This window comes from Streptomyces sp. NPDC028907, from assembly GCF_055564995.1.
The window spans coordinates 1-43,743 of the sequence record NZ_JBVHVE010000028.1; the positions used below are offsets into that span (position 1 = coordinate 1).

The 43,743-nt window shown below is 71.3% G+C and carries 32 protein-coding genes and 2 pseudogenes; 18 read left to right on the plus strand and 16 right to left on the minus strand.

Annotation, left to right across the window (positions count from 1 at the left end; all coding sequences use genetic code 11):
* Both ACZ4UU_RS43800 and ACZ4UU_RS43805 read left to right on the plus strand, forming a co-directional pair.
* Positions 1-417, plus strand: a pseudogene (locus ACZ4UU_RS43800) (serine hydroxymethyltransferase); the annotation flags it as partial.
* An 85-nt stretch (positions 418-502) separates the two neighbouring features.
* Positions 503-1,870, plus strand: a complete 1,368-nt coding sequence (locus ACZ4UU_RS43805) for an L-serine ammonia-lyase (protein WP_471909038.1) — start codon at positions 503-505, stop codon at positions 1,868-1,870.
* Between the two features lie 61 nt (positions 1,871-1,931).
* Here the strand turns inward: ACZ4UU_RS43805 and ACZ4UU_RS43810 are convergent, their stop codons facing one another.
* Both ACZ4UU_RS43810 and ACZ4UU_RS43815 read right to left on the minus strand, forming a co-directional pair.
* The gene (locus tag ACZ4UU_RS43810) at positions 1,932-3,059 is read right to left on the minus strand and encodes a tetratricopeptide repeat protein (RefSeq protein ID WP_471909039.1); all 1,128 of its coding nucleotides are present in this window, start codon (positions 3,057-3,059) and stop codon (positions 1,932-1,934) included.
* Positions 3,060-3,106: 47 nt separating this feature from the next.
* Positions 3,107-5,986, minus strand: coding sequence for a CHAT domain-containing protein (locus tag ACZ4UU_RS43815; RefSeq protein ID WP_471909040.1), 2,880 nt, complete (start codon positions 5,984-5,986; stop codon positions 3,107-3,109).
* Between the two features lie 21 nt (positions 5,987-6,007).
* Between ACZ4UU_RS43815 and ACZ4UU_RS43820 the strand changes: the two genes are divergently transcribed.
* The 4 genes from ACZ4UU_RS43820 (at position 6,008) to ACZ4UU_RS43835 (ending at position 8,490) form a co-directional block, all read left to right on the plus strand.
* Positions 6,008-6,376, plus strand: a complete 369-nt coding sequence (locus tag ACZ4UU_RS43820) for a hypothetical protein (RefSeq protein WP_471909041.1) — start codon at positions 6,008-6,010, stop codon at positions 6,374-6,376.
* Complete coding sequence (locus ACZ4UU_RS43825) at positions 6,373-7,263, plus strand: hypothetical protein (protein ID WP_471909042.1); 891 nt, start codon at positions 6,373-6,375, stop codon at positions 7,261-7,263. Before ACZ4UU_RS43820 ends, ACZ4UU_RS43825 begins: the two co-directional genes overlap by 4 nt.
* A complete protein-coding gene (locus ACZ4UU_RS43830; RefSeq protein ID WP_471909043.1) occupies positions 7,260-7,790 on the plus strand; it encodes a hypothetical protein in 531 nt (176 codons plus the stop codon). Before ACZ4UU_RS43825 ends, ACZ4UU_RS43830 begins: the two co-directional genes overlap by 4 nt.
* Before the next feature lie 142 nt (positions 7,791-7,932).
* Positions 7,933-8,490 (plus strand): glycoside hydrolase family 25 protein, encoded by a 558-nt coding sequence (locus ACZ4UU_RS43835; protein WP_471909044.1) that lies wholly within the window; start codon positions 7,933-7,935, stop codon positions 8,488-8,490.
* A 96-nt stretch (positions 8,491-8,586) separates the two neighbouring features.
* Here ACZ4UU_RS43835 and ACZ4UU_RS43840 read toward each other — a convergent pair.
* From ACZ4UU_RS43840 to ACZ4UU_RS43850, 3 genes and pseudogenes are all read right to left on the minus strand, one after another.
* Positions 8,587-8,814: pseudogene (locus ACZ4UU_RS43840) on the minus strand (endonuclease domain-containing protein); the annotation flags it as partial.
* A gap of 54 nt (positions 8,815-8,868) precedes the next feature.
* Positions 8,869-9,087, minus strand: a complete 219-nt coding sequence (locus tag ACZ4UU_RS43845; protein ID WP_393510438.1) for an EF-hand domain-containing protein — start codon at positions 9,085-9,087, stop codon at positions 8,869-8,871.
* Between the two features lie 58 nt (positions 9,088-9,145).
* On the minus strand, positions 9,146-10,060 hold the full coding sequence (locus tag ACZ4UU_RS43850) for a MerR family transcriptional regulator (RefSeq protein WP_471909045.1): 915 nt from the start codon (positions 10,058-10,060) through the stop codon (positions 9,146-9,148).
* A 60-nt stretch (positions 10,061-10,120) separates the two neighbouring features.
* Between ACZ4UU_RS43850 and ACZ4UU_RS43855 the strand changes: the two genes are divergently transcribed.
* Complete coding sequence (locus ACZ4UU_RS43855; protein ID WP_471909067.1) at positions 10,121-10,792, plus strand: GNAT family N-acetyltransferase; 672 nt, start codon at positions 10,121-10,123, stop codon at positions 10,790-10,792.
* Here ACZ4UU_RS43855 and ACZ4UU_RS43860 read toward each other — a convergent pair.
* From ACZ4UU_RS43860 to ACZ4UU_RS43885, 6 genes are all read right to left on the minus strand, one after another.
* On the minus strand, positions 10,746-11,387 hold the full coding sequence (locus ACZ4UU_RS43860; protein WP_471909046.1) for an ADP-ribosyltransferase: 642 nt from the start codon (positions 11,385-11,387) through the stop codon (positions 10,746-10,748). The genes ACZ4UU_RS43855 and ACZ4UU_RS43860 overlap by 47 nt on opposite strands.
* Before the next feature lie 107 nt (positions 11,388-11,494).
* The gene (locus ACZ4UU_RS43865) at positions 11,495-12,676 is read right to left on the minus strand and encodes a YncE family protein (RefSeq protein ID WP_471909047.1); all 1,182 of its coding nucleotides are present in this window, start codon (positions 12,674-12,676) and stop codon (positions 11,495-11,497) included.
* 263 nt (positions 12,677-12,939) lie between these two features.
* Positions 12,940-13,443, minus strand: a complete 504-nt coding sequence (locus tag ACZ4UU_RS43870) for an ATP-binding protein (RefSeq protein ID WP_471909048.1) — start codon at positions 13,441-13,443, stop codon at positions 12,940-12,942.
* A 319-nt stretch (positions 13,444-13,762) separates the two neighbouring features.
* Positions 13,763-14,530, minus strand: coding sequence for an enoyl-CoA hydratase/isomerase family protein (locus ACZ4UU_RS43875; RefSeq protein ID WP_471909049.1), 768 nt, complete (start codon positions 14,528-14,530; stop codon positions 13,763-13,765).
* Between the two features lie 170 nt (positions 14,531-14,700).
* On the minus strand, positions 14,701-15,963 hold the full coding sequence (locus ACZ4UU_RS43880) for a L,D-transpeptidase (RefSeq protein WP_471909050.1): 1,263 nt from the start codon (positions 15,961-15,963) through the stop codon (positions 14,701-14,703).
* A gap of 192 nt (positions 15,964-16,155) precedes the next feature.
* Positions 16,156-17,397, minus strand: a complete 1,242-nt coding sequence (locus ACZ4UU_RS43885; RefSeq protein WP_471909051.1) for a L,D-transpeptidase — start codon at positions 17,395-17,397, stop codon at positions 16,156-16,158.
* Between the two features lie 298 nt (positions 17,398-17,695).
* Between ACZ4UU_RS43885 and glgX the strand changes: the two genes are divergently transcribed.
* Complete coding sequence (gene glgX, locus ACZ4UU_RS43890) at positions 17,696-19,942, plus strand: glycogen debranching protein GlgX (RefSeq protein WP_471909052.1); 2,247 nt, start codon at positions 17,696-17,698, stop codon at positions 19,940-19,942.
* Between the two features lie 410 nt (positions 19,943-20,352).
* On the opposite strand, the gene ACZ4UU_RS43895 is transcribed toward glgX, so the two are convergent.
* From ACZ4UU_RS43895 to ACZ4UU_RS43910, 4 genes are read right to left on the minus strand one after another with little or no spacing between them, the layout of a single operon-like run.
* Complete coding sequence (locus ACZ4UU_RS43895) at positions 20,353-21,006, minus strand: response regulator (protein ID WP_471909053.1); 654 nt, start codon at positions 21,004-21,006, stop codon at positions 20,353-20,355.
* Positions 20,996-22,243, minus strand: a complete 1,248-nt coding sequence (locus ACZ4UU_RS43900; RefSeq protein ID WP_471909054.1) for a sensor histidine kinase — start codon at positions 22,241-22,243, stop codon at positions 20,996-20,998. The genes ACZ4UU_RS43895 and ACZ4UU_RS43900 overlap by 11 nt, the downstream gene beginning before the upstream one ends.
* 25 nt (positions 22,244-22,268) lie before the next feature.
* Positions 22,269-23,003, minus strand: a complete 735-nt coding sequence (locus ACZ4UU_RS43905) for an ABC transporter permease (RefSeq protein ID WP_471909055.1) — start codon at positions 23,001-23,003, stop codon at positions 22,269-22,271.
* On the minus strand, positions 23,000-23,917 hold the full coding sequence (locus tag ACZ4UU_RS43910; RefSeq protein WP_471909056.1) for an ABC transporter ATP-binding protein: 918 nt from the start codon (positions 23,915-23,917) through the stop codon (positions 23,000-23,002). The genes ACZ4UU_RS43905 and ACZ4UU_RS43910 overlap by 4 nt, the downstream gene beginning before the upstream one ends.
* 208 nt (positions 23,918-24,125) lie before the next feature.
* Here ACZ4UU_RS43910 and ACZ4UU_RS43915 point away from each other — a divergent pair, with 208 nt between their 5' ends.
* The 8 genes from ACZ4UU_RS43915 (at position 24,126) to ACZ4UU_RS43950 (ending at position 38,402) form a co-directional block, all read left to right on the plus strand.
* Complete coding sequence (locus ACZ4UU_RS43915) at positions 24,126-25,997, plus strand: ABC transporter ATP-binding protein (protein ID WP_471909057.1); 1,872 nt, start codon at positions 24,126-24,128, stop codon at positions 25,995-25,997.
* Positions 25,994-27,865: an ABC transporter ATP-binding protein gene (locus tag ACZ4UU_RS43920; protein ID WP_471909058.1), complete on the plus strand. Its 1,872-nt coding sequence runs from the start codon at positions 25,994-25,996 to the stop codon at positions 27,863-27,865. Before ACZ4UU_RS43915 ends, ACZ4UU_RS43920 begins: the two co-directional genes overlap by 4 nt.
* Before the next feature lie 19 nt (positions 27,866-27,884).
* A complete protein-coding gene (locus ACZ4UU_RS43925; RefSeq protein WP_471909059.1) occupies positions 27,885-29,597 on the plus strand; it encodes an ABC transporter ATP-binding protein in 1,713 nt (570 codons plus the stop codon).
* 134 nt (positions 29,598-29,731) lie between these two features.
* Positions 29,732-31,462 (plus strand): ABC transporter ATP-binding protein, encoded by a 1,731-nt coding sequence (locus ACZ4UU_RS43930; RefSeq protein ID WP_471909068.1) that lies wholly within the window; start codon positions 29,732-29,734, stop codon positions 31,460-31,462.
* A gap of 87 nt (positions 31,463-31,549) precedes the next feature.
* Positions 31,550-33,580 (plus strand): NAD(+) synthase, encoded by a 2,031-nt coding sequence (locus ACZ4UU_RS43935; protein WP_471909060.1) that lies wholly within the window; start codon positions 31,550-31,552, stop codon positions 33,578-33,580.
* Positions 33,581-33,898: 318 nt separating this feature from the next.
* Positions 33,899-35,947: a M4 family metallopeptidase gene (locus ACZ4UU_RS43940; RefSeq protein WP_471909061.1), complete on the plus strand. Its 2,049-nt coding sequence runs from the start codon at positions 33,899-33,901 to the stop codon at positions 35,945-35,947.
* A 210-nt stretch (positions 35,948-36,157) separates the two neighbouring features.
* Positions 36,158-37,822, plus strand: coding sequence for a M4 family metallopeptidase (locus ACZ4UU_RS43945; RefSeq protein WP_471909062.1), 1,665 nt, complete (start codon positions 36,158-36,160; stop codon positions 37,820-37,822).
* A gap of 70 nt (positions 37,823-37,892) precedes the next feature.
* Positions 37,893-38,402 carry a DUF1990 family protein gene (locus ACZ4UU_RS43950; protein ID WP_471909063.1) on the plus strand — a complete coding sequence of 170 codons (510 nt, stop codon included), beginning with the start codon at positions 37,893-37,895 and terminating at the stop codon, positions 38,400-38,402.
* A 15-nt stretch (positions 38,403-38,417) separates the two neighbouring features.
* On the opposite strand, the gene ACZ4UU_RS43955 is transcribed toward ACZ4UU_RS43950, so the two are convergent.
* Positions 38,418-41,036, minus strand: a complete 2,619-nt coding sequence (locus ACZ4UU_RS43955; protein ID WP_471909064.1) for a glycosyltransferase family 1 protein — start codon at positions 41,034-41,036, stop codon at positions 38,418-38,420.
* A gap of 333 nt (positions 41,037-41,369) precedes the next feature.
* On the opposite strand from ACZ4UU_RS43955, the gene ACZ4UU_RS43960 reads away from it, so the two are divergent.
* Complete coding sequence (locus tag ACZ4UU_RS43960; protein WP_471909065.1) at positions 41,370-42,572, plus strand: S8 family peptidase; 1,203 nt, start codon at positions 41,370-41,372, stop codon at positions 42,570-42,572.
* Positions 42,573-42,808: 236 nt separating this feature from the next.
* A partial coding sequence (locus ACZ4UU_RS43965) for a maltotransferase domain-containing protein (RefSeq protein ID WP_471909066.1) occupies positions 42,809-43,743 on the plus strand: 935 nt, incomplete at its 3' end.

Below are 43,743 nucleotides of genomic sequence, written 5' to 3' on the forward strand. Positions count from 1 at the left end.
GAGCGCCAGCGCCGTACGGTCGAGGGTGCCCGGATCCTCGCCGAGCGGCTGACCGCCGCCGACGCCCGTGCGGCCGGCGTGAACGTGCTCTCCGGCGGCACGGACGTGCACCTGATCCTGGTCGACCTGCGGGAGTCCGAGCTGGACGGGCAGCAGGCCGAGGACCGGCTCCACGAGGTCGGCATCACGGTCAACCGCAACGCCGTCCCCGACGACCCGCGCCCGCCGATGGTGACCTCGGGCCTGCGCATCGGCACGCCCGCCCTGGCCACCCGAGGCTTCACGGCCGAGGACTTCACCGAGGTCGCGGACGTCATCGCCGAGACGCTGAAGCCGTCGTACGACACGGACGCCCTGAAGGCCCGCGTGAAGGCGCTGGCCGACAAGCACCCCCTGTACCCCGGTCTGAACAAGTAGTCCCTTTTTGTGGGGTGTCCCGCACACTCGTAGGTGAGCGGGACACCCCACGCCCCTGTTCCACCCCGTATTGAGGAGTCCCACCGTGGCCATCTCGGTCTTCGACCTGTTCTCGATCGGCATCGGCCCGTCCAGCTCCCACACGGTCGGCCCGATGCGCGCGGCACGCATGTTCGCCCGCCGACTGCGCAACGAGGATCTGCTGGACTCCGTCGCCGCCGTACGCGCCGAGCTGTACGGCTCCCTGGGCGCCACCGGCCATGGCCACGGCACCCCGAAGGCGGTGCTGCTCGGCCTGGAGGGCGCCTCGCCGCGCACGGTGGACGTGGAGGGGGCGGACGAGCGGGTCGAGGCGATCAAGCAGGCGGGTCTGCTGCGGCTGCTCGGCGAGCGCGAGATCCCGTTCTCCTTCGACGACGACCTGGTCCTGCACCGCCGTAAAGCACTTCCGTACCACGCCAACGGCATGACGATATGGGCGTTCGACGCGTCCGGGGCGGAACTGCTGTCGAAGACCTACTACTCCGTCGGCGGCGGCTTCGTCGTCGACGAGGACGCGGTCGGCGAGGACCGCATCAAGCTCGACGACACGGTCCTGAAGTACCCGTTCCGCACGGGTGACGAGCTGCTGCGCCTGACGCAGGAGACCGGCCTGTCGATCTCCTCGCTGATGCTGGAGAACGAGCGGGCCTGGCGCACCGAGGAGGAGATCCGGGCCGGCCTGCTGGAGATATGGCGGGTCATGCGGGAGTGCGTGTCGCGCGGCATGTCCCGCGAGGGCATCCTGCCGGGCGGCCTGAAGGTCCGCCGCCGGGCCGCGAACACGGCCCGCAAGCTGCGCTCCGAGGGCGACCCCAAGGCGCTCGCCATGGAGTGGATCACGCTGTACGCGATGGCCGTGAACGAGGAGAACGCGGCGGGCGGCCGGGTGGTCACCGCCCCGACGAACGGTGCCGCCGGCATCATCCCGGCGGTCCTGCACTACTACATCAACTTCGTGCCCGGCGCCGACGAGGACGGCGTGGTCCGCTTCCTGCTCGCCGCCGGCGCCATCGGCATGCTGTTCAAGGAGAACGCCTCCATCTCCGGCGCCGAGGTCGGCTGCCAGGGCGAGGTCGGCTCGGCCTGCTCGATGGCGGCGGGCGCGCTCGCGGAGGTGCTTGGCGGCTCCCCGGAGCAGGTCGAGAACGCCGCCGAGATCGGCATGGAACACAACCTCGGCCTCACCTGCGACCCGGTCGGCGGCCTCGTCCAGATCCCGTGCATCGAACGCAACGGCATGGCCGCGGTGAAGGCGGTCACGGCGGCGCGGATGGCCATGCGGGGGGACGGCTCGCACAAGGTGTCCCTGGACAAGGTCATCAAGACGATGAAGGACACCGGGGCGGACATGTCGGTGAAGTACAAGGAGACGGCCCGGGGCGGGCTGGCTGTGAACATCATCGAGTGCTGAGGGAACCGGCCTGACCTGCGGGTACGTGTCATTGAGGCCGCGGGTGCCCGGGCGCCGCTGATCATCCGCTCAATTGCGCGAGGACATCGGTGAGTTCGCGCACACGGGGGTGGTTCGGGCCGTGTGTGCTCCGGTAGCCCTCGATCGCGTCGCGCAGCAACGGCACCGCCTCCGCGGTGCGCCCCTGGTTGGCCTTCGTCGCCGCCAGGGAGACCTGTACCCCGAGGGTGTCGGCGTGCCGTGGCCCGTAGACCCGCCGGAATCCCTCGAGTGCTTCGGTGAGCCGTGTCTCGGCCTCGGTCACACGGCCGAGCGAGCTGAGCACGGCGGCGTAGTTGCGCCGGGCGTTCCAGGTGTGCTGATGGTCGTCGCCCTGCCACCGCGACCGGGCGTCGACCAGGTTGCCGTACATCGTGAGTGCCTCGGCGTGTTTGCCCTGGTAGGTGAGGATGGCGGCGAGGTTGTGCTGCGCGGCCAGGGTCACTTCGGTCATGCCGTCGGCGTCGGCGTCGGCGTCGGCGTCGGCGTCGGCGTCGGCCAGTATCGACCGGTACATCTGCTCCGCCTCGGCGAGCCGGGCAGGTGAACCACGCAACGTTCCCGCCAGGGTGTTTCTGCTGCTCAACGTGTCCGGATGGGCCGCGCCGAGGGTGCGGGTGCGACGGAAGACCGTGTCCCGCATCAGCCCTTCCGCCTCCTCCCTGCGGCCGAGGTCGGTCAGGACCTGCGCCAGGTTCGACGCGATCCGCAACGTCTGCTCGTCGTCCTGGCCGCGCAACCGTTCCCAGCCGGACAGCGCCTCGCGCAGCCGCTCCTCGGCGAGGGCGAGGTGGCCGCCGTCCTGCAGCAGCCTGGTGAGGTCGTTCAACGCCGGCAGCCTGTTCTCCTGGTCGTCCGCTCGGGCGGCGACCAGCCACTCCAGCAGTTCGACGGCCTCGTCCCGTCGTCCGGGGAGTGCGCCCAACGTGACCGCGTACACGTGCAGGGCATGCAGCGTCTCGGGGTGGTTCAGGCCGAGTTCCTCGCGCTTGCGCTCGAATTCGAGACCGTGGGCGAACTCGGCGGTCACCGAGAGCGCGACCTCGATCAGGGGCAGCTCGCCCCGCCGCTCGGTCACGCTGATCTCGGCGCTGCCGAAGTCACCGACGTAGTGGTCGGTGGTCTTCCGCTTCCTTCTCCAGAACGCCATGTCTCCCCCTGTCTCCGTCACAGCCTGTCGTGGGTGGATCCGGCCGGTCACCGACCGGAGTGGAGATGCGCGGCCCACAGTGTCGGGCTCCTGCTGAAACGCTCGCGGCAGCGGCGCACCGCGTGGTGCAGCGCGACCGCGACGTCCTCGCCCTCACCGAGGCCCTCATACAGGTCCACGGCGACCCTGCGGGCGACGAGGTCGTTGACCTGCCACAGTGTGCCGACGACCGCTGGGTAGCCCGCGAGCTGGAACGCCGACACCAGGTGCAGGCTCTCGTCCGGGATCCGGTGGGTGCCGAGGGACGTCTCGCATGCCGACAGCACCGCGAGCCGGACACCGGACAGGTCGAGCGCGGACACGTCCAGCACCGTGAGCGGCCCGTCGTGCAGCAGCAGGTGACCGGCCGACGGATCGTCGGGATCGCTCGCCGCGTGGCACGCGAAGTGCGCGGACGCGTGGGACATCAGTGCGGCGCGGACCGAGTCGGCCGTCGCCTCCGCGCCGTCCAGCCTCGTGGCCGGGGTCAGCGCCGCGATCCTGCTCGCTTCCCGCTCCACACCGCGCAGCGCCCGCGCACCGGATGCTTCCGCGACCGCCACGATCACCAGATCTCCGCCAGCCCGGACGTGCTGTGCCCTGGCATGCCGCAAGGCCCGCAACGTCGGTGTGTAGGACGACACCACCCGGTCGAGGACGGACGTGCCGTCCGGGAACCGGCCGGCCGCGTGGATCGGGAGCAGCGCCAGCTGTCCCACCGGCGACCACCACACCCTCGGCCAGCCGACCGACGGCGGGCCCGTGTGCCTGAGCCTCTTCAGCACGGGTTCGGTGATGAAATCCCACAGCCATCCGAGCACACCCGTGACGGTGGCCTGGGCACCGGCCTCGCCGGCACCGGGCCGGGTCGACGCGGCCAACGCGGCGCCGAACGCGTCCGCCTGGGCGGCCACGGAGTCCGGTGTCACGCCCGGCAACTCCACCACGGTGATGCCCGACGGCCGGACGATCAACGCATCACTGCGGAGTCCGCTCACGTTGATCAGCACCACGGGCCCGTCCACAGCGGACTCCAGCAGGTCGTCGAGCTCGGGTGGGGCGAGGAAGTCCGCGAACCCCGGCAACGCACGCGCTTCGTCGAGCAGGTGCCGCAACCGGACGTCCAGGTCGTGCCGCTCGTCCGCGGCGGCGCCCATGAGATGCCCGGACGGGGTCAACCGGGTGAACGCGGCGCCCAGTTGTTCGGCGAGTGCCGGCGCCACCGCGTGCAGGCGGGACAGGTCGCTGCGGCTTTGCAGCACTTGCCCGCCGAGCACGCCACGGCCGAGTTCGAGCAGCCGCACCGCGGTCTCCGGGTCGTTCGTCTGCAACGCGCCGGCGGCCGCGTCTGCGGCGAGGCCGTCGAGTTCCATCAGCGCCCGCTGCTGGTCGACGCGGGCAAGACGCCGCGGCGCCACGAGCGGCAGCAGGCCGACCGCGAACGCGTAGGCGTCCCGGGCCCGGTCCCACCGCCCGGCCTCGACCTCGGTGTGCGCCCAGGCCCGTGCGGCCTTGATCCGCCCCATCGGCTGCAGCGCCTCGGTCTCCGCCGCCTCACGGAAGGCGCGGCCCGCCGAGGCCAGGACCGCGGGATCCTGGGTGCGTTCGTACTGGGCGTACAGAACGCCGCCATGGTTGAGCTGGACCTCTCCGCGCTCCTTCGTGCCGGGAGCGCTCGCCCGGGCCGCGCTGCCCAGCGCCGTGACAGACCGGTGAAGCGCCTCCAGGTCGCCGCTGAACTCGTACTCGGACAACCAGACCCGGCCCAGATTGCCCAGCGCGACCGCGTGGATCCGTTCGCCGTACGGCACCGTCTCGACGACCTCGGTGTACGCGGCGACAGCCTGCCCCAGGTCGCGTTCCAGCCCCGTGTGCCGGAACCGTTCGTTGTGCAGCAGCCCCAGCAGCAGTGGGATCATGCCTGTCCGACCGCTCCCGCCGGGCGCTGACCGGCCGATCTCCACGGCCTGGTCCAGCACGTCGATCTCGCCGGTCTGTGCGACGAGGTCACACACGGCGATCAGGTAGTTCTCGCAGCGGTTCGCCCACAAGGGCCCATCCGGCCGGGTCGCCTCGAGCACCTCGCGCAGCAGGGCCACGCTCTCCCGTAACGCCGAGACATCACCGGTCCTTCTGCCGCGGTCGCGCAACGCGGCGGCGAGATCGACCTTGTGGTGCCGCAGTGCGTGTGAGGTGCTCGGAACGCGCGCCATCGCGTCCCGCAGGTGCCGGACGGCGGTCTCCCGCACGGACTCGTCACCCGTGAGTTCCGCGGACCGCTGCAGCACGTCGCCCAACTGGTTGAGCCGCAGCGCGTAGTGGGGATCGTCGGGGGGCGTCGCGAGAACGCTTTCCTCCAGGACGCGGGCCGCGTCGCGCAGTGCCGTGTGGTCGTGGGTCAGTTCGTGCCGGACGTACAGCGCCTTGCCCAGCACGTACCGCACGGCCGGTACTGGCGGCAGCCGTGACGCCGACTCGACGGCCTCGTCCACGTACGCGGGGTCGCGGGTGTGCTCGCCCAGCAGGATCAGCGTCTCGCTGCGCACCATCGCCGCCACGAGCCGGTTCTCCTCGTCCAGCAGCGGGATCGACTCGTCGCAGCCGGCCAGGGCCTCGTGCAGCACGGACAGGTCGCCGAAGCAGAGGAAGTGGTCGTGCAGCAGGTTGCTCAGGCCGACCAGCAAGGGGTACCTGACCGGGTGATCCGGCACGTAACCGATGGCGGTCCGCAACTGCGCGATCCCTTCCAGCAGGTCAGCCGTGTCCCCCGTGCGCCGGTAGCGGTCGCGCAACCCCATGGCCAGGTCGTTCATCGCGTTCAGCGAACCCTGCGCCGCCCGGGCCCGGTTGAGTTCGATCTCGCTGTCCAAGGGTGTCGGGCTGGTCACTCCGCAACTATCCTCACTGCGATGACCGCTGACCAACTGGCCGTGTTGTGCCAACGTCTGGCCGACGATACCGACCCGGTTCGGACCTCGCCAGCGGTCAGGGCGCTCGCCGAGTCGATCGTCCGCCGCGTGTGCGGCGGCGTGGCGCCCGGTGAACTCGCCGACGACTTCGACGAGTTGGAGGAGCGGCTGCTGAGGGCAGGGCACGCCGCGGGGCTGAGTCCGGTCCGTTCCTACGAACGGTTTCCCGGCGCGGGCGACGGACACCGCGTGCTCGAGGTGCTGGCATGTCCCGGCGGTGTCTGCACCCGGGTCGAGGCGCCGGGCGCGGAACCGCCGTTGTGCGTGGCGCAGCGGCAGCCGATGGTCCTCACGAGGCTGCGGTCATGACCCGGTTCCTCGAGGCGCTGGGGGGCAAGCTGGCCGAGCGGTGGATCGCCCTGCTGCTCGGACCGAGTGTGCTGTTGCTGAGCGTGGCCGCCGTCGGGGTGACGCTCCGGCACCGGCACTGGCACGACACCGGCCTGCTGCTCACCCGGCTCAATGAACTGTCGACCGAGCCCGCGTTGCACAACACCGGGACGCTCATCCTCCTTCTGACCGCACTGCTGGCCGCTTCGGCGGGCCTGGGCCTGGCCGCCACCGCGCTGGGGGTGGCGGTGGAACGGCTGTGGCTCGCCACCCGGCCCCGATGGCTCGCCGACCGGCGCCGGCGGCGGTGGGACGCCGCGCAAACGGCGTTCAACCACGCTCTGGTGGAAGCCGCCAGGGCCGAGGGCACCGCGGAAGCGGCGCCGGCCGCGGCACGGGCCCAGGAGCTCAACGCCCGGCGCAACGGGATCGGTATCACGGCGCCGACCCGCCCGTTCTGGCTCGGCGACCGTATCGCCGCCGTCGACACACGCGTCTGGAGGGCCTACGGGCTCGACATCGCCTCCGTGTGGCCACGTATCTGGCTCACGCTGGCCGAGGACGTGCGCGCCGAGATCGCCGCGTGCCGCGCCGGGCTCGCCGCCGCGGCCAGGCTGATGGTGTGGGCCGTCGGCTACCTCGCCGTGGGTGCCGTGTGGTGGCCCTCGGCGGTCGCCGGTGCCGTCACGGCCGCCACGGCGTGGCGGCGGGCGCGGATCGCGGGAGCGGCGTTCGCGGAACTCGCCGAGTCCGCTGTCGACCTGCACGGCCGGCAGCTCGCGGAAATCCTTGGCATCCCTTGCGAGGGTGCGCTCACCGAGGACGTGGGCGCCGAGATCACGACGTTGCTGAGGAAACAGACATGAGTTTGTTCCGTCGCAAGTCCGAGCCCACGCTGGCCGACGAGGCGGTGCTGGTGATCGACCAGTACGCGCTGCCCTACCGGTCACCGGACTGGTACGGCCATGCCGACTACCACGTGCGGGTCTTCCGGCCCGAGAACGCGCAGAAGCCGATCGTCGTCATGGGCGACCTGGCCAACGATCCCGTGGCCTCGATCACCAACAAGTGCCCGGAGGTCACCGCCATCGTGGCGGACCTGGTGCTCGGCCGGCCCGGTGTGCACCCCACCCGGTTCGAGGACCACGCCCGTTGGGTCACCTACTTCGCGGCCACGGACGGGTTCGGCGAGTCGTTCACCGAAGTGCACGGCTTCGACGTGGTGCCCGGCTACCGGCCGCCGCTCGTCAAGAACAGGCACCGACACCTTCGGCGCGAGGAGGCCGAGGACCTGGTCGGCGGAGCCCTCCGGGCGTGGCGGCGACGCGACTACACCGTCGCGAAGCTCCAGCGCCGCGGCGTCCGCGTGATGCGGGTGCACCCGGCCGGATAGTTGTCTCCGGTCCATCGCCCTCCCCCACACGACCGAATGTCGGCGATTCCCCGTCAGGTACGCGTCAGCCATGCCACGGTGGGGCATACACCCCACCCGGTCCAACTCCTCCCCCCTCACCAGCACTTCAGGGAGTTCCCCCATGATCCGTGGCATCGATGTCAGCGCGTACCAGTCCTCGTCCTACGACACCGACGGCATCTCCTTCGTCTTCATCAAGGCGACCGAGGGCCGCTCCTACATCAACCCCAAACTCGCCGCCCAGACCAAACGCGCACGCGACGCCGGCCTGGTCGTCGGCTTCTACCACTTCCTCTGGCCCGGCAACCTCTCCGCCCAGGCGGACTACTTCGTGAGCAAGGCCCCCGAGCGGGCCGGCGACATCCTCGCCGTCGACTGGGAGACGACGAGTTCGGGGACGCATGCGAGCAACGCGGAGAAGGATCTGTTCATCCGGAAGGTGAAGGAGAAGCGGCCGAACAATCCGGTGATTCTTTACGCCAACAGGCACTACTGGCTGACGGTCGACACGACGTCATACGCCGGCGACGGCCTCTGGATCGCCGACTACGTGACGGCAGGAAAGCCCCGCATCCAGGCGAAGTGGCGCTTCCACCAGTACACCGACAACCCGCTGGACAAGAACGTGGCGAACTTCGCGAGCAAGGCCGCGCTGCGGGAGTGGGCGGAGAACGCATGACGGTCGGTCACCCGACATAGCCAGTTTCGTCCTGAGCTGCTTGGCGGGCGGATCAGAGAGGTACGTGTTGAGCAGATCGAAGGTACGAAGCTCGGGCGGCAGAGCTTCGTACCAGCCCAGTGCACGGAAGTTGCAGCTGCTGCAGATCGGGCCCCGCACGCACTCACCGCTGCTCCGCCTACCCGGGCAACACGCATGGTCGTGGTCGATGTCCATGGCCCTGTGCGTCCTCACCGGCGACCAGGTCGGCAAGTGCTTCGACCTGCCGCTCGCCCCTGGAACGCCACGGCGGTCGCTGGACGGTGTCGGTCCGGCGCCGGACATGACGAAGGGGCGCCCGTCCGCCGCGCGGGCCGGCGGGCGCCCCTTTCGCACGGGTCACTTGTTCAGGTAGGCCCAGAACTCGTCGAACGACAGCAGCTTGTCGCCGTTGAGGTCGCGGCTCTTGATGATCGCCTCGGCGACCGCCTCGGTCACGTTCCAGTCGCCGCCCTGCGCGAGGGCGGACTTGAACTCGGCGGCGGTGATGGTGCCGTCACCGTCCGCATCGATGCGCTCGAACTGCTTGCGTGCTTCCTCGATGTCGATGTGCGCCACCGGTCCGCCCCTTTACTCACGTCTGTCGTGTTGTGCTGGCTTGCTGCCGAAGGTCAGATTAACCGCCCGTCCGCGCCTCCAGTGCGGCGACCACCCAGGCGAACTCGGCGCGGTGCGCGGCGGCGGGTCCCTGGCCCTTCACCGCGGCCAGCAGCTCGCGGTAGCGGGCGACCTCGTCGCTCACGCTCGACCGGAGGCGTTCGAGCACGGCGGCCGGGGCGGCGTCGCCGAGCAGGTCCCGCAGGATCCGCTCGGCCTCGGGCGACTTGGGTGCGATGCCCCGCGCCCGCGCCTCGGCTGCCAGGTGCACCAGCTTGCGGGAGAACCACATCGAAGCCCCGGCGGGCGCATCGGCCCCGCCGCCGGCCGCGTTGAACTCGGCCACCTTGCGCATCCGCGCCCGGAAGCGGGGATCCTGCAGCAGCTCGGCCAGCTCCACCCAGGCGTCCACCTGCTCGGACGTGGGCTCGTCCGGCAGGTCCACGGCCATCTCCCGCATCCGGTCGCGGATCACGGGGTCCGCGGTGTCCAGTCCGTGGAACATCTCGTCCACGAACTCCTCCAGGATCCGTCGCCGCTCGGCGGCCGACAGTCGCGCCAACTTGTTCATGAGCGTCATCTCCTCCGCGGTCGAGCCGCGTCGCGCCACGGTCGACAGCACCGCCCGGGTCACCTTCAGCGACCGGATCTGCGCGTCCAGCGCGGCCACATGCGCGGCCGCGACCGACGCCACGTCCTTCTCGCCGCTGACCACCTGCCGTACGTCGGCCAGGCCCAGGCCCAGTTCGCGCAGCGTGCGGATCAGCTCCAGGCGGGCGACGGACTCGGCGTCGTAGAGCCGATAGCCACCTGGGGAGCGGGTCACCGGGTGCAGGACGCCCTCGTCGGACCAGTAGCGGATGGTCCGGACGGTCAGGCCAGTGGTCCGGGCCAGCTCGCCGATGGTGAAAAGGGCGGTGCCGTCTTCGATCATGTCTGGGAGTGTGGGCCTTCCAGTGGGTGGAGACTCAAGGGCGCGGGGGTGGCGGCCGTGGTGGAGAGCTTGCGGGACATTCTGGACGCGGCGGCGCGGGGTGTCTTCCCGCCCGCGGACGGCCGGACGACCGTCGTCCCCCAGCCCTGCGAACGGACCGCGGGCGTCCTGTCCTTCACCGCGCACTCCGTCGTCGTCACCGACGAGGATCCGATGTGGGTGTACGAGACCCTGCGCGGCCTCGACTGCGACGCCCTGTCAGCGACGCTGAACCCGCTCTTCCTGGCGGCCCTGATGGAGCGCACGGGCCGTGCGGCGGAGACCGTCGACGCGGTCCTGGTAGGCGACCCGCTGCCGGGTGAGCCGCCGCTCGCGTCGGAGTTGAGGGAGATCGAGGACACCGGCCATCCCCGGATCGTCTACGCCCGTCGGCGGCGGGACGACGTGCGCGCGTGGGCGGCCGAGGGCGGCGTGCTCGTGACGGGGCGCGGGGTCGCCGGGCGGCTGGAGGTCTCCGTCGAGGTGGACGAGGACGTACGGCACCGGGGGCTTGGGCGGCGGCTGGCGAGCGCGGCCCGGCATCTCGTCACGGAGCCGCTGTGGGCGCAGGTCGCGCCGGGGAACGCCCGCAGTGTGCGGGCGTTCCAGGCGGCCGGCTACCGTCCGGTCGGCGCGGAGTTGCTGCTCAGTGCCAGGCCTCGAAGTGCGGGTTGCTCTGACAGCCGCTCATGATCTCGACCTTGGTCGTCTTGTTCACCGGGCAGACGCCGATGATGTACTTCCGGGCGATACCGCCGGGGAAGGCGACCTCAACCTGGTCGGCCCACTTGTGGGTGTCGCCGATGGTCTTGTTGACGTCGATGCCGCCGGGGGCGTCGATGTAGTAGTTCCAGCCCGATCGCCACCAGTTCTTGTACAGGTCGTGGTCGTACGTCGTGGAGACGTACGGGGAGGGCTGGTTGACCAGGACGTACTGCTCCAGGTCGTACTGGCCGCCCACGACGTCCTTGGGCTTGAAGCCCTCCTCGAAGACGATGTCCGGGCCGCGGCCGTCGGCCCGGTAGAGCGTGCCGCAGCTGGTGCGCCATGCCGGGTCGGGGGTGATGCGGTCGACCTCGACACGGCGGTCGACGGCCGCCTTGATCCGGTCGTCGAACTGGACGGGACAGGCCGCCGGGGCGGGAGCGGCGGCCGGGGCGGCTGCCCTGACGGCGGTCGCGGGAGCCGAGACGGGGGACGCTGGGGCCGTGGCGGCCGTCGTCGCGAAGACGGCCGAGAGGGACAGGACGGCGGCAGCGGCACGCCGCCGCAGGCGAGTTGTGATCATGGGGAGCACGATTCCGGGCCGGCGGGGATGCGGCCCGGATCCTCACCCGTACGGCGGCGTGTCCGCTGACCGCCGGTCAACGTGCACGGGGGGCAACTGGCCTTCCGCTACCGGAAGATGCCCGTGTGGCCCAGGGAGTAGCGGCCCGGCTGCGGGTACACGGCGAGGCCGTGCGGGCCGCTGCCGACCGGGATGCGGGCGAGCTGCTCGCCGGTGCGGGTGTCGATGGCGTACACCTCGGAGTCGTACCGTCCGGACAGCCACAGGACCTTGCCGTCGGCGGAGACCCCGCCCATGTCGGGGCTGCCGCCGTCGGGGAGGTGCCATTTCTTGGTGAGCTTGTTCTTGGTGAAGTCGAAGACGGAGACGCTGCCCTCGCCGCGGTTGGAGACGTACATCTCGCGGGAGTCGCGGCTGACGTAGAGGCCGTGGCAGCCCTTGCCGGTGGGCAGGAGGGTGGGCTCGTCGAACTTGTCGCCGTCCAGGACCCACATGCCGTGGGCCATCATGTCGGCGATGTAGAACCGTTTGCCGTCGGGCGAGACCTTGACGTCCTGCGGCATGGCGCCGTCGAAGGGGAGCCGTTGCTGACCGACGACCTTCATCTTCTGGGTGTCGACCTTCAGCAGTTCGCCGCTGAACTCGCAGGAGACGATGAAGTAGCGGCCGTCGAGGGAGAAGTCGGCGTGGTTGACGCCGTAGCAGGTGACGGGTTCGGTCTTGATCCGCTTCATGGTGTGCGGGTCGCGGAAGACGAGTTCGCGGTCGAGGGAGGCCATGACGATGGCGTACTTGCCGTGCGGCGTGAAGTAGAGGTTGTAGGGGTCGTGGACCTCGACCTCCTTGCCCGCCTTGCCGGTCTTCGGGTCGATGGGGGTGAGGGTGTGGCCGCGGTTGTTGTTGACCCAGAGGGTCTTCAGGTCCCAGGACGGGACGACGTGCTGGGGCTGGCGGCCGACCGGGATGGTCTCGATGATCTTGTACGTCTTCGGGTCGATGACGGAGACGGTGTCGGACTCGGTGTTGGGGACGTAGACGCGGGACGGGAAGTCCTTGACGACCGGGGAGAGCTTGTTGGGGCGGTCGGCGGCGTACACGTCCTTCGGATCGAGGACGGGGGGCATGCCGGGCAGGCCCCGGACGGTCTCCTTCTTCTCCGGGGCGGGGATGGCGGCCTGGGTGCCGTGGGGGTCGGTGGGGCGGGTCCGGTCCCGGGCGGGCTCGGTGCCGCAGGCGGCGAGTGCGACGAGGCCGACGCCGGCGAGGAGGGTGCGGTGCATGAGGTTCATCAGCAGGTCTTCCGGGGTGGGTGGGGGCGACAACTTCGACCATTTAATGAGCTTTACACCAGAAAATGTACGATTTGCCGGATAACCCGCCCGCACGGGTCGCCGGACCAGCGCCTTTCGCCCCCGCCGCCCCTACCCGTCCCCTCCCTGGGGCTGCGCCCCAGACCCCCGCTGTCGGCCCTCCATGCCTCACCCTCAAACGCCGGACGGGCCGAAAGTGCCTGGGCCGACGAAGCCTCGCCGGCTCAACCCGGAGGCAACCGTCAGCGGTCGGCCACCCTCATCTCGAACCACGTCGTCTTGCCGCGCGGCAGCAGGTCCACGCCCCAGCGGTCGGAGAGTTTGTCGACCAGGAACAGGCCCCGGCCGCTGATGTCCATCTCCTGGACCGGCATGAGACAGGGCAGGCCGCGGGAGGGGTCGCGGACCTCGATGCGGATCCAGCCGCGGCGGCGGCGCATACGGAGGCCGAAGACGCGGGCGCCGGTGTGGCGGACGGCGTTGCCGACGAGTTCCGAGACGAGCAGGACCGCGTCCTCCGTCATCTTCGGGGTCAGGCCCCACTGACTCAGGACCACCACCTGCGCCAGACGTCGTGCCGTGGCGGCGGATTCCGGGCGGGACGGCAGCGGGACCTCAGCCTCCGTGGGGTTGCCGAACAGCTCCAGCGCCTTCGCGGCAGTTTCATCCTCGACCGCCGGCGACCAGCGCGCCGTGGTCGCACGGCTGTGTCCCCGCGGCTGTTCGACACCCTCCAGCCCCGCCATGCCCCCATCATGGCCGCCCGTCGGGCCCTCCGGGGCCGTTCCCGAGGAATACACCCCCCGGAAGCGCTCATTCCGTACGACTCGGTCGGCATATGACAGAGGCAGTTCGGAGCCGCCCACAGCCTGGCTGACCTGCGACGAAGGGTCCACTGGAGGCAATCGACAGGCTCCCTCGACAAGGCACGCTTAAGGTTGCCTTAAGGCTCCCATAAACCGCCCCATCGAGGGACCCGGAATCAGACGTCCTGTCAATTGCAAGGGGTTCGGCGGACTTTCGGACCGGGAGTTCCCGGCCCGCGGCCCGCGCGCCCGGCGCCCCTCAGAGGAACTTTGCCTTCCCCGGACCCTCCTCCACGAAGCTCCGCATCCCCCGCTCCCGGTCCTCGGTCGCGAACAGACCGGCGAACCAGCCCCGTTCCACCGCGAGCCCCGTCTCGATGTCCGTCTCCAGACCCGTGTCGATCGACTCCTTGGCCGCGCGCAGCGCAATCGCCGGGCCCTGCGCCAGCTTCGCCGCCCAGGCGTGCGCCTCGGCGTAGACCTGGTCCGGCGCCACCACGCGGTCCACCAGGCCCAGCTCCCGCGCCTCGTCCGCCTTCACCATCCGGCCCGTGAAGATCAGGTCCTTCGCCTTCGACGGGCCGATCAGACGGGCCAGCCGCTGGGTGCCGCCCGCGCCCGGGATCAGACCGAGCAGGATCTCGGGCTGGCCCAGCTTGGCGTTGTCCCCGGCGATCCGGAAGTCCGCGCACAGCGCCAACTCGCAGCCGCCGCCGAGGGCGTAGCCGGTCACGGCCGCCACCACCGGCTTGGGGATCCTGGCCACCGCGGTGAACGACTCCTGAAGGGCCCGGGCGCGCAGGACCATCGCGGTGTGGTCCATGGCCTGCATCTCCTTGATGTCCGCGCCCGCCGCGAACACCTTCTCCCCGCCGTAGATCACCACGGCCCGTACGTCGTCCCGCCGGCTCGCCTCCTCGGCGAGTTCCTTGAGCCGGTCCTGGGTGGCGACGTCCAGCGCGTTCATCGGCGGACGGTCGAGGCGGAGGGTGCCGACGCCTTCGGCGACTTCGAGATTCACGGTCATGGAGGCAGGTTAACGGGGACTAACGGGTAGGGCTCGGGTGCGGTCGATCACACTCGGCCGGGGGTCTGGGGGTTGTCCCCCAGGCAGGCACAGCACGGGGACCAACGAGTACGGCCCCGGTGCCGTACCTCACATCGAGGCAGGCACCGGGGCCGTGGAACGCCGTGGGCTTACGCCTTCCACTTCTCCCAGGACATGTTCCAGCCGTTCAGCCCGTTCTCCGGAGCCACCGTCGCGTCGTTGGAGTTCTTCACGACCACCACGTCGCCGATCATCGAGTGATTGAAGAACCACGCGGCCGGGGTGCCCTTGTCCCACGCGCCCTTGACGTCGCGCAGGCCGATACAGCCGTGGCTGGCGTTGTAGTTGCCGAAGGCGCCGCCGCCCCAGTAGTTGCCGTGGATGAAGGTGCCGGAGTCGGTCAGCCGGGTGGCGTGCGGGACGTCCTCGATGTCGTACTCGCCGTCGTAGCCGACCGTGTCGCCGTTCATCCGGGTCTCGACGAACTTCTCGGTCATGACCATCTGGCCGTTCCAGGTGTCGTACCCGGGCTTGCCGGTGGTGACGGGGATGGTCTTGATGACCTTGCCGTCCTGCATGACCTTCATCTTCTTGGTCTTCACGTCGACGACGGAGACCTGGTTGCGGCCGATGGTGAAGGAGAGCTTCTTGTCCTGCTCGCCGTAGACCCCGGGCCGGCCCTCGACGCCGTCGAGGTTGAGGTCGACCGTGACCTTCGTGCCGGCCTTCCAGTATTTCTCGGGACGGAAGTCGAGGCGGTCGTTGCCGAACCAGTGGCCCGCGACCTCGACCGCCGGCTCGGTCTTGATGGTGATGGCCTTCTCGACGTCGTCGGGGTTGGTGATGCCCCGGGTGAAGCGGATCGAGAACGGCATCCCGACGCCGACCTTGGAGCCGTCCTCGGGGGTGAAGTTGCCGAGGAAGGTGTTCTTCGGGGTCAGGGTGGTGAAGTCGGCCTCCTTGGCGGCCTCCAGGCCGTCGGAGTCCTTGGCGACCGCGTGCACCGTGTACTTCGTGGCGGCCGCCAGATGCGTGGACGGCGTCCAGGTGCCGCCGTCGCCGGATATCTTCCCGGCTATCGCGTTGCCCTTGGCGTCCTTGACCTCGACGTCCGTCAGCCTGCCCTTGGCCGCGGTCACCTTCAGCGCGCCGCTGGTCTCGACGGACTTGGCGCCGTCCCCCGGCGCTATCGTCACGACGGCCTGGGACTTCCTGGCCTCCGCCGTACTGGAGTCCTCGCCCTTCCCGTCGCCGGCCCCCGTCGTGGAACCGCCGCCCCCGCCGCACGCGGTGACGGCGAGCAGCAGCGCCCCGGCCAGCACCGCCATCTGCTTGCGCCGACGCCCTCCGCCCGCGCCGCCCCTCGCGTTCACCGCGTCAACCGACGCCCCCGATATCGGCCGCACGTTCAAGTCGTTCTCCCCTCCCCGGGCCCTGGTCAGGCCCGCGCCCCCACGCGTTTCCCGCGCGCACCGGCGCATATTAACCACAAGGTCATGTGCGTCGGCGCCGCGCGATTGTCACCGTTCAGTTCCAACATCGGCCGATAGCCGGTCGGTCGAGTCGTTCGGGGAACTCACCCCCGAACCCACCCCCCTGTCCTGTTACTTCACCGCACTACCCGCCTTCCACTCCTTCCAGCCCATATTCCACCCTCCAAGGCCATTGTCGGGAGCGACCTTTTTGTCATTGCTGCGGACCACCTCGACGACGTCCCCGATCAGGCTGCGGTCGAAGAACCAGCCCGCGGGCGTCTCGGAGCCGCCGCCCTTGACGTCCCTGAGCCCGACGCACCCGTGGCTGACGTTGCTCTGACCGAAGATCGAGGCGTCCGCCCAGTAGTTGCCGTGCAGGAAGGTGCCGGAGTCGGTGAGGCGCATGGCGTGCGGGACGTCCGGGATGTCGTACTCGCTCTTGCCGTCGGGCTTGCGGAAGCCGACCGTCGCACCGTTCATCCGGGTCAGTTCGAGCATCTCGGTGACGACCATCTTGCCGTTGTAGGTCGTGTTCTTGGGGGCGCCGGCCGTGATCGGCACCGTGGTGAGCAGTTCGCCGTCGCGCCGGACCTCCATGGTGTGCCGGGCCGCGTCGACGACGGAGACCTGGTGGCGGCCGATGGTGAAGGAGAACGTCTTGTACTGCTGCCCGTACACCCCGGGCGCCCCTTCGACGTCCCGCAGCCGCAGGGCGACGGTGACCCGGGTGCCGGGCTTCCAGTAGTGCTCGGGACGGAAGTCGAGGCGGGCCTTGCCGAACCAGTGCGGGCGGATCTCCACGGCGGGCTCGGCCGTGACGTGGACGGCGCGTTCGACGGCCTTCCGGTTCTCGATCTCGCGGTTGAACTCCAGGGAGACGATCATTCCGGTGCCGACGGTGGAGCGGTTCTCCGGGGCGACGTAGCCGATGAACCGCTCGTCGGGGACGTACGTGGTGAAGGTCGTGTGCCGTGCGCTGCGGCGCCCGTGGCCGTCGAGGGCCACCGCGTCGATCGTGTACTTGGCGGCCAGCGCCAGCCCGGGGTCCTCGGGCTCCCAGCGCAGGCCGTCCTTGGAGATGTGCCCGGGGACGGGGGTCTCCTGGGCGTCCTGGGACTTGACGACCTTCACCGACTCCAGGCGCCCGCTGACCACCCGGACGAGCAGTCGGTCGTCGGGGCGTGCGCCCTTGGTGTCATCGTCGGGGGTGACCCGGATGACGTCCTCGGGCGCCGGCGCCTTGCCCAGCATCTGGTCGACGCCACCGCCGTCCGTAGTGCAGCCGGCGGCTCCGGCCAGCAGTCCTGCCCATGTCAGTACGGCGGCCAATGCGGCCCCCGCGCGCCGCGCGCGCCCTTGTACATGCCTCACGAACACCCCAACGACCGGGGCGGCCCCTGGGAAACGTCGGCGCCGGGGCGCTCCGCCGCGAGGTGCCGGGCCGGACCTCGGCCGTCCGCGGGTTCGCCGTGGCTGGTCGCGCCCACGCGGGCGGAGCCGCGGACGGATACGGCTCCGCGCCCCCGGGGTGCGGTCGACTTCTCCGGGGTCGCTTGCCCGGCCGGTGGGCAGAACATGTGGGAGGACTACGCGATGGGGAGCCGCGGACCGGGACGCCGGGGCTCTCCTTCCACATGCGTGTGGTCCCTGAGCCGTGGGAGGCCTACAGGTGTCGAGCGCAGCCGAGCAGGAGGCGGTGGCGGGGGCGGTCGCCGCTGAGGAGGGGCGCCCGGCCGCCGTCGTGAACGGCGCGCGGCGCAAGGCCCCTGCCGTGCCCGTGTGGCCCGGCGCGCCCGTGCCGCTCGGCGCTCGCTTCCGGGTCGGCCCGGACGGGGTGGCGGGCACCAACTTCGCGCTGTGGGCGGGGGGCGCGGAAGCCGTCGAGCTGTGTCTGTTCGACGACCAGGGCAAGGAGACACGGGCCGGGCTGACCGAGCTGACGCACGAGATCTGGCACGGGTTCGTGCCGGGGGTGATGCCGGGTCAGCGTTACGGCTACCGGGTGCACGGCCGCTGGGACCCGTGGACCGGCGGCCGCTGGAACCCGGCGAAGCTGCTCCTCGACCCGTACGCCCGCGCGGTGGACGGCGACTTCAGTCTGCCGCCCGAGGTGTACGGGCACGTACGCGACTGGCCGCAGCAGCATGTCGCCGACACGGTGCGCGACGAGCGGGACTCGGCGCCGTACGTCCCGAAGGGCGTGGTCGTCCACGATGACGACGACTGGGCGGACGACCGCCGGCCGAAGACGCCGTGGGCCGACTCGGTGATCTACGAGGTGCATGTGCGGGGGTTCACGAAGCTGCACCCCGGGATCCCGGAGGAACTGCGGGGCACGTACGCCGGTCTCGCGCATCCGGCGGCGATCGAGCATCTCGTGAAGCTGGGCGTGACGGCGGTGGAGCTGCTGCCGGTGCACCAGTTCGCCCACGAGGACCATCTGCTGCGCAAGGGCCTGCGCAACTACTGGGGCTACAACTCCATCGGCTACTTCGCCCCGCACGCCGCGTACGCCGCCTCCGGTACGACGGGGCGGCAGGTCGGCGAGTTCAAGCGGATGGTGCGTGCGCTGCACGCGGCCGGGATCGAGGTCATCCTCGACGTCGTCTACAACCACACGGCGGAGGCGGGCGAGCTGGGGCCGACGCTGTCGCTGAAGGGCATCGACAACCGCGGGTACTACCGGTTGCAGTCGGACGCGCGCCGGTACGCCGACTACACGGGCTGCGGCAACACGCTGCACGTGGTGCAGCCACACGTCCTGCGGCTGATCACGGACTCCCTGCGGTACTGGGTGACGGAGATGGGCGTGGACGGCTTCCGCTTCGACCTCGCGGCCGCGCTCGCCCGCTCCATGCACGACGTCGACATGCTGTCGCCGTTCCTGGCGGTCATCGCGCAGGACCCGGTGCTGCGGCGGGTGAAGCTGATCGCCGAGCCCTGGGACGTGGGCTCGGGCGGCTACCAGGTGGGCGCGTTCCCGCCGCTGTGGACGGAGTGGAACGACCGCTACCGCAATGCCGTACGGGACTTCTGGCGGGGCGCGCTGCCGGACGTACGGGATCTGGGGTACCGGCTGTCGGGGTCGAGCGACCTGTACGCGTGGGGCGGGCGGCGGCCGTACGCCTCCGTCAACTTCGTGACCGCGCACGACGGTTTCACGCTGCGCGACCTGGTGTCCTACGAGCGCAAGCACAACGAGGCGAACGGTGAGGGCAACCGGGACGGGTCGAACGACAACCGGTCCTGGAACGGCGGGGCCGAGGGCGAGACGGACGACGAACGCGTCCGGGCGCTGCGGCGACGGCAGTTGCGGAACCTGCTGACGACCCTGCTGCTGTCGACGGGCGTGCCGATGCTGGTCGCCGGCGACGAACTGGGTCGCACCCAGCGGGGCAACAACAACGCCTACTGCCAGGACAACGAGATCAGCTGGCTGGACTGGGGGCTGCTGGAGGACCCCGGCTGGAAGGCCCTGTTCGACCTGACCTCCCGGCTGATCGAGCTGCGCCACCGGCATCCCGTGCTCCGTCGCCGGGCCTTCTTCTCCGGGCGGGCACACTCGGCCGACGGGTTGCGGGACCTGGCATGGTTCACGTTGCGCGGGACGGAGATGACGGAACGGGACTGGTACGCGCCCGCCGCCACGCTTGGCATGTATCTGTCCGGGCGGGACATCCCGGGCCGCGACGAGCGGGGGGCGCCGATCCTCGACGACAGCTTCCTGGCCCTGCTGCACGCCGGGGACCGGCCGGTGAGCTTCGTGCTGCCGGGGCCGCCGTGGGCGGAGCGGTACGAGGTGGTCGTCGACACGTCGCGGGAGGAGCAGGAGGAGGCGCCGGGGGTGGAGCATCGGGCGGGGGCGGCGATCACGGTGCCGGAGCGGGCGGTGCTGCTGCTGCGGGCCGTCGCGTGAGGAGGCCTCGCCCCCGCCGCCCCTACCCGTCCCGTCCCTGGGGGCTGCGCCCCCAGACCCCCGCTGCCGGCCCTGCGGGCCTCGTCCTCAAACGCCGGACGGGCTGAAGATGCCTGGGCCGGCGCAGCCCCCTGCGGGTGGGTGGGGGGTCGGGACGGCAATGGCTCGTCCTCAAGCGCCGGACGGGCTGAAAGATCCAGCCCCGGCCCGGCAAATCCAGCCCCTCCGGCGCTTGAGGAGCGGGGTCTGGGGCGGAGCCCCAGAAAGGGGCGCGGGGCTGTGTCAATTTGCGGCTCCGCCGCGTGGGCGCGACCAGCCCCCACCGGCCGGCCCCCCGAAGGACGACCCGGGGTCGAAGGGGCCGAGCCCCTGGGGATGGGACGGGTAGGGGCGGCGGGGGGCGACGAAAGTCAGCTCCGTCCCGGTCGGCCCAGGATCCCCCGCTCGTACCCCGTCGCCACCGCCGCCGCCCGGTCCTTGACGCCCAGTTTGGCGTACAGGTGGGTGAGGTGGGTCTTGACGGTGGCCTCGCTGATGAAGAGTTCGCGGGCGATGTCGCGGTTGGATGTGCCCTTGGCGACCAGGGCGAGGACCTCGCGTTCGCGGGTGGAGAGGGGTTCGTTGCCGGGAGCCTTGGGGGTGCGGACGGCGGAGACCAGGCGGGAGGCGACGGCCGGGGAGAGGACCGTGCGGCCCTCGGCCGCCGCGCGGACGGCCGTGAAGAGTTCGTCGCGCGGGGCGTCCTTCAGCAGATAGCCCGTCGCGCCCGCCTCGATCGCGGGCAGGGTGTCCGAGTCGGTGTCGTACGTGGTGAGGACCAGAACCTTCGCGCGGGCGGCGCGGCGGGTCAGTTCCCGGATGGCGTCGACGCCGCCGCCACCCGGCATGCGCAGGTCCATGAGGATCACGTCCGGGTCGAGGGCGGTGGCGCGGTCGACGGCCTCGACGCCGTTCGACGCCTCGCCGAGGACGGTGAATCCGGGCGCGGACTCGAACATGCCGCGCAGACCGTCCCGTACGACGGGATGGTCGTCGACGATCAACAGCGAGATGTCACTGGTCATGGCGGACCAACGGTACGCGAGCCGACAGCGCCGTGCCGTGCCCCGGCTCGGACTCGACGGTGAGGGAGCCGGCGATGCGTTCGGCGCGGGCGCGCATGCCGGCGAGGCCGAAGCCGCCGGTGCGGGAGCGCTCGGGGAGGGCGAGCGGGTCGAAGCCCCGGCCGTCGTCGCGGATGTCGAGGATCACGACGTCGCCGAGGAAGGAGAGGGTGACGCCGACGCGGGTGGCGTGCGCGTGCCGGGCCGCGTTGGAGAGGGCTTCCTGGGCGATCCTCAGCAGGGTCGCCGAGAGCTCGTCGTGGAGTTGTTCCGCGGCGCCGGTGACCGTGAAGTCGGCGCGCACGCCGGTGCGTTCGGCCCATTCGGTGACCGTGCTCTTCAGGGCCTGCGGCAGTCCGTCGTGCTCCAGGGCCACGGGGGCGAGGTTGTGCACGGAGCGGCGGGCCTCGCCGAGGCTGTGGCGGGCGAGGGTCGCGGCGCGGTCGAGGTGGGTGCGGGCGGTCGCCAGGTCGGGGGCGCTCGCCACGACCTGGAGCTGGGCGATGATGCCGGTCAGGCCCTGGGCGATGGTGTCGTGGATCTCGGCGGCGAGGCGGCGGCGCTCGTCCGCGACGCCCGCTTCCCGGGCCTGGACGAGGAGTTGGGTGTGGAGGGCGGCGTTCTCGTCGAGCGCCTGCTGCAACGCCGTGTTGGTGCGCTCGAGTTCGGCGATGGTCGCGGCCTGGGCGTCGACGTGCTCCTGTTCCTTCTCGGCGAACCGGGCGAAGACGGCAGTCATCCCGACGTGCGCGCCGAGGACCGCCGCGAACACCGCCCAGACCGTCCACGACCGCAGGTTGGACATGCCGCCGACGTTCGAACCGGCCATGACGACGGCGGTGGCGAACAGTCCGGGCTTCACCAGCGGCCGGGGCAGCAGGCGGTCCGCGGTGAAGTAGCCGAGGATGGCGTAGAAGGCGAAGAAGGGATTGAGCCAGGTGAGAACGAAGGCGATGGCCCAGCGCGCCACGAAGTAGCAGGCGCCCGCGGCCGACGGCCCGCTCGGCATCCTTTCCCACCACATCTGCAGTCCCAGCGCGGCGAGGACCAGCAGCGCGACGGTGCTCCACGCCGCCCGGTCCATGGGGATGACGTCCCTCGTGGCGGCGGAGATGACGAGCCCGGTCCCCAGCAGGGCGTACGGCCCCCACCGCTCGAACCGGGTCCACCACTGTTCGCTGCCGCGTGTCGCCCCCATGGGCTCAGTCTGCACGGCCCGCCCCCTACTCCCAGCGGAACCAGCGCGCGGCCACCACCGACAGCACCACGGTCCAGCCGGCCGTGACGCCCAGGTGGGTCCAGCCGGGCCAGTCGCCCACCATGGCATCGTTCAGGGCCTGCGCGGCGGCACCGAACGGCGTGAGCCCGACGACGTCGGCCAGGACGTCGGGCATGGCCTGCACCGGCAGCCACACTCCCGCGCAGAACAGCATCGGGAAGGACACCGCCGTCCCGACGGCCCCCGCGATCTTCACCGTCCGGGACACCGCCGCGATGACCGATCCCAGGGCGAGCGCGACGAGCACCGCGAGGACCAGCGCGAGCAGATAGCCGTACGGCTGCTGCGGCAGTCGTACGTCGTAGGCAAACCGCCCGACCGCGAGCGCCAGCAGCGCCGAGAGCACTGCGGCCAGGGCGTGCACCAGCATCTGCGCGGACAGCAGCGCCGACGGCCGGACCGGGGTGGTGGACATACGGCGCAGGATGCCCTGCTCCCGGTAGCCGGTCAGGCCAGTCGGCATCGACTGCACACCGGCGACGATCATGCCGACCAGCACGGCCACGGGCACGTAGGTGTCGATGACGCGCAGACCGTCGAGCCCGTCCTGGGGCTCGCGGAACGCCGGGACGGCGCCGAGGATCGCCAGCAGCAGCGGCGGGAACACCAGGATCCAGAAGAGGCTGCCCGGTTCGCGGGCGAGCAGCCGGGCCTCGGTGCGCAGTACGGCGGTGTTCATGACGTGGTCTCCGTGAGGTCCGTCCTGGTGAGGTCCAGGAACGCGTCGTCCAGCGTGGCGTCGCTGACGCGCAGTTGGTGGGCGGTGATGCGGTGGCGGGCGAGCAGCGTGATCACGGCGTTGACCGTCTCGTCGCTGCCGGCGAGAGTCACGCGGCCGTCCCTCAGCTGTACGGAAGCCAGCTCGGGCAGGGCGCTCAGCTCCCCCTCGTCCAGCGGTGCGGACGGCGTGAAGGTGATCACCGTGGCTCCGGCGGAGCGGCGGATCAGCCCGGCCGGGGTGTCCAGGGCGGCGACACGGCCCTTGTCGATCACGGCGATCCGGTCGCAGAGCCGCTGCGCCTCCTCCATGAAGTGGGTGACGAGCAGGACGGTGACCCCGTTGTCCCGCACCTCCTCGATGAGCTGCCAGGTGTCCCGGCGGGCCCGCGGGTCGAGGCCGGTGGTCAGCTCGTCCAGGACGACGATCCGGGGGTTGCCGACCAGGGCGAGCGCGATGAACAGGCGCTGCTTCTGGCCGCCGGAGAGCTTGCCGAACCGGGTGCCGAGCCGGTCGGCCAGGCCCAGGCGTTCGGCGAGGGGGCGCCAGTCGGCGGGGTGCGGGTGGAAGGCGGCGTACAGCTCGAGCGCCTCGCGCACGGTGAGTTTCTCCTGGAGGCGGCCCTCCTGGAGCTGGGCGCCCAGGACATGAGCGACCTTGTCGTGCTCGGCGACGGGATCGAGGCCGGTCACCCGGACGCGGCCGGCGTCGGGGACACGCAGGCCCTCGACGCACTCGACGGTGGTGGTCTTGCCGGCGCCGTTCGGGCCGAGGATGCCGAAGATCTCACCCTCGTCGACGCTGAAGGAGACGCCGTCGATGACGGTCCGGCCGCCGTACGACTTGCGCAGATCGGTGACTTCGATGACGGACATGGCATCAGGGTCGCGGCGGTGCGGGGTGCCGCACATCGGCCGTCGCGCTCGAAGGCGCATCGGCCGATCGGTTGACGGTGCCGTACGACCTCTCACCGCCCGGCCCGGTACGACCCCTCGAACACGCAGGTCGTAGGTCCAGCGGCCGATGGCGGACCGGCCAAAACTCGGTGGGCACTGTCAGTGGCGATCCGTAGGCTCGCTGCTGATGGTGACGACACGTGCAACCGCCGAGGAAAGTCCTGACCGAACCGACCGGACCGACCGTTCCGCCGTGCGGACGCTGCTGCGGCTGTGGCCGTATGTGCGGCCGGTGCGGGTGCGGTTGTTCACCGCCGCGGCCGTGGCGATCGTCGCCTCCTGCCTGGCGCTGGTCATCCCGCTCGTCCTGAAGTGGATGGTCGACGGTCCCGTCGCCGACCGGGATCCGGCCGGAGTGTGGCTCGGCGCGCTGTATCTGCTGCTGCTCGGGTTCGGGGAGGCGTTGCTGTTCGGGCTGCGGCGGTGGCTGGTGGCGCGGCCGCTGGCGGGTGTCGAGGCGTCGATGCGGGCGGATCTGTACCGGCATCTGCAGCGGCTGCCGGTGGCGTTCCACGACCGGTGGGCGTCGGGACAGCTGCTGTCGCGGGGCACGACCGATCTGATGCTGCTGCGCATGTTCCTCGCGTTCCCACTGACGTTCCTGCTGGTCAACAGCGTGACGATCCTGGTCGGCGTGATCATCATGCTGCTCCAGGACTGGACCCTGGGCCTGGTCATCCTCGTCCCGGCCGTGCCCGTGATGGTCACCTGCGTGGTCTTCGAGAAGCGGTACGCCTCAGTGGCGCGTCGCGCGCAGGACCAGGTGGGCGATCTGACGACGGTCGTCGAGGAGAGCGTGCTCGGGATCCGCATCGTCAAGGGCTTCGGCCGGCACCGCAGTCAGGCCCGGGCGTTCCGGGAGCTGTCCCGGACCCTGCGCGGCACGGAACTGCGCAAGGCCCGGCTGCTGGCCACGATCTGGGGCGTCATCGTGACCCTGCCGGAACTGGCCATCGGGGCGGCGCTGGTGCTGGGCTCGATCCAGGTGGCGGACGGGGAGCTGTCGGCCGGCACGCTGGTGGCCTTCCTGTCGACGGCCCTCGCACTGCGCTGGCCCGTCGACTCGATCGGCTTCCTGCTGGCGATGAGCCAGGAGGCGGCGACGGCGACGGAGCGCTATTTCGAGGTGATGGACGAAACGCCGGAGCCGGATGGAACGCCGGAAAGGGACGCCCCCCAAAGGGGCGCGGGGCTGAGTCGACATGCGGCTCCGCCGCGGGGCGCGACCAGCCCCCACGAGCCCGCGGCCGACAACGACGGCCTCCGCTTCCACAACGTCCGTTTCCGCTATCCCGACGCCCCGGAAGACTCCCCACCCACCCTCGACCACATCGACCTGCACATCCGCCCCGGCGAATCCATGGCCCTCGTAGGCGCGACAGGCAGCGGCAAGACCACCCTGACCGCCCTCGTCCCCCGCCTCCACGAGGTGACGTCCGGCCACATCACCCTCGACGGCCACGACATCTCCGCCATGCCCAGGGAATCGCTGCGCGAACTCGTCGCGGTCGCCTTCGAGGAGCCCACCCTGTTCTCGGCCAGCGTCGCGGACAACGTTCTCATGGGTGCCGCGGACGGCGCGGGAGAGCCCGACCTGGAGCGGGCGCTCGCGGTCGCGCAGGCCGGTTTCGCGCACACCCTGCCGCACGGCACCGGGACCCAGGTCGGGGAGCAGGGCCTCAGCCTCTCCGGCGGCCAGCGCCAGCGCCTCGCGCTCGCGCGGGCGGTCGTCGGCCGGCCCAGGTTCCTCGTCCTCGACGACCCGCTGTCCGCCCTGGACGTGCACACCGAGGCCGCGGTGGAGGCCGCCCTGCGGGACGTGCTCGCGGAGACCACCGCCCTGATCGTCGCCCACAGACCCTCCACCGTGCTGCTCGCGGACCGCGTCGCCCTGCTCTCCGAAGGCCGTATCGCCGCCGTCGGCACCCATCACGAACTGCTGCGCACGAACGCCGAGTACGCCCACCTCATGGCCGGGACCGAGGAGGCCGACCGATGACGGCGACCACCGCCACCGCACAGGGCAAGGACCAGCCCGGCGAGGACCAGCCGGCCCCCGCCGACCCCCGCACTCCGGACGACCCGTTCGACCGCGACGTCCTGCCCACTCCCCCGGGCGCCACCTCCGCCCTGCTGCGCTCCCTGCTCGCCCCGATGAAGGCCCGCGTCGCCGTCACCACGCTCCTGCTGCTGTTCCAGCAGGCGGCCGTGCAGGCGGGCCCGCTGCTGGTGGCGTACGCCATCGACTCGGCCGTACCGGCGTTCCGGCGCGACGACCTGGGGCCGCTGGTCGCGGTCGGCGTCGGCTATCTGCTGTGCGCGCTGGCGTCCGGCGCCCTCCAGTACGCGTTCATCCTGCTCTCGGCCCGCGTCAACCAGGACGTGCTGCTCGACCTGCGCGGGCGTATCTTCCGCCATGCCCAGGCCCTGAGCCTCGACTTCCACGAGCGCTACACCTCGGGCCGGCTGATCTCCCGTTCCACCACCGACGTGGAGTCGCTGCGCGAGCTGCTGGACGAGGGCCTGCAGGAACTCGTCACCGTCATCCTGTCCTTCGTCTACATCTCGGCGATGCTGCTCTGGCTCGACCTGGGCCTCGGCGCGGTCGCCGTGGCCTCCTTGGTGCCGCTGTACCTCCTGGTCCGGCGCTACCGGCGGCGTGCCGCGCGTGTGTACACCCTGCGGTCCACCGCCATCGCGGCCGTGATCGTGAAGTTCGTCGAGACGATGAACGGCATCCGCCCGGTGCGCGCCTTCCGCCGCGAGGCCGCCAACGACGCCGACTTCCGGACCCTGAACAGCCGGCACGAGCGCACGAACGGCGACGCGCTGCTGGAGATGGCCCAGTACGTGGTCGGCTCCCGGCTCGTCGCCAACACCGCGGTCGCGGGGATCGTGCTGTGGGGCGCCTACCGGGTGGCCGGCGGCACGCTGGCCCTCGGTGTGCTGGCGGCGGCCGTGCTGTACCTGCGGCGGCTGTACGACCCGATCGACCGGCTCGGCATGTTCCTCAACTCGTACCAGTCGGCGGCGGCGTCCCTGGAGAAGATCGCCGGGCTGCTGGCCCAGACGCCGTCCGTGCCCGAGCCGTCCGCGCCCAGGCAGCTCCCGGCACGCGCGTCCGAGCACCCCGGCCGCGAGGTCGTCTTCGACGGCGTCCGGTTCGGCTACCGCACCGGCGGCGAGGTGCTGCCCCGCTTCGACCTCACGATGCCGGCCGGGCAGACGGTCGCGGTCGTCGGCTCCACCGGCGCGGGCAAGTCGACGCTGGCCAAGCTGCTCGCCCGGTTCTACGACCCCTCCGACGGCCGGGTCCTCCTCGACGGCGTCGACCTGCGCGAGCTGGCCGTGCCCGAGCTGCGGCGCGGGGTGGTGATGGTGACGCAGGAGGCGTTCCTGTTCTCCGGCACGGTCGCCGAGAACATCGCGATCGGCCGGCCCGACGCCACCCGCGAGGAGATCGAGCAGGCCGCGAAGGCCATCGGCGCGCATGATTTCATCAGCTCCCTGCCCGAGGGCTACGACACCGACGTACGCAAGCGAGGCGGCCGTATCTCCGCCGGTCAGCGTCAACTCGTCGCCTTCGCCCGGGCGTTGCTCGCCGACCCGGCGGTCCTGATCCTCGACGAGGCGACCAGCTCCCTCGACATCCCCGGCGAACGGGCCGTGCAGCGCGCGATGTCGACGGTCCTGCACGGGCGTACGGCGGTCGTCATCGCCCACCGGCTGTCCACGGTCGAGATCGCGGACCGCGTACTGGTCATGGAGCACGGGAAGATCGTCGAGGACGGCACGCCCGCCGAACTCATCGCGGGGACGGGCAGGTTCGCGGATCTGCACCGGGCGTGGCGGGACAGTCTGGCGTGACCTTCCGGGGGGACAACAGGTGATCGACGCGTACGAGGATCCGGGCGAGCCCGACTGCCGGGGAGGTTGGCGGTATCTGTGGTGGCTCGTCATGCGCCAGGCGACGCGGTCCGTGGTCGGGGCGCTGATCTCCAGTGTGTGGATGGTGCTGCTGGCGGCGACGCCGTATCTGATGTCCCGTGCCGTCGACGACGGGCTGACGGCCGGTGACTACGGCGCGTTGGCGGGGTGGACGGGCGCGCTGTTCGCGGTGGGCGCGTTCAACGCCTGGCTGAGCATCATGCGGCACCGCACCATGACCCGGGTGCGGATGGACGCCAACTTCCGCACGGTCAAGGTGCTGATCGGGCACGCGGTACGCCTCGGTGCCGCGCTGCCGCGCCGGATCGGGGCCGGGGAGGTCGTCACGATCGGCGTGGGCGACGTCCAGACGATCAGCCAGTCCCTGACCGTCGTCGGCCCCGGGTTCGGGGCGATCGTCGCCTATCTGGTGATCGCCGGGCTGCTGGTCTCGGTGTCGGTGCCGATCGCCGTCGTGGTGCTGCTCGGGATGCCGCTGGTCGGCGTGCTCGTCGGGCCGCTGCTGGGGCGCCTCCAGGGCACGGAGACGGAGTACCGGGAGCGGCAGGGCGTGCTGACCGCACGGATCGCCGACCTCGCGGGCGGGCTGCGCGTCCTCAACGGCCTCGGCGGCAAGGGACTGGTGGCCGACGCCTTCCACCGCGACTCGCAGCGGCTGCGGGCGCAGGGGTACCGGGTCGGCGCGGTGACCAGCTGGGTGCAGGCGCTCGGGGTGGGGCTGCCGACGCTGTTCCTGGCGGTGGTGACCTGGCTCGCGGCCCGGCTGGCCGCCCAGGGGGACATCACCGTGGGGCAGTTGGTGTCGGTGTACGGCTATGTGGCGGTACTGGTGGGGCCGGTGGCGTTCTTCATCGAGTGCGGCTACCAGGTCAGCCGTGGCGTGGTGGCGGCGCGGCGGGTCGTGCGGTTCCTGCGCCTTGAGCCGCTGCCGGACACCGGCACCCGGGACGCCCCGGCCGAACCTGCGGTGCTGTACGACCCCGGGTCCGGGGTCCGGGTGCTGCCGGGCCGCCTGACCGCGCTGGCCGGGGCACTGCCCGCCGACGCCGTGGCCGTCGTCGACCGCCTGGGCCGCTACACCCCGTCCGCGGCGAGCTGGGGCGAAGTACCCCTGTCCGAGATCGCGTTGCCGCAGCTCAGACGGCACATCCTGGTCGCCGACCACGAGGCCGACCTGTTCGCGGACACCCTGCGCCAACTGGTCTGCGGCCCCACGGAGCGCGACGAGGCGACGATCGCGGAGGCCGTGCGCACCGCGGTCGCCGAGGACATCGTCCGGGGCCTGCCCGACGGCCTCGACACGCCGATCGACGCCCAGGCCCGCAACCTCTCCGGCGGCCAACGCCAACGCGTCCGCCTGGTCCGCGCCCTGCTGGCCGATCCCGAGATCCTGCTGGCGATCGAACCGACCTCGGCCCTGGACGCCCACACCGAGGCCCGCGTGGCCGACCGCCTGCACACGACGCGACGGGGCCGCACGACGCTGGTGACGACGACGTCCCCCCTGGTCCTGGACCGAGCGGACACGGTCCACTACTTGGTCGACGGCAAGGTGACGGCAACGGGGACCCATCGCGAGTTGCTTGACGCCGAGCCGGGCTACCGAGCCCTGGTGGCCAGGGACGAAGACGCCGAGGAGCTTGCCAAGTGACGGAGGCCAAACACCCCAAAGGGGCGCGGGGCTGTGCCAATAAGCGGCTCCGCCGCGGGGCGCGACAAGCCACGACGCGCCCGCACCCGGCACGCGACCCCGACCCCCGCCCCCTCTCCCGCACAGCCCTCCCCATCGCCGCCCCCAAAGACGTCCGCAAAGCCACCACCCGCCTCATCCAGGCCGACGCCAAGTCCTTCACAGCCGTCCTCGCCCTCAACGCCCTCGCAGCCCTGACCGGCCTCGCCGGCCCCTACCTGGTGGGCCGCATCATCGACGAAGTCAAGCGCGGCGCAGACGTGACGTCCGTCGACAAACTCGCCCTGGCGATCCTGATAGCGGCAACAGCCCAGCTGTTGCTGGCCCGCTGGGCCCGCTACGTCGGCCACCGCTTCGGCGAACGCACCCTCGCCCGCGTCCGCGAGGAGTTCGTCGACCGCACCCTCGCCCTGCCCGCGTCGGTGGTGGAACGGGCCGGCACCGGGGACCTCACCGCACGCGGCACCGCCGATGTGGCGGCCGTCGGCACCACCCTGCGCGACGCCGGGCCGGAGCTGCTCATCAACTCCGTACAGGTCCTGTTCCTGCTGGGCGCCGTCTTCGTGCTGGACCCCCTGCTCGGCGCCTGCGGTCTGCTCGGCCTGGCCGGTCTGTGGCCGGTGCTGCGCTGGTATCTGCGCCGCGCCCGCACCGGCTATCTCGCCGAGGGCTCGGCCACCTCGGACGTCGCGGAGATCCTCGCGGCGACCGCGTCCGGCGCGCGCACGGTGGAGGCGCTGCGGCTGGAGCGGCGGCGGGTGGCGGCGAGCCGGGACGCGTTGGAGACGTCCCGCCGGACCCGGCTGCACACGCTCTTCCTGCGCTCGGTGTTCTTCCCCTCGGTCGAGATCGCCTATCTCGTGCCCGTGGCGACGGTCCTGCTCGTCGGCGGGGCGCTGCACGCGCGGGGCACGATCAGCCTGGGCACGGTGGTCGCGGCCGCGCTGTATCTCCAGCAGATGGTGGGTCCGCTGGACGAGATCCTGATGCGCGTCGAGCAACTCCAGAGCAGCGGCGCCTCCTTCGCCCGCGTGGAGGGCCTGGCAGGCGCCCCGAGAGCCACCGACGCCGACTCCCCCACCCCGGCGGACGACCTGATCGAGGTGACCGGCGTCCGCTACGCCTACGACCGCGGCGGCGAGGTCCTCGGCGGCGTCGACCTGACCGTCCGACCGGGCGAACGCCTCGCCGTGGTCGGCCCGTCCGGTGCCGGCAAGACCACCCTGAGCAGGCTGCTGGCGGGCGTGGACGCGCCCACCGCGGGCTCCGTGACGGTCGGCGGCGTCCCGGTCGTCGCGCTCGGCCCGGAGCAGCTGCGCCGCCAGGTCGTCCTGGTGACGCAGGAGCACCACGTCTTCCTCGGCACGGTCCGCGACAACCTGCGGATCGCCGAGCCGTCCGCCACGGACGAGCAGTTGTGGGCCGCGCTCACGGCGGTCGGCGCCGACGGCTGGGTGCGCCGGCTGCCCGACGGCCTCGCCACGGCGCTGGGCGACGGGGGCCACGGCACTGACGGCTCGCAGGCCCAGCAGCTGGCCCTCGCCCGCGTGGTGCTGGCCGACCCGCACACCCTGATCCTCGACGAGGCGACGGCGCTGCTCGACCCGACGACCGCCCGGCACACCGAGCGTGCCCTGGCGGCCGTACTTCAGGGCCGTACGGTCATCGCCATCGCGCACCGGCTGCACACCGCGCACGACGCCGACCGGGTGGCGGTGATGGAGAGCGGTCTGCTCACCGAGCTCGGCACCCATGACGAGCTGGTCGCGGCCGGCGGGGCGTACGCGGCGCTGTGGCGGTCCTGGCACGGGGAGCGGCCCGCCTGAGCAGGAGATCTATGCTCGAAGGCGTAGGAGATCGCTGACCCGCCGAAGAACGCACAGCAGAACGCCACAGCAGAAAGCCGCAGTCCATTGAACTTCTGGTCGATCTACCAGCACGGCTTCGCCCGCGTCGCCGCGTGCACGGGCCACACCGTCATCGCCGATCCGCGGGCCAACGCGGAGGCGGTGCTGCGGCAGGCCCGCGCGTGCGCGCGGGACGGCGTGGCCGTCGCCGTCTTCCCCGAGCTGGGCCTGACCGGCTACTCGATCGAGGACCTGCTGCTCCAGGACGCGGTGCTCGACGAGGTCGAGGAGGCGCTCGGCACGGTCGTCGCCGGGTCGGCGGAGCTGCTGCCCGTGCTGGTCGTCGGCGCCCCGCTGCGCCATCGCCACCGGATCTACAACTGCGCGGTGATCGTGCACCGCGGCCGGATCCTCGGCGTGGCGCCGAAGTCGTACCCGCCGAACTACCGCGAGTTCTACGAGCAGCGGCAGATCGCTTCGGGTGACGACGAGCGCGGCGGGACGATCCGGGTCGGCGGCGAGGAGGTGCCGTTCGGGACCGACCTGCTCTTCGCGGCGGAGGACGTGGCGGGGCTGGTGCTGCACGCGGAGATCTGCGAGGACATGTGGGTGCCGGTGCCGCCGAGCGCGGAGGCCGCGCTGGCCGGGGCGACCGTGCTCGCCAACCTCTCCGGCAGCCCGATCACGGTCGGCCGGGCGGAGGACCGTCGGCTGCTGTGCCGGGCGGCGTCCTCGCGCTGTCTGGCGGCGTACGTCTACTCGGCGGCCGGTCTGGGCGAGTCGACCACGGACCTGTCGTGGGACGGCCAGACCATGATCTACGAGAACGGCGTCCTGCTCGCCGAGTCGGACCGCTTCCCGCTCGACGACCAGTACGCGGTCGCGGACGTCGACCTGGACCTGCTGCGGCAGGAGCGGCACCGGATGGGCACGTTCGACGACAACCGGCGTACCCACGCGGCCCGCACGGGTGACTTCCGGCGCGTCACGTTCCGGCTCGACCCGCCGACGACCGACCTCGGGCTCCAGCGCCGGGTCGAGCGCTTCCCGTTCGTGCCGGCCGACGCCGACCGGCTCGCCCTGGACTGCTACGAGGCGTACAACATCCAGGTCGCGGGTCTCCAGCAGCGGCTGGGCGCGATCGGCGGCCCGAAGGTCGTCATCGGGGTGTCCGGCGGGCTGGACTCGACGCACGCGCTGATCGTGGCCGCCCGGGCGATGGACCGCGCGGGCCGGCCGCGCAGCGACATCCTCGCGTTCACCCTGCCGGGCTTCGCGACCAGCGACCACACCAAGGACAACGCCCACAAGCTGATGAACTCGCTCGGCGTGACCGCGGCCGAGCTGGACATCACACCGACCGCGCGGCTGATGCTGCAGGAGATGGGCCACCCGTTCGCGTCCGGTGAGCCGGTGTACGACGTCACCTTCGAGAACGTGCAGGCGGGGCTGCGCACCGACTACCTGTTCCGGCTCGCCAACCAGCGCGGTGGCATCGTGCTGGGCACCGGTGACCTGTCGGAGCTGGCGCTGGGCTGGTCCACGTACGGCGTGGGCGACCAGATGAGCCACTACAACGTCAACTCCGGTGTGCCGAAGACGCTGATCCAGCATCTGATCCGCTGGGTCATCGGCAGCGGGCAGTTCGACGAGGAGACCGGCAAGACGCTGGCCGCGATCCTCGACACCGAGATCAGCCCGGAGCTGGTGCCGGGCGAGGAGATGCAGTCGACGGAGTCGAAGATCGGCCCGTACGCGCTGCACGACTTCACGCTCTTCCAGGTGCTGCGGTACGGCTTCCGGCCGTCGAAGGTCGCCTTCCTGGCCTGGCACGCCTGGCACGACCCGGAGGCCGGCGCCTGGCCGCCCGGCTTCCCGGAGGCCAAGCGGGTGGCGTACGACCTGGCGGAGATCCGGCGCTGGCTGGAGGTCTTCTGCCGTCGCTTCTTCGCGTTCGCACAGTTCAAGCGGTCCGCCATGCCGAACGGCCCGAAGGTCTCGGCGGGCGGTTCGCTCTCCCCGCGCGGCGACTGGCGCGCGCCGTCGGACGGCAACGCGGCCGCGTGGCTGCGGGATCTCGCCCGTATCGACGACTGAGTCGCCGCCGGCCCGTCTCGTCTCGTCTGTCCGGTCCGTTTATCGAACGTGAACTCCCGGACAACGAACGATTTCCGGCCAACTTTCTGACGCGGTCCTGACAGAAACCGCAGTCACCTGCCACTCTTCCCACGGCCGCGACACAGCAACCCCACAACACCGTCACACGGCGGTGCCCGCGGCTGTACTCCCGCACGCGCACGTCCGTTCCCGCACGCGCACGTCGTTCTGCGTACCACCACGTATCGCCCGGACGGCCCACCCGCCGGCCGGTCTCCCCTGGCCGCGTGATCCGCGGCCGCGCAGAAGGAGTCAGTGTTGAGAGACAGTTCCTCCCACAGACGCACCCCCCACTCGACGCACCGCAGGGCCGCGGCCGTGGCCCTCGTCGGCGTCTCCGCCCTGATCGCCGCGGCCGTCCAGTCGGGCGCCGCCACCGCAGCCCCGGAGAAGGCACCGTCGGCCGCGGGCAAGGTCATACCGGGCGCCGAGTCCGTCAAGCTGTCCCCCGCCCAGCGCGCCGCGCTGATACGCGAGGCCAACGCCACGAAGGCGGACACCGCCAAGGACCTGGGCCTCGGCGCCAAGGAGAAGCTGGTCGTCCGTGACGTGGTCAAGGACGGCAACGGCACGGTCCACACCCGCTACGAGCGGACGTACGACGGTCTGCCCGTCCTCGGCGGCGACCTGGTCGTCGAGACCACGAAGGCCGGCGCCACCAAGGACGTCGAGAAGGCGACCCGCGCCGCCATCAAGCCGGCGACCACGACCGCGGCCGTCCCCGCCGCCAAGGCCGAGAAGCAGGCGCTGGCCGCGGCGAAGGCGGAGGACGCCAAGAGCCCCGACGTCAACCGGGCGCCCCGCAAGGTGATCTGGGCCGCGAACGGCACGCCGACCGTGGCGTTCGAGACGGTCGTCGGCGGCTTCCAGCACGACGGCACCCCGCAGGAACTGCACGTCATCACCGACGCCACCACCGGCGAGAAGCTGTACGAGTGGGAGGCGATCGAGACCGGCACCGGCAACACGGTGTACTCGGGCACGGTCAACCTCACGACCACGCAGTCCGGTTCGACGTACAACCTCACGGACGGCGCGCGCGGCAACCACAAGACGTACAACCTGAACCGCGGCACCTCCGGCACCGGCACCCTGTTCTCCGGAGCCGACGACATCTGGGGCAACGGCAGCCCGTCCAACCTGGAGTCAGCGGGCGCCGACGCGCACTACGGTGCCGCGCTGACCTGGGACTACTACAAGAACGTGCACGGCCGTTCGGGTATCCGCGGCGACGGCGTCGGCGCGTACTCCCGGGTCCACTACGGCAACAACTACGTCAACGCGTTCTGGTCCGACAGCTGCTTCTGCATGACGTACGGCGACGGATCGGGCAACGCCAACCCGCTGACGTCGATCGACGTGGCCGCGCACGAGATGACCCACGGGCTCACCTCGAACACCGCGGGCCTCAACTACTCCGGCGAGTCCGGCGGCCTGAACGAGGCGACCTCCGACATCTTCGGTTCGACCGTCGAGTTCTTCGCCAACAACTCCTCCGACGTCGGTGACTACCTCATCGGCGAGGAGATCGACATCAACGGCGACGGCACCCCGCTGCGCTACATGGACCGGCCGAGCCAGGACGGCGCGTCGAAGGACGCCTGGTACTCGGGCATCGGCTCGATCGACGTGCACTACTCGTCGGGCCCGGCCAACCACTTCTTCTACCTGCTGAGCGAGGGCAGCGGCACCAAGACCATCAACGGTGTCACCTACAACTCGCCCACCTCGGACGGCCTTCCGGTCACCGGCATCGGCCGGGACAAGGCCGAGAAGATCTGGTTCCGCGCGCTGACCACCAAGTTCACGTCCACCACCAACTACGCGGGCGCCCGCACCGGCACCCTCGCGGCGACCGGCGAGCTGTACGGCACCACGAGCGCCGAGTACAAGGCGGTCCAGCACGCCTGGGCGGGCGTCAACGTGGGCGCGCGCCCCGACGGGGGCGGCGGTGGCGGTACGTCCTTCGAGAGCGGAACCGACGTGGCGATCCCGGACCGGGGCGCGGCGGTCACCTCGCCGATCACCGTCTCCGGGCGGACCGGCAACGCGCCGTCCAACCTCCAGGTCGCGGTGGACATCGTCCACACCTACATCGGTGACCTCAAGGTGGACCTGGTCGCCCCCGACGGCACGGCGTACACGCTGAAGGCGTACGGGACCGGTGGCAGCGCGGACAACCTGAACACCACGTACACGGTGAACGCGTCCTCCGAAGCCGCCAACGGCGTGTGGCAGTTGCGGGTCCAGGACAACGCGGCCATCGACACCGGCTACATCAACAGCTGGAAGCTCACCTTCCCGTAGGCCCGTCGCGGTCCGCCCCTGACAGGGCGCCGTCTCGGTGGGTTCAACTCCCGCCGGGACGGCGCCCGTTCACATTTCTGAAACATTTACCGGACAGTCAAGTTTTGGCCAACATCACCGCACCCTCCTGACATGTACGCGCCCTAGGTGTCACTCTCCTTGCACCCGCCGCACAAGCACCACAGCACTTCCCCCACAAAAGGAGCTCGTGTGACCCCCCTCTACGCGCGTCACAAGCGGACCACCCTGGCCATCGCCACCGCAGTGGCGGCCGGAGCCCTGCTCACCACCGGTCTGAGCACCGGCACTTCGGCCGCGGCCCCCGCGGACGCCGGCGGCAGGGCCGCCCCGCTCGCCGTCCCGGTCGCGCTGGCCCCCGCGGCCCGCACCGCCCTCATCCAGGACCAGCAGGCCGAGGCCGCCGAGACCGCCGACGCGATAGGCCTCGGCGCCCAGGAGAAGCTGGTCGTCAAGGACGTCGTCAAGGACGCCGACGGCACCGTCCACACCCGCTACGAGCGCACCTACGCGGGCCTGCCCGTCCTCGGCGGCGACCTGGTCGTGCACGAGTCGGCGTCCGGCGCGAGAAAGGGCGTCACCAAGGCGACGAAGGCCACCATCGAGGTCGCCTCGCTCAAGCCGACGATCACCGCGGACAAGGCCGAGGGCCAGGCCGTGAAGCTGGCCAAGGCGGCCGGCTCCGAGAAGACCGCGGCGGACCAGGCGCCCCGCAAGGTGATCTGGGCCGCGAACGGCAGGCCGACCCTCGCCTACGAGACGGTCGTCGGCGGCCTCCAGGAGGACGGCACCCCGAACGAGCTGCACGTCATCACCGACGCGGCCACCGGCAAGAAGCTCTACGAGTACCAGGGCATCGAGACCGGCACCGGCAAGAGCCTCTACTCGGGCACGGTCACCCTCGGCACCACCAAGTCGGGCTCGACGTACAGCCTCACCGACGCCACCCGCGGCGGCCACAAGACGTACAACAAGGCCCGCAGCACCAGTTCCTCAGCCGGAACGCTGTTCACGGACGCGGACGACACCTGGGGCACCGGCACGGCCTCCAGCTCCTCCAGCGACCAGACCGCCGCCGTCGACGCGGCCTACGGCGCGCAGGAGACCTGGGACTACTACAAGGACACCTTCGGCCGCAGCGGCATCAAGAACGACGGCAAGGCCGCCTACTCCCGCGTCCACTACGGCAACGCCTACGTCAACGCCTTCTGGGACGACAGCTGCTTCTGCATGACGTACGGCGACGGCGAGGGCAACACCAACCCCCTGACCTCGCTGGACGTGGCCGGCCACGAGATGACCCACGGCGTCACCTCCAACACCGCGGGCCTGAACTACTCGGGCGAGTCCGGCGGCCTGAACGAGGCCACCTCCGACATCTTCGGTACGGCGGTCGAGTTCTACGCGGACAACCCCTCCGACGTCGGTGACTACCTCATCGGCGAGGAGATCGACATCAACGGCGACGGCACCCCGCTGCGCTACATGGACAAGCCCAGCAAGGACGGCTCGTCGGCCGACAACTGGTCGTCGTCGCTCGGCGGCATGGACGTCCACTACTCGTCCGGCCCCGCGAACCACTTCTTCTACCTCCTGTCGGAGGGCAGCGGCGCCAAGACGATCAACGGGGTGAGCTACAACTCCCCGACGTCCAACGGCTCGACCGTCACCGGCATCGGCCGCGCCAAGGCCGCCGCCATCTGGTACAAGGCGCTGACCGAGTACATGACGTCGACGACCAACTACAAGGCCGCCCGTACGGCGACCCTGAACGCGGCGTCCGCCCTGTACGGCGGCACCGGCAGCACGGAGTACAAGGCCGTCGCGGCGGCCTGGTCCGGCGTCAACGTCAGCTGACGCGGGTCCGGTTGAAGGGGCGGCACCCGGGACGAAGGCATTCCCGGGTGCCGCCTTACTCTTGGGACCCATGTCCTTCACGTACGACGCCGTCGGCGCGACCCGGGAGAACGGCTTCTGCCCGCCCGGCTTCCACCCCCTGCACGTGCGCACCCGCATCGGCGAGGGCGAGGGCGTCTTCCGCAGAGCCGCCGAGGCGGTGATGACCTGGGAGATGCACCGCGCGATGGGCGTCGGCATCGACGCGACGTCCGACCGCGCGGCCCCCGACGTCGACGTCACCGTCACCCTCGCGGGCCTGATCAAGGCCCCGTGCCGGGTGGTCTGGACGGCACAGGAGCACCGCCGCGTCGGCTGGGCGTACGGCACGCTCTTCGGCCATCCCGAGTGCGGCGAGGAGGCCTTCCTGGTGGAGCGCACGGGCGACGGCACGGTCTGGCTGACCGTGCGCGCCTTCAGCCGCGGCGCCAAGTGGTACGCCCGAGCGGGCGGCCCGGCGACCCGCGGCCTGCAGCACGCGTATGCGCGACGGTGCGGGGCGATACTGCGCAGGCTGTGCGAGGACGCCGCCGAGGACTGACTTTGCCGGACCCGGCTACCGCAGCAGCACCCCCGCCCCCTCCCCCAGGTCCTCCGCAGGCACCGCCACCAGCCCCAGCTCCGCACCCGACGCCAGCAGCCGATGGGCCGGAAGGATGCGGACCGTGTAGCCGTACGGTCCGGTGCGGTCCAGGGACAGGGGGCCCTCGTAGAGCCAACGGCCCTCGGTGTCCGGGTTGCCGACCGGCTTCAGCGGGACCGTCGAGGCGTCCGCGATGCGGTCCTGCGAGTCGACGCGGCCCGAGACCGCCTGGACCTCCACGTCGTCCGGGCCGAGGTCGCCCAGCCCCACGCGGACGCGGAGGCCGAGGGTGGAGCCGAGTTCCGCGGTGGGGGTCGCCGTCGTCGTCTCGACGTGGTCGACGGTGACGCCGTGCCAGGCCGAGCGCACCCGCGCCTTCCAGCCCGCCAGCTCACGCGCCGCGTCCGGCGTCATCGCGCGATGGGCGTGCGCGGCCGGCGTGTAGAGGCGCTCCACGTACTCGCGGACCATCCTGCCCGCGAGGACCTTCGGGCCGAGCAGGGTGAGGGTCTGGCGGACCATCTCGATCCAGCGGTCCGGCAGGCCGTCCTGGCCCCGTTCGTAGAAGCGGGGGGTGACGCGCTGTTCCAGCAGGTCGTAGAGCGCCGCCGCCTCTATGTCGTCGCGGTGGTCGGGGTCGGTGCCGGTGCCGTCCGCCGTGGGGATCGCCCAGCCGAAGTCCGGCTGGAACCACTCGTCCCACCAGCCGTCCAGGACGGACAGGTTGAGGCAGCCGTTGAGGGCCGCCTTCATGCCGGAGGTGCCGCAGGCCTCCAGGGGGCGCAGGGGGTTGTTCAGCCAGATGTCGCAGCCCGGGTACAGCTTCTGGGCCATCGCCATGCCGTAGTCCGGCAGGAAGACGATGCGGTGCCGCACGCGCGGGTCGTCCGCGAACCGCACCAGTTCCTGCACCAGCCGCTTCCCGCCGTCGTCCGCCGGATGCGCCTTGCCCGCCACCACGATCTGGATCGGCCGCTCCGGGTGCAGGAGCAGGTCCATGAGGCGGTCGCGGTCGCGGAGCATCAGCGTCAGTCGTTTGTACGACGGGACGCGGCGCGCGAATCCGATCGTCAGGACGTCGGGGTCCAGGACGCCGTCGGTCCAGCCCAACTCGGCCGTCCCGGCGCCGCGTTGCCGCCAGGAGGTGTGCAGACGCCGCCGTACCTCCGTCACCAGCTGTTCGCGCAGGTTCCGGCGCAGCTCCCAGATGTCCTGGTCGGGGATCTCCGCGACGGCGTCCCAGCGGTCCGAGCCGCCGACGGTCATGGCGTCCTCGGTGCGCTGCACGCCGATCTGCCGGGCGCCGAGACGGAAGACCTCGGGGGCGACCCAGGTCGGGGCGTGGACGCCGTTGGTGACCGAGGTGATGGGGACCTCGTCGGGGTCGAATCCCGGCCAGAGTCCGGAGAACATCTCACGGCTGACGTTGCCGTGCAGGAGGGAGACACCGTTGGCGCGCTGGCCGAGGCGCAGGCCCATGACGGCCATGTTGAAGAGGTTCGGTTCGCCGCCGGGGTAGGTCTCCATGCCGAGCTGGAGGATGCGGCCGACCTCGATGGTCGGGAGTTCGGCGGCGGGCCCGAAGTGGTGGGCGACCAGCTCGCGGTCGAAGCGGTCGATGCCGGCCGGGACGGGCGTGTGGGTGGTGAAGACGGTGCCGGCCCGGACGGCCTCCAGTGCCGAGTCGAAGTCCAGCCCCTCGGCGCACAGCTCGGCGATGCGCTCCAGGCCGAGGAAGCCGGCATGGCCCTCGTTGGTGTGGAAGACCTCGGGTTCGGGGTGGCCGGTCAGCCGGCAGTACGTCCGGACCGCCCGCACACCCCCTATGCCCAGCAGCATCTCCTGGAGCAGCCGGTGCTCGCTGCCGCCGCCGTAGAGCCGGTCGGTCACCCCGCGCTCGCCGAGGTCGTTCTCCTCGACGTCCGAGTCGAGCATCAGCAGCGGGACGCGGCCGACCTGGGCGAGCCAGACGCGGGCGTGCAGCGACCTGCCGCCGGGCAGGGCGAGGGAGACCTGGGCGGGGGTGCCGTCGGGTTCCTTCAGGAGGGCGAGCGGCAGCTCGTTGGGGTCCAGGACCGGGTAGTGCTCCTGCTGCCAGCCGTCGCGGGACAGGGTCTGGCGGAAGTAGCCGTGCCGGTACAGCAGCCCGACCCCGATGAGCGGTACGCCGAGGTCGCTGGCCGCCTTGAGGTGGTCGCCGGCGAGGATGCCGAGGCCGCCGGAGTACTGGGGCAGGGCGGCCGTGATGCCGAACTCGGGCGAGAAGTAGGCGACGGCGGCGGGGAGTTCGGCGGACTGCTCCTGGTACCAGCGGGTGCCGCCGACATAGTCGCCCAGGTCGCCGGCCACGGCCGTCAGCCGGCGCAGGAAGCGGCGGTCCTCCGCCAGCTCAGCGAGCCGCCCGGGTGACACGCTGCCCAGCAGCCGGACGGGGTCGTTGCCCGAGGCGGCCCAGCCCTCGGGGTCGACGGACTGGAAGAGATCGCGGGTCTCCGTGTGCCAGGACCAGCGCAGATTGCGTGCGAGATCGCTGAGCGGCCGGAGGGGTGCGGGGAGGACTGGACGGACGGTGAATCGACGGATCGCCTTCACGGTTCCCCCTCGGGCAGCGCGCGGCAGGGGACACACGGCGGTGTGCGTCCCGTCATCGTCCCCGACGGTATCGGTATGCGGGGCTTCGTAACCACCGTGCGTTTTAGGGGTGTCTGGCAGTGGCGAAAGGCGAAGTCCGTCCGAAAAGCGCCGCAACCTTCACACGCCCCCCACACATCCCGCATGGCCGATATGGCCGATTCCGCCCCCGTAGGCGTCCTTGTGGCGACTTCTCACCTCACGAGAGGGTGGCTGGTGGCGCACCGGTCCAGGCGGGGTGCACCCCGTGCTCCAGGGCCGCCGTGCGCCGAGTTGAGGAGGGGAACTCACACCATGGCACGGACGCGAATACGGCGTCTGCGCCGGGCTGGTGGCCTGACCGCGGTGACCTGCGTCGCCGCGCTCTCGGCCAGCACCATGCCCGCGCACGCCGCACCGGAGGGGCGGATACTCGGCGCCGGTGAACCCGGCTCCGTCAGCGGCAGTTACCTGGTGACACTCAAGGGGGGAACGAAGGCTCCGTCGGCGGCCGGAAAGAGCCTCGCCGACAAGTACGGGGCGAAAATAAGCCACACCTACGGAACGGTCCTCAACGGCTACGCCGTCCGGGCCAACGAGAGACAGGCCAAGCGGCTGGCAGCGGACTCCCGGGTCGCCTCGGTCGTCCAGGACACCCGGGTGACCCTGGAGCACAACCAGAAGAACCCGCCGTCCTGGGGCCTCGACCGCATCGACCAGGCCGACCTGCCCCTGGACCGGAGCTACACCTGGCCGGAGTCCGCGGGCGCCGGAGTGACGGTGTACGTGATCGACACCGGCATCCGCATCTCGCACAAGGACTTCGGCGGCCGGGCGAGCTACGGCTGGGACTTCGTCGGGGACGACCGGACCGCGAGCGACGGCAACGGTCACGGCACCCATGTCGCCGGCACCATCGCGGGCAAGCGGTACGGCGTCGCCAAGAACGCCGAGGTCGTCGCCGTACGCGTCCTCGACAACGCCGGCGGCGGCACCACCGCACAGGTCATCGCGGGCATCGACTGGGTGACCAGGCACGCGAAGAAACCGGCGGTCGCCAACGTCAGTCTCGGCGGCTACCGCAACGCGCAGCTGGACGCCGCCGTGCGCAACTCCATCGCGTCCGGCGTCACCTACACGGTCGCGGCGGGCAACGACGGGCTGCCGGCCGGCCTGTACTCCCCCGCGGCGGTGAAGGAGGCCATCACCGTGGGCGCCACCGACAAGAAGGACGCGCGGGCCGGCTTCTCCAACTTCGGCCCGGTCCTGGACCTGTTCGCCCCGGGCGTGTCGATCACCTCCGCGTCGTACGCGAACGACACCGGCAGGGCGACCTACTCCGGTACGTCGATGGCGTCGCCGCACGCCGCGGGTGTGGCCGCGCTCTATCTGGCGGACCACCCGAAGGCGTGGCCCGCACAGGTCTCCAAGGCACTGGTGGCCCGAGCCGGGTCCGGCAAGGTCTCCGGGCGCGGGCTCGGTTCGCCGAACAAACTCCTGCGGGTACCGGGCTCATAGCGGCTGGTTATCGGCCAACTGCGGTCACCGGCCCCGTTCCTGCGGAACGGGGCCGGTCTTGTGTGTAGACATACGCGTGAGTAGTTAACAAAGTGCCGGATTGCGTACCCGAATAGGGTGGGAAGGCTCCCCCGGTACACCCCACCCGTGCGCCCCCCGGCGCACTCGGAACGCCCCGCAGGACCCACCTCCCCACAGCCATCCGCCCACCCAAGTTGACGCGGACAGGAGCGGTCATGCCCGCCATGCACCACCAGTCGTCCTCACCCCCGACGTCACGCGCCGCGGCGCCCCCGGCCCGCACGGCCCCCCGCGCCGTCACCGCCGACCCCGGACCACCGGCCCCGGAGCGCCCCTCCGCGAGCGACACGGCCGGCGGCGTCGGACGCATACCCGTCCTCGACGTCCGTCCGGTCGTCCAGCACGGCCGCAGGCCCGCGAAGGCGGTGACCGGCGAGAGCTTCGAGGTCTCGGCGACCGTGTTCCGCGAGGGACACGACGCCGTCGCCGCCAACGTCGTCCTGACCGGCCCCGACGGCCGCCCCGGCCCGTGGACGCCGATGCACGAACTCGCCCCCGGCACCGACCGCTGGGGCGCCACCGTCACCGTCGGCGAGCCCGGGCACTGGACCTACCGGGTGGAGGCCTGGGGCGACCCGGTCACCACCTGGCGGCACCACGCCCAGATCAAGATCCCGGCCGGTATGGACACGGAGCTGGTCCTGGAGGAGGGCGCGCGCCTGTACGAGCGTGCGGCCGCCGACGTGCCCGAGAGCGAGGGGCGGTCCGTGATCCTCACGGCCGTCGAGGCCCTGCGGGACGAGAACCGCCCCGCCGCCTGGCGGTTGGCCGCCGCGCTGACGCCCGAGGTCGACGCGGTGCTGGGCCGGTATCCGCTGCGGGACCTGGTGACGGCGTCGGATCCACTGCCGCTGCTGGTGGAGCGGGAGCGGGCGTTGTACGGCTCCTGGTACGAGTTCTTCCCCCGCTCGGAGGGCACCCCACAGCAGCCGCACGGCACGTTCCGCACCGCCGCGCGCCGGCTGCCCGCGATCGCGGCGATGGGCTTCGACGTCGTCTACCTGCCGCCGATCCACCCCATCGGCACCACCTTCCGCAAGGGCCCGGACAACACCCTCTCCGCCGGCCCGGACGACCCCGGCGTGCCCTG

Bases quoted from the DNA above. Each gene is read 5' to 3' on its own strand.
- ACZ4UU_RS43950 (WP_471909063.1), top strand. From the start codon at position 37,893: ATGTCCTTCACGTACGACGCCGTCGGCGCGACCCGGGAGAACGGCTTC.
- ACZ4UU_RS43875 (WP_471909049.1), bottom strand. From the start codon at position 14,530: ATGACCGTGAATCTCGAAGTCGCCGAAGGCGTCGGCACCCTCCGCCTC.
- ACZ4UU_RS43870 (WP_471909048.1), bottom strand. From the start codon at position 13,443: ATGGCGGGGCTGGAGGGTGTCGAACAGCCGCGGGGACACAGCCGTGCG.
- ACZ4UU_RS43895 (WP_471909053.1), bottom strand. From the start codon at position 21,006: ATGACCAGTGACATCTCGCTGTTGATCGTCGACGACCATCCCGTCGTA.
- ACZ4UU_RS43920 (WP_471909058.1), top strand. From the start codon at position 25,994: ATGACGGCGACCACCGCCACCGCACAGGGCAAGGACCAGCCCGGCGAG.
- ACZ4UU_RS43820 (WP_471909041.1), top strand. From the start codon at position 6,008: ATGACCGCTGACCAACTGGCCGTGTTGTGCCAACGTCTGGCCGACGAT.
- ACZ4UU_RS43825 (WP_471909042.1), top strand. From the start codon at position 6,373: ATGACCCGGTTCCTCGAGGCGCTGGGGGGCAAGCTGGCCGAGCGGTGG.
- ACZ4UU_RS43910 (WP_471909056.1), bottom strand. From the start codon at position 23,917: ATGTCCGTCATCGAAGTCACCGATCTGCGCAAGTCGTACGGCGGCCGG.
- ACZ4UU_RS43835 (WP_471909044.1), top strand. From the start codon at position 7,933: ATGATCCGTGGCATCGATGTCAGCGCGTACCAGTCCTCGTCCTACGAC.
- ACZ4UU_RS43900 (WP_471909054.1), bottom strand. From the start codon at position 22,243: ATGGGGGCGACACGCGGCAGCGAACAGTGGTGGACCCGGTTCGAGCGG.
- ACZ4UU_RS43860 (WP_471909046.1), bottom strand. From the start codon at position 11,387: ATGATCACAACTCGCCTGCGGCGGCGTGCCGCTGCCGCCGTCCTGTCC.
- ACZ4UU_RS43915 (WP_471909057.1), top strand. From the start codon at position 24,126: ATGGTGACGACACGTGCAACCGCCGAGGAAAGTCCTGACCGAACCGAC.
- ACZ4UU_RS43865 (WP_471909047.1), bottom strand. From the start codon at position 12,676: ATGAACCTCATGCACCGCACCCTCCTCGCCGGCGTCGGCCTCGTCGCA.
- ACZ4UU_RS43960 (WP_471909065.1), top strand. From the start codon at position 41,370: ATGGCACGGACGCGAATACGGCGTCTGCGCCGGGCTGGTGGCCTGACC.
- ACZ4UU_RS43850 (WP_471909045.1), bottom strand. From the start codon at position 10,060: ATGATCGAAGACGGCACCGCCCTTTTCACCATCGGCGAGCTGGCCCGG.
- ACZ4UU_RS43830 (WP_471909043.1), top strand. From the start codon at position 7,260: ATGAGTTTGTTCCGTCGCAAGTCCGAGCCCACGCTGGCCGACGAGGCG.
- ACZ4UU_RS43810 (WP_471909039.1), bottom strand. From the start codon at position 3,059: ATGGCGTTCTGGAGAAGGAAGCGGAAGACCACCGACCACTACGTCGGT.
- ACZ4UU_RS43905 (WP_471909055.1), bottom strand. From the start codon at position 23,003: ATGAACACCGCCGTACTGCGCACCGAGGCCCGGCTGCTCGCCCGCGAA.